Genomic DNA, 57,671 nt, shown 5'->3' with positions numbered 1-57,671 from the left:
CGGTAAGAACACTCAGATCGGTGTGGAGGCCAGTGAGGCCAAAAAAGACCGGCATGAAGAGAGCCGTTGTCAGCGCCCTGAGCTGCCCCTCGATCTGACGGGTCAGAATGGGCGACTGGCCGACCAGAATGCCCGCGACGAAAGCGCCGAGCACGGTGTGGACCCCGATGGCGTCGGTGACGATCGCCATTGCCCCCATGATTGCAATAATCGCGCTCAAGACAGGAAGATCACTTTTGAACCTGTCATTGGTCCAGCGGATAATCTCGAAGACCAGGCGTCGACCAATCGTGAAGGAGAAGGCCATGAAAAGGATAGTGCCGATGACGCCCTTGGCCAACGTGGCGAGATCGACGGCACCTTCCTTCGCAAGGCTGAAGGTCACGGCGATAATCACCCATCCGATTGTGTCGTCAATGATGGCGGAGGCGACAATCAGCTGACCGACATTGCGGCGCATGAAGTCCATTTCTCGAACGACGGTCGCGACGATCTTGACCGAGGAGATCGACAGCGCCGTACCCAGGAAAAGCGATGTGACAAGTCTTGCGTCGGGGTCGGGCAACAAACTTGCGGGCAGGAATTCGCCGAGGCCGAAGCCAAGCGTGAACGGCACGACGATGCCGGTCAGCGAAACGCCGGCTGCAGCACGGCGAAGCCGGAGCGCCAGCGAAAGGTCGGTCTCCATGCCGGCGAGCAGGAGCAGAAACAAAATGCCGAGCTGTGCCACCGCATCGGTCATGGCCTTTTGCGTGTCGATGTCAGGAAAGATTGCCGACTGGGCGCTGGGGAGCAGAAAGCCGAATACCGAAGGACCGAGCAGGATGCCGCCGATGATCTGTCCCATGATCGAAGGCTGACCGATGCGCACCATCGCCTCGCCGAACAATCTACCGACGACGACCAGGACGACGATCTGGACAAGAAAGAGAGCGTCTGAGGGACCTGAAGACTGGCCTTCGGCTGCACAGGCCGGAAGAGAGCAGCCAATGAGAAGCCAGGCCGTGATTACCGGCAGCTTCCGGGACGGGAACTGCGCGGGCTTTGCGTTGATTGTCATGCGTGAGAATTCCGATGGTGGCTGTCGCTTCGAAACAAACAGGGCGCCTTTGTGTTCCCTCTACGGGAGGCTCTGCCCACAGGCTTGCTCACAACACATGCTGGGAAGGCTGTTCCAGGGAACCCATTCAACCAGGAGGAATTTTCTCAACGAAGGAGAAACGCTATGAATGAAGGTGAATACACGACCGAGGAGCTTGCTGAGAAGTATCAGATAAGCCCGGAGCAGGCTCTCCGTTATATCGTCCGCTTCGGCGCCGATCGCGTCGATCTCGATCATTTCCTGGCTGCCGCGTCGCGAACAGCCCGCCACCGACCGGGCGACGTAACGCGAACCGCGTCGCAAGTAGCCCTTGGATAGAGGCTCCGCCGGAGCCATGAGCGAAAAAGACACCCAAGGTCCAGACAGGCGTACCGTGCTTGCGGCAGATCGTACGGTCTACGCTGCGGAGCGAACATATGCAGCTTGGATGAGAACGGGACTAACGGCGCTCGCCAGTGGAATTGGCGCAAAAGCCCTTCTCGCCGAGGTCGTACCGGAATTCCTTATTGTGACGACGGGCACCATTCTCGTCCTGTTCAGCGCCTTCTGCTTCATCGTCGCTGTAATCAGGGAGTTCCGCCCTGGCCCGCCACCGCCAGAACCAGATGTCAGGAAGATCCCGAGCACAGTGCTTCTGGTCGTCAGCGGCTTTCTGGTCATAGTATCGCTTGCAGCATTGGTGGGCGTCTGGTTCGGACGATCCGGGGCGATCAGCCAGTAGCACGCCCGCTCGACAACTGTTGCCGCCGGAGCCCGCACCGCGGTAAGACAGAAAGGAAACGCTGCCCAGAAACGGGGCCATGAAACGGGTATCCAGGCCGCATCGCCTTCGGCCGCCAAGGCTAAACGAATGAAGATCATCGACGATATCGGCTTCGACGGCGTAGAGGCCGGTGCTCTCGCGGACTCGTGGCTCCAGCAGCCCGACACGCCGCTTTACGGCACGAATCTCGATCATGCGGGTGTCCGGGAAGCGCTCGCCAATGCCATTCCTGAACGCCGGCCCGGGTGGTTTGCAGGGTGACGTAATAGCGCGCCGACCTCTAGTCCGCAGCCTGAGTCGAGAGCGCCAAGGCGGCCTCGAACTTCAGACGCATTTCTGTGGTAAGTTCAAATCCCATCCCGGCGTAGAGCGGTCTGCCCGCCTGCGACGAGTGAAGGACGACAGAGGTGCATCCGTGCTTCTCCAGGTGCTCCACCGCCATCCCAACGAGTTTACGGGCTACGCCTCTTCCGCGATAGGCAGGATCGGTAAAGACACTCCAGAGATATCCCTCCTTCGAATACTGCGGTTTTAAGACCACTGGATAGCTTTTGGTATTCAGTCGGCAGGAAACGGATCCCACCGGAGCATTGCCATCGAAAGCGATGAAGCTGGCAAGTGCGAATTGAGCGCGCCCGACTTTGAGAAAATCCAGGATGATGTCCCGAGCGTTCGGAAGCAAATTCTCCGAAGGAGTTTCGTAGCTCTCCCAGATAGCAAGATAGTGCGTGGCAATAATCCCGTCATGCTCGGGATGCGCGCGCATGGATTCCAGTGGTTGCGAGGGATTAGCCATTGTGCCTCTCCTTTCTTGGGAACAGAAAGCTCGACAAGCAGTCCTGGTTCCGCACTCGCCAACGGTCCGCGAGTTTGGTATAGACGTGAGCGGAGCCAGGGCCACTGTCCGTCGCTGGTGCTGGTTGACGCCTGGGCTAGCCGATCGAGCGGGCGAGAATTTGGAACTGTTGGCCGTTACCTAGGCTGAATTTTCCTCTGGAGCTGCTGGAAAACGCCGCCTGTCCCTTAGATCTCCCGCTGCTGAACGCTCTTAACGTTCAGCTGAAGAGCAGCTCCTTGACTAACCCGCTGTTCTTCTGAAACCCGCCGGAAGGACCGGCGGATTTCCAAGGTTGTCATTACGTTCCATCTGTCACGCAGCGCAAGCTCGGTGTGGACAGATGCGGTGCGTGCGCCAAGCTCTTGAAAACGACCATTCCGAGCCGGCCTAGGCCGGTACGATAGCGCACCAAGCGCCGCGCCTGCCTAGAATCATGATCAAACACGTGTGGGATCCGTTCCCGCAATCAGAGAACTTGGCCTGCCACCACCCCGGCAGGCCTTTTTTTCACGAATGGCTGCGCAAACCCAGGTCGATAATATCATCGGTCGGCTCGCTGCGTTGATAAACCTAATGGCTTTCGGAACACTAGAACACGCCAGTAATACTTGCGTTGCGCAGTGCCAGGTTGAGATCATTGCCCCGTGTCAACATCCTCCACGAGCATGGTCCAGCCAAGCTAAGGTTTAAGATGTTGATCGATCCATCGCAACATTTCGCTTTAGGCCCGCGCGCCAGGGCCGAAATCGTGCTCGATTTACGCACTCGCACGGCAATTGCAACGCACTGGGACTTACACTGAAGTGCACACAAACATTTGAGGAGCCTCGGGAAGAAGGGGCGCCTTGGCGCCCCTTCAACATCATGCTGCGTTCTTTTCACCCTCGATCTGGAGGGGCGCCTGCGTGTCTCCGCCGCCTCCGATCGCGATCTTTCGCGGCTTCATAGCTTCTGGAACCTCCCGCTTCAGCTCGATGGTAAGCAGGCCGTTCTTGAGGCCAGCGCTTTCCACGCGCACATGATCGGCAAGTTCGAAGCGACGATCGAAGGAACGTCCTGCGATGCCGCGATGAAGATATTCGCCTTGACCGGCTTCCTCCGCCTTCTGGGCTTTCACGACCAGGACATTACGCTCCTGCATGATATCGAGATCTTCCGTTCCGAAGCCCGCGACCGCCATCTGAATGCGATAGCTGTCCTCACCGCTCTTGACGATATCGTAAGGCGGCCAGGTTTCGATGGACTGCAAACGCTGGGAGTTTGCCAGAAGATTGAAGACCCGATCAAAGCCGATGCTGGACCGGAACAAGGGTGCGAAGTCGAATTCGTTTCTCATGACCAAAACCTCCGTAAAGCGAGTTGGAATGAAGGAGCCGATTCCGTCGGCTCCGCCCTGTCGACCCCTCATCAGGCGGCCGACGCAAATTGATCTGGTTTGCCCGATTTTCTGATTCAAGACCCCTAGCCGAAAAATTTTCTGCTGGCTGGCTTGCCCCCCTTGAACGGCGAAATTGGTGCAACAATCTCATTTGCACCTGGAGATTTTCACTCCCTTGCTGAAGGTTTTTAGGAGGCAAAGACATGCCAATCGAAAGGAACAGATCTCGAAAAGCATCAACATGCGACGCGGTGTCTGCGCGCCGTCTCAACACGCAGCAGCGCTACGACCACCCGCGTGACGTGCTCGCCACAGCTCTTGATAAGAGCGAGAAGCGAGCCATTCTGGCGTCCTGGGCGTCAGATCTCTTCGCGGTGGATTCGCGGCCCGACCTTCGGCTGCCCCCGGGCGTCAGAGAGCCTATCCGCTGCCAGGATATCCTCGACGCGCTGATGGCTGTAGACGACCATATGTGGGGCCAGGACGGCGCGGCTGATGTCAGCCGCAAACATGCATGGAGGCCGTGATGACCACAAGGCAGAAAGGTAGGCTGACAGCCAGTTCCGAAGGCGCCTGCCAGATAGGCGCACGTATGATGGTGGCCTCCAGATATGCCGAATGTCTTCATCGCCTCGCACGCCAGGCCCAACGCGCCGAGCTGTCAGAGCTGGCGGAGAAGCTTGGCGACGTGGCGCGCACCATCGAAGCGATATCGCAAGAGATCGCGTTCGGCGATCAAGGTGCGCTTGTTTTAGGGAGGGCTGGTCGTTTGATCGGAACCGCCGAGGCGCTGGTGGAGAAGTCGGCTCGCCAAGGTCTTTTTCACTGAAAGTACTGAGGCGACGCGGCGGCTGGCAGATAGTTCGCCTACATGATGGCAGTCAGTGTTCCTGGCCTCCCTGAGAGCCGTGGATTAGTGCGGTTCGATCGGAGAGCTCGACCGGCGATCGTTTGAGCGCGATCACGCCAAAATCGGATTCAGCAGTTTGCGCGGACGTTGGTTCCAAAGGCATGCGCTAACGCAGGATGTCTTCCGACCATACCGGGACAATGAGCGTGCGCACGCCCGTCAGGCGCCGGATCTTCATGGAGCCGAATTCGCTCCCATGCGGGATGTGAAGGGTCATTCGCAGATATATCTTCTTGCCGCAGCCTTCGCATTTGAACCTGCCGAGCAGCCGGTCGAGGGACAGGTTTCCACACAGCGTCTCAAGATCACCTGGTAGGTAATTGTGAGTGACCCGGCAGAAGTCGCAGGTGACGACAATGATTTGTCCCTGGGCGGCCGCTGCTCTTACCGTCCAAGACCGTAGCCTTTTGAGCGGATGAATCTCAGGCATCGCCGGCCTTCACCGTGATGAGCTTCCAGCCAGCCCTTGGCGGTATTCCTCCGCCCGCGGCGACGCGAAAATTCAGTTCGATCTGAGCCGCCTTGCGCGCTTCCCTTATGGTCGGGGCCCAGACTGAGACCAGAAATTTGCCGGTCTTGAACGTGTATTTCGTTTTTGGCGGGCGAGCGCCAACCTGATGTCCGGCGCGAAAGCAGCGCCGCGCGAAATCTACATCATTGTTTTGGCGAAGCTTGAGGGGTTGAAGCTCCCACCATGCGTCGAACGCGGTCTTTCTTTTGGCGCGCTGTTGAATCTTGTCGAGTATCGCGGCCTCCTTCTGTCATCTCGAATGTTTCCTATTTGTTCCACGCCCGGGCAAGTGTCAACAACGTTATAAAGCGGCGATAGCCCAAAGGGCTTATCAGCCCTGCACGCTTAGACGGTCGCCCGAAAAGGCTTCTTCCAGATTTCTGTCGTGGACCAGGGCGAACGCGGAGATATCGGCTTCCTTGGCCGCGAGAAGCAGCGCCTGTGTCAGCTCCTCCGGGCTCGTTGCGCCGGTAAGAGCGTCGGCGCAGGCTTTGATGGCGACAACATAGTCCTCGCCGTCGTCCAGGGGCCAGTCCTGCATGAGAATTCGCGCCACATCGGCCAGTGTGCGAAGGACAACGAAGGGTCGCTCGTCGCGAAACTTCAGTCCGACCGGCGCAAAGGCCGAATATTTATTCGCTGCCATGCCTTCACCCATGTATTGAAAGTAACTTTATACACGAGGATACGAGCGGCGTATGTCACATAGTTAAAACAACGTTAATTTGCTGAGAGAGTTACAGGAAACCCGTTGGAGCCTCTGACGCAACCTTGCGACTAGGTCCTGGCTGTCTCGATACCGGTCAACCGATCGTCGCGGCTGTTCCGAACCTGAGTCTGCGATCAAGGCGTAAGGCTGGGCGAGATCACCGCGGATAGCCGGTTCTTCAACAAAGCCGGTGATCCTCGGCGTAACATCAACTCCATCAGGGACATGTTGTCGACGAGGACAACTGTCGGCTGCTCACCGCCTGCTCAAGCGTTCGGCGCCAAGGCAAACAAGCGACACCCTGCTCTTTCCTCGCCGGCCCAGATGACATTTGCCCGCGCCAGCGTTGGCTCGTCCTTGGGGTTTCAGGTGCCAGCGGTCGGGAACCACGGGCTTGCGTCGTGGTTGGGGGGACCATGCCTTATTTGATCGAGATCCTGCTGCCCATCATACGCTCGCGTCGAAGCCGCACAAATCTTCAGACGGTGCGCGACGAACTTACCGAGAGGTTTGGTGGAGCGACGCTCCATGTTAACGCCCCAGCAGAAGGCATCTGGGAGAATGATGGCTACCTTGAACGCGACCATATCGTTGTGGTTGAGGTCATGACCAGCGACATCGATCACGCGTGGTGGCATTCTTACCGCCAGGATTTGGAACTTCGCTTCCGCCAACAGGAGATCGTCGTCAGAGCGACGCATATAGACCGCCTCTAGAGCGATAGCCCGAAAGAAAAGGAAAAAAGGAGTTCACCTGCTCGCACCTGCGCGGCATAAGATGGCGTCAGAACAAGACACCACCATCGTTGCCGGTTCGACCTCGAGCGTCTCGAAATCTTCCGAGGGCGCTCGACCTCGAGGAAGGGAGCGGCCCTCTCACCCCGCGCAGACCGTCAACGCAGAGACCGGCGGATGCCGCTGCGGAGGTTTGCGCGATGTTGGGTGGCAAGCGTTATATGGAAGGTCCGACCTCATACCACAAGCCTTGGACCTGGGCAGTACGATAGCGGACGAATGATATCGATGCCCTGAAACAAACGGTAATTTTTCCCCATACCAGCCGTCTGAAAGACCAACTTACCGAGGCCGGCGTGGTTAACATGCGCAATACCCGGCTTTCCCTCATCGGCGCGGCCACGACCATTCACGATATTGAAGGAAACACACGAACCGAATATCGCGTTCACGGCGGGTGCGTTGGGCATGTCAACAGACGAGCACCTCAATCATCTTAACACCGCAGTCTTTATCGGCAATAACAGCCACGCGTGGTTCGTCGGGACGTGACAGAGGCCACGAGATTTTGGCAAGGGTAGTTTTGTAATGGCAGTCAATCGTTGGCTCGGCGTCTTCAAGAAGCCGCTTGTGATCGCGCATCGGGGCGGCGCCCTGCTGGCGCAGGAAAACAGCAGGGCAGCTTTTCGCGCCGCCGAAAAGGCAAATGCAGATGCTATCGAAACCGACGTACGCATTACCCGAGACGGGATCCTCGTGAACTTTCACGACGCTGACCTGCAGCGGCTCTGTGGCGATCGACGAAGCGTGGCCGAGATCGATTTCCGCACGTTGAAATCCCTCGTTCCGGCGATCATGACATTGGCGGAGGCGATAGCTTCTTCCGCGCCACTCGGATTGCTGCTTGATGTGAAGCTGATGGACAGGACGTATCTGCCTTCAATCCTCGCGGAAATCTCTCGCGCTGACGCGGCTGGGCGCACTCTCCTTGGACTTCGTGACATCGCTCTTGTCAAAGCAGCCCGAGACACCGCAGCCGACATTGCGATACTCGCGCTTGCAAGCGATCCGGAGCTGCACCAAAGCGCCGCGCAGGCGCGCGCCAATTGGTTTCGTCTGTGGCAGGGCGAACTGTCTCCGGGACGTGCGGCTTCGATCAGAGGCGCTGGCATGCGGCTTGCGGTCATGGTGGGGCAGCCGCGTGATGTGCCCTTGCCGGAGTATCCGCGCTACCCTGTCGGCCTGGTCGATGCGGAGGGATTGAAGCAAATCGCCATTGCAGACCCGGACGCGATCATGCTCGACGACCCGCATCTCCTCACCCGACCATGAGCACAGACATCCGTAAATGTCAGCGCCAATCTGGCTGACCAGGGCGGTGAGTGTCGACACAGCGTCGGTCAAACATCCTATCGGCTTTTTGTACTAAGGTCGCGGTGAAATCCGAGGAACGAATGCACCTAATTAGCCGCGCCGGACCGCTCCCTCTGCCAGAGCCTCCGCGCGCCTCGCCGTTTTCGCTGAGACAGGCGTAGGCATGCTCGCGTGCTGACCGATTCGAGTTCAATCCTTTCGCCAGGCAACAGTCCAGGAGGTGGCAAGGCGCTGACATAGTCCCGCCACAGAGCTCGTCCTAATAGCGCTTGTTTAACAAGCGGATGAGGATTATGAGGCTTCTTGCTATTCTGGTCGCCACTCTCTTGCTGAGCGCCGTTCCGTCAGACGCTCAGGTGTATGCGCCTTACGACGGATATGATGACTATGGCGGCTACGGATACGACGAGCCGTACAGCCCGTACCTACCGCCGCCGATATACGAGCCACGTCCTCGCTACCGAAACCTGGCGCCAAACCGGGCGCCCATCACCAGATCGACAGGATCGATCGTGATCGTTACAGGTCAACACGCTCTCTATTACACCACACCGTGGGGAGAGCAGTACGTCTATCCGATCGCCGTGGGTCGTGAAGGCAAACAATGGTACGGAACGACCCGGGTCGTCTCGAAGAAAGAACATCCGGAGTGGCGACCGACTTCGAGCATGCGTCAGAAGAACCCAAAGCTGCCTGCGGTCGTCAAACCTGGCCCGAACAATCCTCTTGGCACGCGCGCGATATATCTTGCCGATGGGCTGCTACGCATCCACGGAACCAACGACCCCTCGTCCATTGGGACCAACGCGTCGAGCGGTTGCTTTCGGATGTATCGCCAAGACGTAGAGGAGCTCTACGAGATGGTGCAGCCGGGGACACAGGTTATCGTTCACCGTTGATCTTACGTAACCGGTGCTATCCCCACATTGACTTTTGTCGCCTATTCAGTGATCGGCGTCCCAGGAACTGCGTTTACGGAGGGCTGCAGCGTGCCTCAAGAGTGGCCAACTCATCCTAATATGTTTGAACAAGCTTAGCGCCTCCCAATCACAATCTTGGTTTGGAGTCGGCGGCCCCGCATGTTGAGATAAACACGGCCGTTCGCGCATCGAAAACCCAAGCCAAATTTCAAAACTTCCGTGCATGTGTCAGGGTTATCTCCGTCGCCCATAAATTTTTCGACGGTGCCCATGAAAGGTTGAACATTGTAATAATCGTTTTCCCAGCTCAATTCGCGACCATCCCGGAGGTCCTCCTCGTCGAGATCATAACTTAACAGGACGCTGATGGGCCGATGCCTTCGTCCTTGACCCGCATTGCTTGGCAGGGTTTGAAGCCGGCGCCCTAGGATCGCCAGCAGCAAACGGCCTTGGGGCACTAGAAGAAGACGATGTCGTTCATCCCTATTGGTGTCGCGACAGATACATTGCTCTGTAGCGGCAGCGGCCGGACGTTTTACTGCCGCGGAACCAGAGCACGAAAAACTGCCTGGACGAACCTGGCAAGCCGTCTATCCTTCTCGCGCAGCGCACGGGTAAGCCAGGCTCGGTCCCATGGCAAGGCTGGCGCTCACATGGTGCTCGCTGTCATTCTGACCGAGCGTCCCGCAACGAGACGACCGCGGTCGACGTCGATCAGGTCGCCGTCCCCGGGCTCGATAGGACATAGTTCTGAAGTGGCGCAGTCAGGATAGTGTGTCCGCCGTCGTGCTCATCCATGCCCGATGACGTTCCTCATCCAGGTGGGCACTCATGAAAAACGCCTTCGTGGCCGGGATGGCATCCTCGTGCCGGATTGCACGCTCATACGCGGCGACGGTATCGTCCTCGTTCGTTTTCATCGCCTTAAGGATGGCGGCATCGCCCATAATTTCCGCGAGAGCGATCTTGCCAGTCGTCAGCATCTTCTTCAAATCGCCTCCGGTAGGCGCCTGCACACCCAACTCGCGGGCCATCTCGGTAAGCACCTTAAGGTGTTGTAGATGGTCCTGCTTGAATATTGCGATTTGTGCGCCGAGCTCCTTGTTGTCGAGCCGAGCCATGCAGGACTCGTAGGCAGCGATCGCGTCGTGCTCAAGAGAGATCAGATCCGTTACCAGCTCTTCGATACTGGATTCCTCGCCGACCATCGTGACCATGTTGCTTCCTCTTTGCGATGTTTCCCCGCACCAATGGTCGAGGGGCATCGATGTTCCCCAAATTCGGGGAACTGTCCGCTGCCGTACGCATATCACTTCGTGCGACGTGACTGCTCGCCACTCCCCGCGATCATTAAGGCGAACCGAGAACCGACAGGCGAAAACGCGCAGGGGAACAAATATGTGAAGCAGCCATTATCTTCTCGAACGAGAGGAGGCTCGATGTTCGTTCTGCTGACAATCTTGAGCGCCCTGATTGCCACAATGTTCGTGGCCTCGGTTGTGGCGACCATTCATGAACTGAAAAGGGATAGTGCCGGCAAACGGCCATCGCGTGGCGCACTTCCATGGTAACATCGCCAGCAGCCTGCCGAGCCTATAAACAGCTACACTGAAGAAGGTTAAGTCCTTTTCCACACGCCGACGTCTGCGCGAAAGTCCATCAAGCGTCGTTACTGGTCGTAGTGCTCAAGCACCTGTTTAACAGTCGGCCACCCTCACCGATCTCGCTGCGAAACATCTTACCCCAGGCCCTGATCGACAACCATGTCGCGAAATCGATCGACGTTGCGGAACAAACTGATCGTATGCAAGTCTTTATGACGGGATCGCGTGGCGGGCCTGTTCTCGCCCATTCCTCTGTTCGCGCTGAGGCCGCGCGGTCCCACCAAGCACCTCCAGCTCAACCACGCTGCAAGGCGTTTTTCAAACGACATTTTGTAACCATGGGCTACTTCTCGTTCAGGGCCTCCCGCGGATCGTATCGCTGTGGGTGTTGGGTCATGGACATTCGACACCTCAACCGGAATTGGGTTAGGTCATCGTCATCTTCTAGATTGCCGACGACTGTTGTGGTCGGTTACTCATAAGCCATCGCAATAAAAGTGATGTGCAATGCAGAAGGCGAAACGATTTATCCAGCAGATGAATCCGAAGCATTTCATCACGGCCATGGGTGCGGCTCCGGCGGCATGTTCACAAGTTGAGCCTCTTGAGACGCCGCTCGCACGGGTGCCGCTGGTTGCGCCGGTGGCCGATCAAGCAGTGATTGCAAATACCGTCGGACGTGGTCCTGTCGGCGCAACCGCGCTGGCCTGGGCCAATCCGTCAACGGGCAGCGTGGGTGTCATTGAAGAAATCGATGCCAGCATCGACGGCCGGAATGGATGCCGCGGTTTTGTGACCAGCCGGCAATCGCTCGACGGGATAACGCGCTTCAACGGCTTTGCCTGCCCGTCCGGTGACAGTTGGAAACTCACTGACCGATAAGGGTCGATTTCAGCTAAGCCCAATCTCTCTGGTCACTCTATGACTGTCTACTTGGTCAGGTCGTTCTTTTAATCCCGGAATCGAGCCGCGATCCCGGGACCCATCTGGTCGATCAAGCGTTTCCTCGTGGTTTGCATGGAGCACTTCATGGACCCGCGAACGAAATCCGATCGCCTGTCGCCGCAATCCCGTAGAGAAGTCACTGTGCCGAGGCCGATTTCGGATCACGGTGTTATCGGCGATCTCGCCACGATGGCGTTGATTGCCAAGGACGGCGCCATCGATTTCATGTGCTGGCCGAATTTCGACAGCCCGACGATTTTTGCGGGCCTTCTCGACCCGGAGCGCGGCGGTGTCTTCGAACTTTGCCCCGAGATCGAGGACGCGCGGGTGACGCAGCAATATCTCCCGGATACAAACGTCTTGCTCACGCGTTGGATGGGCAAGGATGCAAGTGCCGAATTGACCGATTTCATGGCTGTAAGGGACAGCGACAGCGATAGTCCGACGACGGTTGGGCGCCGGCTTCGGGCGACACGTGGCGAAGTTCTCTTTACGATGCACTGCGCACCGCGTTTCGACTACGCCCGCGAATCGGTGGCGCCCGATGTCGACGAAACCGTTGCGTTGTGGCGGCCGTCGCAAGCTCAAGGCTTCCGCCTCTCCGCGAACTTGGCGCTCACGGCCGATGCTACCGCCGTCCGCGCCAGCGGTAGGCTCGTGGCCGGTGAAACGGCCGATTTCATTCTTTCGAGCATCGATGACGGGCAAATCGCGATCCCGGAGATCGATGATTTCGAAAATGCGACCATCGCCTTCTGGCAGGATTGGGCTGCGAAATCCACGTATCGTGGCCGCTGGCGGGAAATGGTCATCAGATCCGCCCTGTCGCTGAAATTGATGACGTCGCGGCGTCACGGCTCTATCGTCGCTGCGGGAACGTTCGGCTTGCCGGAAGCGCCCGGCGGCACTCGAAACTGGGACTACCGCGCAACCTGGATCCGCGATGCTTCCTTCACCGTCTATGCCTTAATGCGCCTCGGCTACAGGCAGGAGGCTGAAGCCTTTAATTCCTGGATCGGCAAGCGCGCCATGAAATGTGGCGCCGGTGGCAAACTCGACATCATGTATGCCGTCGATGGCAGCCAGGTGCCTGACGAGATCAGCCTGGATAGCCTGTCCGGTTATGGAGGGTCACGTCCCGTGCGGATCGGCAACGGGGCAGCAGAACAGTTCCAGCTCGATATATATGGCGAGCTAATGGATGCGATCTACCTGAGCAACAAATACGGCCACGCTATCTCGCACGATGGCTGGAACGGCGTGCGCGAAGTGATCGACTACGTCTGCCAACATTGGCGAGACGCGGACGCCGGCATCTGGGAAATGCGGCGCGAGCCGCAGCACTTTCTCCATTCACGGCTGATGTGCTGGGTTGCCGTTGACCGTGCAATCCGACTTGCGAGCAAACGATCTCTTGCCGCGCCCTTCAGCAAGTGGATCGATGTCCGCAACGATATATACGAGGATATCTGGGCGAACTTCTGGAACGGGGAGAAAGGGCATTTTGTCCAGACCAGGGGTGGAGATAGTCTAGATGCTTCCCTGTTGCTGATGCCGCTGGTGCGCTTTGTCAGCGCAACGGATCCTCGATGGCTCGCGACCCTCGATGCCATTGGAAAAACCTTGGCCGATGACGGCGTGGTTTATCGCTACAAGAACGCGGATGGGTTGAGAGGCAGGGAAGGCGCATTTTCAGCTTGCTCTTTCTGGTATGCTGAATGCCTTGCGCGAGCCGGGGACCTGAAGAAGGCCCGCCGCGTGTTTGAATCCGTCCTCAATTACGCCAATGATCTCGGACTCTACGCAGAGGAATTCGATGTTCGCGGAGATCTGCTTGGCAATTTCCCGCAAGCGTTCACGCATCTGGCCCTAATCAGTGCAGCCTATTATCTCGACCGCGAACTTGACCGGCGCAACGATCAGGAATGGCGACCGTAAGATGCGCTGGTTCGCCGCTCTGCCAGTGCAGCAATCCAGGCAGCTACGCGAGGTGTCTTCGTTTGGGGCCGTCGCGTTTCCGTGGGGACCGCCCGGCTTCTTGGCGGCGATGGATTTTGCGATTTCACCGCACGTATGGACAAAGCTCCAGCGGTCGTTGACTTGGAGCAGGACGGTACCAAGCACCCGGGCGATACCCGTCTATAAACCTGAAAAGGCCCGGAAGAGAGTTCCTCGGCCATCTCAACCACGATCGCCGAACGTTTCGTCCCAAGCTGACCCTTCCAGTTCGCACCACCCGGCAACCTTGTTCGCGACGATGACGCTCCCCTTGTCGATCTTGCTCTTGCGAGCGTACGAGGTCATGACCGTGTGTCAGCGAGCGTATGCCGGACGAAGAACTGGAAGCTCTCCGCGCCGAGGTACGCAGGCTGCGGGAGAGCGTTGCCGAGATCGGTTCGGCGTCCGCCCGCGTCCTGCGCGCAAGAAGCGAAGGCCTCGTGGATGATGCCCGCGCCCGAATTAGGGAACACCCTTTCGGCGCTGTGGCCTGCACCCTCATCGTGGGTTTTTATTCGGCAGGATATGAGGTTTTGCCATGAATAAGACCGCTATAATCGAGCTTGGTTACCGCACACAAGGCGATCCCAGGGCGCGCTTCGATTGGTCGTTGGAGCGTGTGCTCGAAGGGAACCAAGGTCAGGCTCTGGAAGTTTGACATAGATACGTCACTACGACAAAAATGAAAGCTGGTGGAGATCCCGGTGAAGAAGTCAAACCAATGGGAGACAAGCACGAAGAGTATACCAGCCTCTAGCGCCCCCATCGAGGAAAGCGAGCAACAGAGTTGGCTCCGCGGCCTCACGATAAAGGAGAGGCTCTTGCCGATCGGAAATACCGAGATAAAAAGAAGACCAGACGTTGATGGAATTGCTCAACCAGGGTCGTGACGACTGGATCGCTAGACGGGCATACGATCTATGGGAACATGCCGGGCGGCCCTTTGGCCACGAAGCCGATCATTGGGATCAAGCTTCAATCGAATATGACTTGGCCAATCCCTTGCCCGCCAAGAAAGCAGTGACTGATGAAGGGTCGCGCCGACTGACGATCCTTCGTTGACTTTGTTTATTGCCACGCGAAAGCTGCGCGGCGGGCCAGCAGGAACTCTCGCAGATCCAGAGAGCGAACCTGCTGCGGCCGACGGCACGGGAGGGGCGGGGGCCGATACCGCACGCCGACTGCGCACAGAAACGAACCAGGTTTGAGGGATCGTGGTTCGTCCAATGTGGTTCCCAGCCTCAGTTCTGAGCGCCTCCTCCCTCCAACGGGATCCTCGATTGAGAAGGTCCTGCAGGAGCAGGGTCGGTTAGCTGACCCTGCAGCAACGCAACCCAAGCAAACACGGCTCCCACAAAAATGGCCGCGATTGCGACTGCCCAGAGCGAGCGGGCTGTCCCGGCTCGCCCCCCACGCTTTCCTTGAGCTTCATATTCGGTTGACCTCTTTGTTGATCCGTAAGGGTCATTGTCCGTCATGTCACTCTCCTGAAATCCATGCCGGCAAGAGGGTCAATAGGACGAGCGGCTGGTGTTCCCGAGGGTCCGCTCATAATCCTCCGCTTGCATCTTTGCTTCGTCTTGCGCGCTTGTCCGTTGCCAGCCAAGACGCCTGAATAACGCGATCCGCACATCCCTGGTTTAGGCAACCGATCCAGCTTCGGCTTTTCGGGCGGAGCATTTGCATGGTCTCTCGCGGCCGACAATGAGAAGGAAACTCGTCTTGCGTCGAAAGGATGCTGTACGGCTCCGTACAGTGCTGGCGGGCCGGATTTAAAGAGCGACAAGGTCGAACAGCTTGTCTCAGATCCGGGATGGACACTGATGCTCAGGCACGAAACGCGAACTCATCGGACGCGGTGGCGAAGGGGAGCACCGGACGCCACGAAGGAACGCTGTCTTCCAATTGGAGACATTGGTCCTGGGAGATAATCAGTTCAGAGGCGTCTAGTCCCCGCCTCAGTGAAGTTTGCACTGGCCGCTGGGATATTCGTTTCGAGGAACGGGCGGTTCACTTGTTGATCTGCCCTCACCCGCTTTGTGGACGCGATTCGCTGCCAGTGGCGGAGCATACCGCGACTAGCCGCACTTGAGGTGAAGCATGCGGAGCACCAGTCGAAGCATCGTAACGGGAACTCATCCTCGTGCTTCTTGTTCGTCCCGGACGAGAGCGAAGAAGAAGATTGACGATCGAAAAGCCGTGCCTTTCGCCACGGCAGAAAGCTGTGCGCCGTCAGCCCGACGGCGACGGTACGACAGTACGCAGATGCGAACCAGGACGCGATCGCCACGAGTGAGTCATATAAGAAAAGGAGCAACCGATGCTGAAAGACATACGCTTATCTGGCGGGATCGCAGCGATCATAATCAGCCTCGCGGGCTGTGCTGCGCAGCCGACAACAAGCTCGCCTGCTGGCATGCGACCGCTTCCCGGCAGCCTCACCTACGGGGGCAAGGTTGTCCACTCCCGCTATAAACCTGGAACCGTGGTGAAGAATTCATTCCTGGGCAAATTTGGATATCGTGTATTCGAACGCTACGTCGTACAGCCTGACGGAACGCTGAAACTCACATACCAGATGACCGGCCCCGATTTCCTGTGGGACTAATTCCGTTCCTGGTGCGCCCCTGATGAGGGCGCGATCGTGTTCTGCAAAGCAGGGCATTAGTCAAGCTTGTCTTATCGCAGCGCATTAGACCATGGAGGCGACTGGTGCGGTACCGGCAGCCGGTGCAAATCCAGTCGTTCCGGGTCAATAGCGAGCTCAGGTCAAGTTTCCTGAAGATGATCGTATTCCACATGGCACGCTGGACAGTCGGCGGTTAAATAATCACCGCCCAAAGCGGCCGGCCTGTCTTTCGTGCCTGCCTCGGCTCTGCGAGGGCCATGGATTTGCCACTATGATCTGGAGATTGGTCTGGTAGCCTCATCCTCGCCCGCGCACGTCTCCCCCGTGGCGGGCATCTTTCATTCGAACTATTCAGGATCTCTGCACCCCCGCAACCTTTGGTCATTTTGGGTTGAGCAGCGGTGGTGGATCAGCCCACTGGTGCGTGGCGTTTCCAGCCCCGCCAGATTTGCGGAGCTTTTTCGGCCGTTGGCCGGCTGCTTAGAAAAGCGAATGCAGATTGTGGCCAGCCAAGGGAACTGGAGGACGCGAAAGTACCGGCGGTTGGTCGGTTCATCAACGACCTGCGGCAGCCATTCACGCCGCTCCGGCGCCATGAGATGCGCCGCCCTCGTCCGCCAAGAAGAGGGCGAAAGTCATGTCCACGCTCACCGAAAGGCAGGATCATCTCGCATCTCGTTCCCTCTGGAGATCGGCGCGTTGCCTCCCGACGAACTCGATAAGTACCCATTTAAGTGGAGGCCGCCACTTGATCATCATCATAGACGAAGAACGCACCCTCTCGTGCGACAGGACGACGACAGGCCGCTCTTCGAGAGGCTGTTGTTGTGAGAAGCCTCGCTCACCTTGAGGAGTAACAATACGAACGGATCGCGGAACGAAGCGAGCTTGGATCACCATGTGGTGCGGTCTGTAGCGGAACAAAATCAACCTTTGCACGCTTCTGGTAGCGAGGTCGCCGGCCGGTCAGCCGGAACGGACAGGGATGCACGACGCTGTTCAAGTCTTCGTCGCCACGAAGCGCCAGTTGAGATCCTGGCTGTCCTTGCCGATCCATGCCGATCTGTCCTCCGTTTTAGAGCCGGACGACGAATTCGTAAGGGGAATACGATGGCGAGCGACAAGCTCTCGACCTACAAGCAAAAGCGAGACTTCAAGAAGACGCAGGAGCCGAGCGGCCAGGCCAAGCTGAGAGCATCGAACCGGAAGCGCTTCGTGATCCAGAAGCACGATGCCACGCGTCTGCATTACGACCTTCGCCTCGAGCTGGACGGGGTCTTCAAATCCTGGGCAGTAACGAAGGGACCCTCTCTCGATCCGCAAGACAAGCGGCTGGCTGTCGAGGTAGAGGACCATCCCCTCGACTATGGGGACTTCGAGGGAACGATCCCCAAAGGCCAGTATGGCGGCGGCACGGTGATGCTATGGGATCGCGGCTATTGGGAGCCGGAGGGCAACAAGAGCCCGCAACAAGCTCTGGCAAAAGGTGATTTCAAGTTTTCCCTGGAGGGCGAACGTCTTCGTGGCAGCTTCGTGCTGGTGCGCATGCGCAACGACCGTGACGGCGGCAAACGGACCAACTGGCTGTTGATCAAGCATCATGACGATTTTTCTGTCGAGGAGAATGGCGCCGCCGTGCTCGACGACAATGAAACCTCGGTCGCCTCTGGCCGGACAATGGCAGCGATTGCTGCCGGCAAGGGAAGAAAACCGAAGCCGTTCATGGTGGAAAGCGCTGACGTGCAGGCGGATGCGGTCTGGGACAGCGACCGGGGTCTGGCGGCCGAGGAGCGCGCCACCGGCCCTAAAGCCAGACGGCAGACAAAGGCGACAGAGGTAGCAAAGTCATCCATTTCACCAAAGTCAAACATGCCTGACTTCATTTCGCCGCAGCTATGCGAAACACGCGAGCGCCCACCTGGCGCTGCCGGGTGGATCCACGAAATCAAGTTCGACGGCTACCGCATCCAGATGCGGGTCAATGACGGTGACGTTACGTTGAAGACGCGCAAGGGCCTGGACTGGACAGCAAAGTACCCGGCAATCGCCCGATCCGCCTCGGGTCTTCCTGATGCGATAATCGACGGTGAAATCTGCGCTCTCGATGAAAATGGTGCACCCGATTTCGCAGCACTTCAGGCAGCGCTATCTGAGGAAAAAACAGACGAACTGGTGTTCTTTGCCTTCGACATGATGTTTGAGGGCGATGAAGATCTGCGCGAGCGTCCGTTGAGCGAGCGGAAGAGCCGCCTGCAGAGAGTGCTCATCGACGCCGGCGAAGATCCGCGGCTGCGTTTCGTCGAACATTTTGAGACTGGCGGGGACGCGGTCTTAAGGTCGGCATGCAAGCTTTCCCTTGAAGGCATTGTCTCGAAACAGGCCGAAGCTGCTTATCAATCGGGACGCACCGAGACCTGGGTCAAGTCAAAGTGCCGCGCCGGGCACGAGGTGGTCGTTGGCGCCTATGCAAAGACAAACGGCAAATTCCGCTCGCTGCTTGTTGGTGTCAATCGGGGCGACCATTTCGTCTATGTGGGACGTGTCGGGACGGGATATGGTGCAAGCAAGATCGAGACGCTTCTCCCCAAGCTGCGCGCATTGGAAACGAACCGATCGCCATTTACCGGCATGGGTGCGCCGAAGAAGGACGCCGAGATTGTCTGGGTGAAGCCGGAGTTGGTGGCCGAGATTGAGTTTGCCGGCTGGACCGCCGACGGGCTTGTCCGGCAGGCGGCCTTCAAGGGTCTTCGTGAGGACAAGCCTGCGACGGAGGTCGTCGCCGAGAAGCCCGCCGCGCCCGATAAGGCAGGCACTCCCGATCCAGCGACATCTGCCAAGCCGAAACAAGAGGCCAAGCCCCTCCGCAAAGGTGGCAAGGAAGATGTCATGGGCGTTTTGATCTCCAACCCCGACAAGTCGCTCTGGCCGGACGCCAACGACGGCGAACCGGTGTCGAAGGCCGATCTCGCCCGCTATTACGAAGCGGTCGGTTCCTGGATGATCGACCATATCAAGGGACGGCCGTGCTCGATAATCCGTTCGCCGGATGGCATTGGCGGCGAGCAATTTTTCCAGCGCCACGCGATGCCCGGCACCTCGAATCTTCTGGAGCTGGTCAAGGTGTTTGGCGACAAGAAGCCCTATCTCCAGGTCGATCGGATCGAAGGCCTGGCCGCCATTGCCCAGATCGGCGGGGTCGAGCTGCATCCATGGAATTGCGAACCTGGGCAGCCGGAAGTACCGGGCCGCCTTGTCTTTGACCTCGATCCTGGCCCGGATGTCTCCTTCGCGACCGTTGTCAAGGCAGCTCGCGAAATGCGCGACCGACTAGAAGAACTCGGGCTCGTCAGCTTCTGCAAGACAACTGGGGGTAAGGGATTGCACGTCGTCACGCCGCTTGCCGTGCCGAAAGGCAAGAAGCTGATCTGGGCCGATGCGAAGGGATTTGCCCATGACGTCTGCCTGCAGATGGCTCGCGACAATCCGGAACTTTACCTGATCAAGATGGCGAAGAACCAGCGCAACGGCCGCATCTTCCTCGACTATTTGCGAAATGACCGGATGGCGACCGCTGTCGCTCCTCTGTCGCCACGCGCGCGGCCAGGCGCTACGGTGTCGATGCCGCTGACCTGGAGCCAGGTCAAAACCGATCTCGATCCGAAACGTTTTACCATCCGCACCGTGCCGACGCTGCTTGCCAAGACGAATGCCTGGCAGGACTATTGCGATGGGCAGCGATCTCTCGAGCAGGCGATCAAGCGTCTGGCAAAGGCGACGAGACAGGCCGCTTGAGCGGCCCGGTCGCCGACCGGCAGGAGGATCCCAAGATGATGGCGAACATCATGCAACGATCGAGATGGTGGAGGCCTCTGGTGCGGGCACTCGGCCTCGCATTGCTCGGTCTCGGCATCCTCATTCTCATCGAACCGTCGATAGGCGCGTTGCTGTTTGCCGCGCCCATGACCGGTATTGCTGACCCGCTCTTCCTGCGCGCGTTAGCTGCGCGAGATCTCGCAACCGGCTCCTGGCTATTGGCTGCCCCGTCGATCTCGATGCCCGCCGCCACCGTTTCTCTTTCGCGATTGCCCTGATACCGTTTGCGGACGTGTTGCTGATCCTGTCAGAATGCGGATGGACACTGGCGCTGCTGCCGCACGCAGCCAGCCTCGTTGCCGTCATGATGCTCGCGCTTCGGGGCCGCCATCTCGCCTAGCCAACGGATACAGCATTTGATTGCCAGTGCACCGGCCGATTTCCAAATGTCGCCCTTCCCAGGCTGTTGCCTGACGAACGTGACCGTGCTCCGGCAAAGGCAGGCCAGTCGCTGCCCGCATTCGACCCGCTTGCAGCTTTCGTATTCGAGCTTTGCTGCACAAAATCCCTGTCGGCAACCTTCAGGAGTTCCACGAATTCGGTGATGGTCCAAGTAGAATAGCCGACCGTCAAGACCTGCCATGTCGTATCGGCCATGCTCCCTCGCTCCGTGTCCACTGTGATCCTGTCCCGCTTTACGCCACCGCAGCCAACACCTCTCCGATAGTTAGCTCACGCTGGCACCCGAACAGCACCGGAAGCCCGCCAACCAGGCCAGGAAACTGGAGGGTTCCTTCGAGGCGCTGTAAGGACAGTAGCCTGTATCCAGTCTGGACTTCGCAGCGATAGTCCCATCTTCAAAGGCAGCAATCAGGTCTTTGACATCGACATCACTGCCTTGACTTTGCGTTTCGCTATCAACGAACTCTTGGAAGACGCAGCGGCATCGATCCGCAAGCACAGCTTTTGTACCTCCTCGACAGAAAGAACCTCACGCATCCAACTTGAACAGACCACTGGCGCAAAACCCGTCGACCTTAAAGCCATGTCCAAGCACCCAAAGCGCGTCTGTTTCGATGCTCACATCAAGTGTGATTCGCGCCTCTCATGGGTCTGTCTGGACGTCAATGGAGGGAACGTTTTACCACAGCCAGAAAAAGATCCCCGAGCCGTACTCGTTCTTCCGCGACCATGAACAGGATGTTTTCCAGGCGGCGAGCAGACATCCTCGATCGCTCAGCGCGGCAATTATACTGTGCCTCTATCAAGATACGGGGGCCGATTGCCGGTTGATATTGGGCAAGAGCGAGGCCCGCCCTGATCAGGAGCGCGCGTGTATCGGGGCGGTGTTCGGCGGCAATAGCGACGCAGAAAGCCTTCACGAGCCCCAGCTTTGGGATGGGCAACTCAATTTCATCGACCACCTGCTTGCGGATATCGTTCGCTTTGACAAATCGGAGGTACTCATCGACAAGAGCATTAGCCCGCTCGAGTTCATCAAGCGCGTCAATATCGCCGACGGCGCGATGATAGTCTCCTTCGATCGTCAGGCGCATAGCGTTCTCCTTTTGAACGGAAACGCTGAAAACTGCCGTTGGTTCATTCGAGCTCGCGCTGGGATGTCTATCGAGGTGCGCGTTCTGATATCGACCCAGTCTTGGGAACCTTGAACACTCCAGGCGGTTATAGGGTGGTTACTACGAAACCGGGGTCTTTCCATGAAAATCGCTTGTGCAATGATCGCAACACTTACCCTTGCCATAACGCTGTCATCCTGCGGCAACACCATTCGGGGGATGGGCCAGGACACAGCCAATACTGTGAACGCCACCCAGAACGCCGGACATCGCGTCGCCAACGCAGCTAAATAAGATCCGTTAGCCCGTCGCCTCGTCAGGCCGGCGGGCTAATGCCGGACCGGTAACGGATCCGCTCGTTGCTCGGAAGTTCTTGTCGTCATAGCGTTCATGGGCAGATCCTGGGGCGCATTTCTCCCGCCCACCGGATATCGCCGATGGCACTCTGCCTTTTTCAGACGTTCAGGCCGACCACAGAAAAGATCACCAGCGTCAGAAACGTCCCCCTTAAGCGGTTCGCGTTGAGCTTGGCTTTGCTTCGGCCGCGCGGGCGAAATCGTGTTGACGACGGCAAATTCCTTGGGACGAAAAAAGGTTGCTGCCGCGGGAAAATCCCTTCTCGATTGTGCAACAGGCATGCGGGGAGTTTCGCCGCAAAGACCAGAGCTGCCTCTCCTTGCGTAAAGGAGTGCGGAGTACATCGGGCATTGCTGTCAGGGTTTTGCACATCCGCACTCGACTCCCGCAATGCCCGGTGCTTCAATTTCCGCGGCTGGGAGGGAGAATGCACATATACTACGAGTGGAGCGAGGCCAAGCACGCCGACAATAACTCATAAAGTTCGCTTCTGTTGCTATTGCACTGGCCTGTCTGCCGGTTTGGTGGTTGGTGCCGGAGACCGCTCTCAAAGCCGCCAACATGTAGCCTGAAGGCTGCCTGTCCACGTCAAAATGCCTCCGGCTGGAGGAGGTCGAGCCGAAGGCATTCTTCACGAGGTAACGCAGCGATCGAGAGGGGCGATCTTGCCTCTGGGGAGGTCTAGGCGGCCGCGTCTTTCTAACGAACCTCTACCTTTTGCTTTGGTTCCAGCTTGTTTTCAAGAAATCGCAGCGCAGCGAAACGGATCTCACGGGGCGACTGCGCGACTTGAGCTATCGGGAGCGGATGGCGAACACCGACGCTGCCGCTCGGACGCACGGCTCAGGGATGAATGCCGCAGAAGCGGGCGGGACCGACGGACGAAAATCTCGCTCCCGTCAGCTTTCGCGCTCCTTCTTTAGGCGACGGCGACGATAAGCTAAGGTGGAAAGCGATCGCGCCCGACCCGCGCAGTACTGTCTGCGTGCCGTCGGTTGTTATGCTTGGGTTCGTTTACCGAGGCGTTCGGGGAAACCTGTGGCCGGACCATAGCGAAGGCTGCAACAAGTGAGCTGTCAAAATAGGAAAGCAGCCGGCGCTTTAGGGAACCACTCCAATTGCGGGCAGCCGGATTGCCGGCCGTGGCATTAGACGTGCTCACGGACCCGGGGTTCGCCTGCCCACCGAGATGCAGTTTTCGTTTTGGTCGGCTGCGCGACGGTTGGCCGTCGCAGCAAGCTGCGGCGCGAATCCCCGCCCTGCGTCCCCGTTTGCTCGCACCCTGCCGTGCCGCCGTCGCTTCCCCGGATAGGTGCTCCAAGCGGCTCCCCCAGTCGGGCCATCCCAAACCGCAGCACGAACGCGATATTTGGCGAATGAAATCGACAGGAGGTAGACAGCCGCGCCAGTGCTGGGAGAATTTCGACGAACATTCAGCATTTCTTGCGTTTGAGGCCGGACACCCGAGCAAACACAAGGTTCCAGTCGCATGCGTCTCCGTCGTCGCAGATTTCGTAGTTGTCCTGTGCTCAAGAAGAAGGGAGCGGTTTTCCGCGCCAGCGATCCCGCGAGGGCTTCAGGGCGTCGCTGAGCAGCCCATATTTTGCCGTGATGCTGACGTTTTTGGAGGGGTTCGGCATCATTGGGAAAAGCAGTACGCTAGCGGACAGGGACGCTCAAGACGTTGAAGCGGCAAGGCAATCCGCCCATATAAGGCGTAACCCTCAAGGATGATTGCCATGGTGAGCAGGCTCAGAAAAACCCTGACCGTGCAGCAACGCGCGTCAGCTTTTGAACATACGAACAAGATCGCGACCGAGGCCGCAGAAGAAGAGCGTCGTCTTCGCAAAGAGAAGACTGAACGGCTGAGAAGACTGCGGCTCTCTGAAGACGACGAACCTTCTGGTAGCTGCGGAACACAGCCCGCGGTCGGACATTCCTAGTGAGCTCGAACCCGGAGTAGACACATGGACCAGCAAAATTTATCAGAGACAACCAGCCCTTCGGAAACCCGTCGTGCAAAGCGGATCGCCAAGGGATACACGATTGAAGACCTAGCAATCGCAACAGGATTGACGGCTACTGAGATCGCAGCCTCCGAACAGGACGACGCGGCTCCAGAGCACCACGTCGAACGCATCGCACATGTTTTGGCATAGTCTTCAATCACACGGAGAGGAACATTGGCACGAACAGGTAAAAGCGCCATCGATCTCATAATTGGTGAAAATCTTGCCCGCATAAGAAAAGCGAGAGGGTTGAGCCAGTCGTCGATCGCCGAAGTCCTCGATATCACGTTCCAACAAGTCCAGAAGTACGAAAAGGGCACAAACCGCGTGAGTGCAAGTGTCCTGTTCGAATTGGCACAGGCGCTCTCGGTGCCAATGGATGACTTCTTTCATGGAGCCGAGCCGACGATCCGAAATGACGCTCTAAGAAGATCTCGCCGAGCCCCTCCCCTAAGCGGCGAACTCAGTGCCGTCAAAAGTGCTGCCGTAAAGAAGGCGCTACTGGGTTTGATTAGGGAGGTTTCGGCAGAACCGGACGAGGACGATCCTTCCCGAACCAACGGCAGGTCGCATTGAGTGGCCCCCCGACCCTGTCGAAGCCATTGATTGACGCTCGCTGCTCAAAGACCCAGCCCATCTGCGCTGCGCCACAATTGAGCGACAGGGACGCTCATCCTCAATCGACTGTGCGCATGTTGACGAGTGCGGCCTTGCCGATCTCGTGAGGGTCATGTCGTTACTCGCCGGCTGGGCAGCCTGGCTAACCGAAGCGACCATAATAAGCAAGGCTGTGTCGGCAGCGGAAACATAGGGCCGCAGGCCATTGGAGCTCCAGCACCTTCATTCGCTCGCTGCTTTTGCCACGGCACCGGTGTTGGCTTTTAGGCAAGTGCCGGATGGATATTCCGTCCAACCTCCACGCATGGATCAAATCCCGTCCGCCACCGTACGTTCTGTGGATATACATGAGATGGACTTGTATTGATCCCCGCGACCCTCAAATTGGTTATTGACTTGCGCGTTTGACATTGCTGCCGAAGACTGTCCGTCTGCAAATATCTTGTGACTTTTTATGAGGTCGCACGATCAATGAAGCCCAATGGTTTCCAACACCTGCGCACGTGCAAATGTGATGCTGCAGGTCCGGCGAGCGTAGAATCGAGGATCCCGGCTCTTTTTTTCTTTCCTCGTCTTCGGATTTAATCGGATAATGCGCTGGAGACTCTGAAGCGGTTCTCGGCATGTTTTGAGGAAGGAGGAGCACGCTTTGCAACGAAGGCTGGCAGCCATCCTGGTCGCCGATGTGGTCGGCTATTCACGGCTTGTTGAGAAGGACGAAGGCAGGACGCTTTCGGCCTTGCCCACTTTGCAGACCGCATTGCTCCAGCCACAGATCGCTGCACACGCAGGACGCATCGTCAAGTTGATGGGCGACGGCTTGATTGCTGAATTTGCCTCGGTCGTTGAGGCAGTTTCCTGCGCTGTCCAGATGCAGAATGCGATCGCGCGACAGCATGATCGGTCCGATACCACCAGCAAGATCGTCTTTCGGATCGGCATTAATGTTGGTGACGTCGTTGTCGATGGTGACGATCTGCTCGGGGATGGCGTGAATGTGGCGGCACGGCTGGAGCAAATCTGCCCGCCCGGTGACATACTGATGTCAGGCACAGCCTATGAGCATCTCGCCGGAAAGATCGACACGAAGATAAACTATGCGGGAGAGCAGCACCTCAAGAACATCTCGCGGCCAATCAAGCCTATCATGTGCCGCTCAGCGGATCGATTTTTGTCTCCTTAGCGGCTTCGACCCCGATCGGGCCAGCAATCGCCGTACTGCCCTTCGAGAACATGTCGAACGATCCGGAACAAGTCTATTTCAGCGACGGCATACCGCAGACATCATTACCGAACTGGCTCGTTTCACTGAACTGATGGTGATCGCCAGAACCTCATCGTTTGCGCTTCGCGGGCGCACCACGGATTTGCGCGACATCGGGCGCACTCTTGGTGCCGGTTACATTGTCGAGGGTAGCGTCAGGCGCGCCGCAAGCCGGGTGCGGATTACGGTACAGCTCGTCGAAACGGTCGGCGGGATGCATCTCTGGGCCAATCGCTACGATCGGTCCATCGACGATATTTTCGCCACTCAGGAAGAAATAGCCCAGGCCATCGTTGCGATGGTAGCGCAACGCGTCATCGACAATAATGAGCTGACGTCGCGAAGACGTCGCCCAGAGGACATGCGGGCCTATGACCTTTTCCTTCAGGGCAACCGGTTATCTGATGATTTCACACCCGGCGCTCAGGAGCGCGCGGAGGCATTGTTTATCCGCGCCGCCGAGGCCGATACCGGCTTCGCCAGGGCCTATACCGGTCTTGCCTATATCTACCTCAACCGCGCCTCGGATGGCGACATCGGCATTCCGCGGGATCGTGACGAAAACCGGATCAAGTCTCTGCGCGCAGCCGAGACAGCTTTCGCGCTCGATCCGAGCGATCCGCGGGTGCAGAGCACATTGGGCTATATATGTTGAACCTGGAGAGACTTCAGAAGGGCTGAGCACCATCTCGATCTGGCAAAATCCATGAACCCAAACGATGCGACAATCCTGATCCTTTCGGCATCCATGCAAGGTTCGCTCGGTCGGCCAGAAGAAGGTCGTGCTGGCGCCGAGATGGCCTGTCGGCTGAACCCGCTCTACCCCAGCTGGTATAATTATTACAAAGCTCGCCTGCTCTTCCTTTCAGGCAGGTACGGTGAAGCATCGCTTCTGCTCGAACAGAGAACATTCGCGACGCCGGACCGAGAGCCGCGGGACATGGCCTGGCGCGCTGCATCCTATGGACATCTCGATCGGATCGCGGATGCCGAAAGATGCGCCGCAACCTTCCTCAATGCCGTCGGCGCGCGGTGGCGAGGGAACGAGGCCCCGAGCGCGGCCGACTACGTCAACTGGCTGGTGGACGTCTCCTATCTCAGCGAAGAGCGCGATGTTTCGCGACTGCGCGAAGGACTTAGGCGCGCGGGCCTACCAACCTAGCGATTTCATAGCTCCGGTGCCGTCCGCCGGGGCTTTGCTGGCTAGCAACCAATGCCCTCGAGATCAGCCATCATGCGAGCGAGCGATATAGCGGGTGATGTCGCGGCGCCTTTTGCGCAGAAGCGAGCTTTGCGTGCCGTTGATGTATCAATATCCGGCTCCATCGTCAGCCAGTCGAAAGCTCGAGGCGCCGCTGAAACTTGCCCTGCTAGAAGATCCGACAATACAACCGAATCTCTGGAACTAGCGCTGCAAGCAAGGCCACCCCCGGTTTCGGCGCCAGCCGATGATTTCTTAAGCCCTACCCCCGTCGCACCGTATGCGAATCATGGCGGACAAAAGGCGACACGTTGATCGCGACATTCAAGCGGCCGTCACCCGGTTGGCTGCCACATGCTGTATAGCCGTCTGAAGCTGTTCCTGCGTGAAGGGCTTTGTCATTCTCAACAGGTTCAGGACGGCGGGATCGTCCGGAAGCTTGGCATAGCCCGAAGCCAGGATCACGGGCATGCTTTTGTATTGGGTCGATATGGACCGGGCAAGTTCGGCTCCCGTCATTCCAGGCATTGCATGATCGGTGACCACAATATCGCAGATTTGACCGGCCGAGAGAATTTCCAGTGCGACTTGAGCAGACGATGCCTCTAGCGGAATATGTCCCAGATCTTCCAGCATCGCCATGGTGCCCAGCCGCACGAGGGGATCATCGTCCACGACAAGGATCCTCAAGGCGTGGCTCACCGCTACGGCGGTTTCAATCGCCTCGGCCTTCTTCACGCCTGCTGTATCATAGACTTGTGCCACCGGTAACCAGAGCGATACGGTAGTCCCTGTCCCTTTGATGCTCGACAGTTCGAGCATCCCGCCGGACTGGGCCGCAAGACCATGAACCATGGAAAGACCGAGCCCGGTGCCTTTTCCAGGACCCTTCGTGGTAAAGAACGGCTCCGTGGCACGAGCGGCAACGGCCTCGTCCATGCCTTCGCCGTGGTCGGTGACCTCGAGTTTCACGTAGCGGCCGGGTTTGAGCGCGACTGGACGAACCGAATGATTTTCTTGCGCAGACACCAGGATCGTGCCGCCCTCACCCATCGCATCGCGCGCATTGACCGACAAATTGAGCAGAGCGAGTTCGAGTTGATTGCCGTCAACGAGCACACGCGGCAGGTCCGGTTGGATCTCGCTCCTTATGTCGAGGCCTGGGCCGATCGCCTTTTTAAGAAGATCCTCAACATTCTCGAACAGTTCCCGGAAATCGACGGCCTGCGGCTTGAGCTCCTGCCGTCGCGCGAAAGCCAGAAGACGTTGCGTCAGCGCCGCTCCTCTTTCCGCCGCTTGCAAGGCATTCGCCATGAGACGATCACTCTTATCGTCGGGTGGTAGGCGCTTCTTCAGAAGGTTCAGGCTGCCCATGATTGCCATGAGCAAATTATTAAAATCGTGCGCGACGCCCCCGGTCAGCTGACCGATCGTGTCCAGCTTTTGCGCTTCGAACAGCTGGGCGAGGGCCTCCTCCCGCTCGCGCGTCCTCTGATCAATGCGCTGTTCGAGTTCTTCATTGAGCAGGCGCAGCGCCCGCGAGGAGGATTCCAGCTCGGCCGTGCGCTCCCGAACCCGGTTTTCGAGTTCCGCATTCAGCAGCTCAAGCTCCCTCGTCTTTCGATAGAGCTCGGTGAAGACCCTCACCTTGGCCCGAAGAACGTCAGGAACAATCGGCACCGATACATAATCGACCGCTCCGGCCTCATATCCGCGCAGGCGGTCCGGCTCAGCCATCATGATCGCCGAGACGAAAATGATTGCCGTGTTCTGATAGCGTGGATGTTCCCTGATCATGTTGACGAGTTCGAAGCCGTCCTGTTCAGGCATGCAGACATCGACCAGAATGACGGCTATTTCGTTACGCAGAAGATGTTCTAGGGCCTCGCGCCCTGACTGGGCCTTGATGAGGTTTTCTCCAAGTTCCTGGAGGATCACCTCGTAGCTGAGAAGTTTCGCGGGCTGGTCATCAACAAGAAGGATATTGACGGGATTCACGGCCGGCTCCTCAGCGATGCAGCCACATGCGCAGCGCCGACAGGAGCTGCTCGGTGTTGACCGGCTTTGCCAGATAATCCGAAGCCCCAGCTTCGAGACATTTCTCTCGATCGCCCTTCATCGCCTTCGCCGTCAGTGCCACAATCGGCAGGCGACGGAAATTCGGATCGGAGCGGATGACCTGCATCGTCTCGTAACCGTCCATGCCCGGCATCATGATATCCATCAAGACGATCGCCACTTTAGGCTCGTTGTTGATCACCTCGATCGCCTCAGTGCCGGTGGTGGCCGTCAGGACCTTCATGCCGCGGCGCTCCAGAACGCTGCTGAGCGCGAAGATGTTACGTGCATCATCGTCGACGAGCAAAACCGTCTCGCCAACAAGGTCTTCATCCGAACTGTGCAGCTCCTCCAACATCGCCTGCTTGGCGGCGGGCAAGTCGGCAACGACACGATGCAGGAAAAGCGCCGTTTCATCGAGCAAGCGTTCAGGTGACTCGACGCCCTTGACCACGACGCTACGGGCCATGCTGTGAAGCTTGGCGTCTTCTTCGGGCGAAAGTTCGCGGCCCGTGAACACAACGACAGGCACTTCACCGATCTCAGCGTCGTCACGCATCCGTTCCAGCACGTCGAAACCGGACATATCGGGGAGCGAAAGATCTAGCACGACGCAATCGGCAGGATCTCTTCTGAGTGCCGCAAGCGCTTCCGATCCCGAGCCAACGCTCGCTATATCGATATCGTCATGGCCAAGGAGCGCGGAAACGCTCATCCGCTCCGCCTCGTTGTCCTCTACCAGGAGAAGACGCTTGCGTCTCGGCTCGGCGTAGGCCTTCAGGCGTGAAAGCGCCTTGCCGAGGCCATCAGGCGTCGTCGGCTTGCTCATGAAAGCAAAGGCCCCACGCGTCAGTCCGTGTTGGCGGTCTTCGTCGAGGCTGATGATCTGCACCGGAATGTGCCGCGTCAACGCATTCTGCTTGAGCTGGCTCAAGACCGTCCATCCCAGCATGTCTGGGAGGTAGATGTCGAGGGAGATCGCCGACGGCTTGTATTCCTGCGCGAGCGCCAGAGCCTCGCTGCCGCGCATCGCCACGAGAACCTTAAAGCCGCTGTCACGGGCGAGGTCGAGCAGAACCCGCGCATAATGGGCGTCATCCTCCACGACGAGAAGCACCGTATCGGCGGTCGTAATATTCTCGCGGTCGTCTTCCACCTGCTCGCCGGGCTTGTCTGGCCGCCGTCCGGCGATGGCCTCCGAAAGCTGAACAACATTGCTGGCTTCGGTAACAACCTTCGGCGCCACGGCGCCCGCACCAACGTAAGTCAATGGAAGGTAAAGTGCGAAAGTGCTACCCACTCCGGGGCTGCTGCGAAGCTGGATCTCGCCGCCGAGCAGATTTGCAAGCTCACGGCTGATGGCAAGGCCAAGCCCTGTGCCGCCATATTTGCGGCTGGTCGAGGCGTCAGCCTGTTGGAAAGCCTCGAAAATTATGCGCTGTTTTTCCGGCGGGATGCCGATGCCGGTATCAACAACCTCGAAGGCGAGGACGGACGGGGCGTGTTTGAGCGAAGGATGGTCGGAAGACCAGCCGCTCGCCACCGCCGAAACGCGCAGCGTAACGCCGCCCTGCCCAGTAAACTTGAAGGCATTCGAAAGTAGGTTCTTCAGGATCTGCTGGAGCCGCTTGGCGTCCGTGAGGATGCTTCTGGGCGCATCCGTGCCGACTTCGACCGCAAAGGCGAGACCACGATTGTCCGCCTCGTGGCGGAAAGGCCGGGCGATAACGTCCAGAAGGTTGTTGATAAAAATTTCCTCGGCGTCGACCGATACGGTTCCGGACTCGATCTTGGAAAGGTCAAGGATGTCACTGATGAGGTTGAGGAGGTCCGTGCCTGCGCCGTGGATCGTCTTTGCAAACTCCACCTGCTTTCCGGAAAGATTACCTTCCGGGTTTTCCCCGAGCTGCTGTCCCAGGATGAGGATGGAATTGAGCGGCGTACGCAATTCGTGCGACATGTTTGCCAGAAATTCCGACTTGTATTTCGACGTCAGCGCGAGTTCGGTCGCCTTTTCCTCAAGTGCGCGACGGGCCTGTTCGATTTCCTGATTTTTGGCCTCGACCTCGACATTTCGCTCCGCAAGCTGCTGGGCCTTCTGTTCGAGCTGCTCGTTGGTCTGCTGAAGCTCGCCCTGCTGGGTCTGAAGCTCGGCGGCGAGCTGCTGCGACTGCTTGAGCAAGCCTTCCGTCTGCATCGTCGCTGCAATCGAGTTGAGGACGATGCCGATCGACGTGGTGAGCTGGTCGAGGAAAGAGAGCTGCAATTCGGTGAAATTACCGGCCGATGCGAGCTCAATGACCGCCTTGACCTGCCCCTCGAAATGCACGGGAAGGACGATTGCGCTTCTCGGAAGTGCCGAGAAGACGCCGGAACTGATCGGAACGACATTGCTCGGAAGATCGGTGATCAGGATACGCCGGGCGTCGCTGGCGCACTGGCCGACAAGGCCCTGCCCGAATTCGAGCCTGGTCGGGTGAGACGTCTCCGTGCCCTGCGCGTAGACCGACAGGAGCGACAGTATCGGCTGGGGGCCGTCATCGACCTGGTAGATCACGCCCTGGTGAGCACCGACCAGAGGCGCCAGTTCCGACAAGAGCATTTTGCCGACAAGCGTCAGATCGCGCTGACCCTGCAGCATGTTGGTGAAGCGCGCCAGATTTGTCTTCAGCCAGTCCTGCTCGGTATTGCGCTCGGTCGTCAGGCGCAAGTTATCGATCATCGTGTTGATATTGTCCTTCAGCTCCGCCACCTCGCCGCGTGCCTCGACCTGGATCGAGCGGGTCAGGTCGCCTTTGGTAACCGCGGTTGCGACCTCGGCGATTGCGCGCACCTGGGTGGTGAGGTTGGCGGCAAGCAGGTTGACGTTGCCTGTCAGATCCTTCCATGTACCGGCTGTTCCTGGAACATTTGCCTGGCCACCCAACCGGCCCTCGACGCCCACTTCGCGGGCCACGCTGGTGACCTGATCGGCAAACGTGGCGAGCGTGTTGGTCATGTTGTTGATCGTCTCGGCGAGGGCGGCCACCTCGCCCTTGGAGGCGACTGTGAGGTTCTGCTTCAGGTCGCCATTCGCGACAGCCGTTACCACCTTGACGATGCCTCGCACCTGCTCGGTCAGATTGGCGGCCATGACGTTGACAGTGTCCGTCAGATCCTTCCACGTGCCCGCAACGCCCGGCACCTGCGCCTGTCCACCGAGCTTGCCATCGGTTCCCACTTCGCGCGCAACACGGGTCACTTCACCGGCAAAGGCGTTGAGCTGATCGACCATCGTGTTGATGGTGTTCTTGAGTTCGAGGATTTCACCTTTCACATCGACGGTGATCTTTCGCGACAGATCCCCGCGCGCCACCGCCGTCGTCACTTCGGCGATATTGCGAACCTGGGTCGTCAGGTTGGCCGCAAGAAGGTTGACGTTGTCGGTCAAGTCCTTCCAGGTGCCGGCAACGCCTGGAACAACAGCCTGGCCTCCGAGACGCCCGTCGGTGCCCACTTCACGCGCGACACGCGTCACTTCGCCCGCAAACGAGCGCAGCTGGTCCACCATCGTGTTCAGTGTGTCCTTCAGGAGCAGGATTTCGCCGCGCACGTCGACGGTGATCTTGCGGCTGAGGTCGCCATTGGCGATCGCTGTCGCCACTTCGGCGATGTTGCGCACCTGGGCCGTCAGGTTGCCAGCCATGGAGTTGACACTGTCGGTCAGGTCCTTCCAGGTACCCGCCACGCCGGAGACCTGCGCCTGTCCGCCGAGCTTGCCTTCCGTTCCCACTTCGCGAGCCACGCGCGTGACCTCGCCGGCGAAGGCATTGAGCTGGTCCACCATCGTGTTGATGGTGTTCTTAAGCTCCAGGATCTCACCCTTCACGTCGACTGTAATTTTTCGCGAAAGGTCGCCACGCGCAACCGCCGTCGTCACTTCGGCGATGTTGCGCACCTGGCCGGTAAGGTTCGACGCCATCGAGTTGACGTTCTCCGTCAGGTCCTTCCAGGTGCCGGCGACGCCCGGCACCTGCGCCTGCCCGCCTAGCTTGCCTTCGGTACCGACCTCACGGGCAACGCGCGTCACTTCGGAGGCAAACCTGTTGAGCTGATCGACCATCGTGTTCAGGGTTTCCTTCAGCTCGAGGATTTCTCCCGAAACCGAAACGGTGATTTTCTTGGACAGGTCGCCATTGGCGATCGCCGTCGAAACCTCGGCGATATTGCGCACCTGTGCCGTCAGATTACCAGCCATCGAATTGACATTGTCGGTCAGATCCTTCCAGGTGCCGGCCACGCCACGAACGTTTGCTTGCCCGCCCAGGCGCCCTTCCGTGCCGACTTCGCGCGCGACACGCGTTACCTCGCCCGCAAAGCCATTGAGCTGGTCGACCATCGTGTTGATCGTTTCCTTCAGCTCAAGGATTTCGCCAGAAACGGTCACCGTGATCTTTTTCGACAGGTCGCCCTGGGCGACGGCGGTCGCAACTTCCGCGATGTTGCGAACCTGCCCCGTGAGGTTGGAGGCCATGGAATTGACGGAATCGGTCAAGTCCTTCCAGGTCCCGGCAACGCCGCGCACGTTTGCCTGACCGCCCAACTGCCCTTCGGTGCCGACCTCACGGGCGACGCGTGTAACCTCTGAAGCAAAGGCGTTGAGCTGGTCGACCATCGTATTGATCGTTTCCTTCAGCTCCAGGATCTCGCCCTTCACGTCGACGGTGATTTTCTTCGACAGATCGCCGCTGGCAATCGCGGTCGAGACCTCTGCGATGTTGCGTACCTGAGCGGTAAGGTTGCCCGCCATCGAATTGACATTGTCGGTCAGGTCCTTCCAAGTCCCCGCGACACCTGGCACCTGCGCCTGCCCGCCCAGGCGGCCTTCGGTGCCCACCTCGCGGGCGACGCGCGTCACTTCTCCTGCAAATCCGTTCAACTGGTCGACCATAGTATTGATGGTCTCCTTCAGCTCCAGGATTTCTCCAGAAACCGTGACGGTGATCTTCTTAGACAGGTCGCCGTTGGCGATTGCGGTCGAGACGTCCGCGATGTTGCGTACCTGAGCGGTCAGGTTGGAGGCCATCGAGTTGACGTTGTCGGTCAGATCCTTCCATGTTCCTGCGACACCTGGCACCTGCGCTTGCCCGCCAAGGCGGCCTTCGGTGCCCACCTCGCGGGCGACGCGCGTCACCTCGCCGGCAAACCCGTTCAACTGGTCGACCATGGTGTTGATGGTCTCCTTCAGCTCCAGGATTTCGCCGGAGACATCCACGGTGATCTTGCGCGACAGGTCGCCCCGCGCAACGGCCGTCGTGACCTGAGCGATATTGCGCACCTGTGCCGTCAGGTTGCCGCACATGGCGTTGACAGAGTCCGTCAGATCCTTCCACGTGCCAGCGACGCCGGGTACCAGTGCCTGTCCGCCGAGTTTGCCCTCGGTGCCGACTTCGCGCGCCACGCGCGTGACTTCTGAGGCGAAGGCGCGAAGCTGGTCCACCATCGTATTGATTGCTTCTTTCAGCTGCAGGATCTCACCCCGCACATCGACGGTGATCTTCTTTGAAAGGTCGCCGTTGGCAACCGCTATCGTGACGTCGGCAATGTTTCGCACCTGCGCCGTCAGATTCGAAGCCATCGAATTGACGCTTTCGGTAAGGTCCTTCCAGACACCCGTGACTTCTGGCACCTGCGCCTGCCCGCCGAGCTTGCCGTCCGTGCCGACCTCGCGCGCAACGCGGGTTACCTCCGAGGTGAATACGCCGAGCTGCTTGATCATCGTATTGACGATATCAGCGGAGCGAAGAAACTCCCCCTGTAGGGGCCGACCGTCCACATCAAGAGGCACGGTCTGGAGGAGGTCGCCTTTCGCAACCGCGGTAATCGTGCGGGTAACGGCCGTCGTCGGCCACAGGAGATCGTCGATCAGGGTGTTGATCGAGCTTTCCATGTCGGCCCATGCCCCGTCGGACAAGCCAAATCGGACGCGCGTGCTGGTGCGGCCGTCCCGCCCGACGACCTGACCGACATTCTCGAGTTGTGCCGCCATTTTTTGATTTGCGGCGATAATATCGTTGAGCGTATCGGCAATTTTGCCGGTCACTCCGGTCAAGTCAGAGCGCATCCTGACAGAGAAGTCGCCTCTTTTCATGACCAGAAGGACGTCCAGGAGCGCGCGTGCATCAGTGCTCGCCATCGCCGTCGGATCACCATCCGGATGAATGTGCGCAGCCGTCTCGTCAAGTTCGACCGGATTGTTCTGTTTTCCCACCATGTGCCCTCCGCGAAAGTGGTCCTGAATCTAGGGCTCCAGGCAGAAATTGCCATGGCGGGCTACGCGCGGAAGCGTTGGGAACGACGACTGGAGCAATTCCGTTCCAGGACCCGGAGGAGCGAGCACCCCAAAGGGTTGGACAAGCGCTCCCCAAGCCAGCATCCCCTACTGGCCGTACCCCTGTTCAGACATCGTCCGGGAAGCTTTGCCGACCGTAGGGAAACCGAGCCCTCGAAGGTCTTCGTCATCGTCAATCGGGCCTGATCGGCCAATCGTCCATCATATGGATGAGGCGGTTTTTGTCGTCGACCGGCACGCCGGTCGTCGTTCTCCCATACCAACCAATGCAGGGATCAATTGGAAGTCTCGACCTTTCTCAGGTAGGGCACTGCAACCGGTCTCTATCGACGAGCGGAAGGCCGCGGCTCAATGCGCCGTTAACGCTTCATCAGTGGAGCGCCGGCCCTACGGGATATTCCGGGTGAATTGAATGAAAGGTTGCAATGAGGCTGATCGCACGCAGGACGACGTCCTGGGCAAGCCCAAGATCGTTCGCCGCCAAGTCGTTGGCGACCAAAAGCAACGCCTTTCCCACGGATGCCATCACCATCTCAAGGGCATCATCTCCCTCGTCTGCGGCCCATCTGGCGTTGCGCTCAAGAGTGACCGCGAGCCGCTCGAGCATGGCCTGACGTTCAGGCAGGGCCAGCTCCTCAAAATTCTGAAAGACCATCTCCAATGAAGACTCCATGATCGATGACGTCCGCCGATCATGAACGTCGGTTGCTGCAAAAAGATGCAGTACGGATGAGATGTCTTCTCGCGACACTCCGAAGGAACTCGGCTGCGATGATCGAAGCAGCCCTACTGGCCTCTTGATCAAATTTGTCCGGCTTGGCAAAACCGCCGGTAGCTGGTCTACGACACCGAGAGCGAAGAGACCCCTCATTTTGCCCTCTGGCCGGCGCCGCACCTCGCCATGATTATCGCCTCAACAGCGGAAACGAAGAAGCCAGGAAGCACGCTCCTCAGTGCTTGCAAATGCTGGATCGCAGTCCAGCCGATGCGCGGCTTGAAAAATGGCGGCTCAGCCGATTTCACGGAAGGTGATGGAATAGCGCATTTGTTCCACGGGCGGGATGGAGTGCTCCCATTCGCTGCGTGCAGGACCGGAAAGGAGGTAGGCAGAACCAGGCTCGACCCTCACCGAAGCGCGTTCCCACTTATTGCCGACGCGACGCCTCAGCCTGAACGTGCAGCTCGATATCAGTGAGACGCCGACAACCCTGCCGAAAACCTTCTTGTCCTTATGCCACCCGATCGGAGCTCCTTGGGCATATTTGGTAACAAGGGCCTGCTGCAGCCTCTCGGGATCGATGCCGGCAAATGTTGCCGCACGCTTGCGCACCGGAAGGAGAAAAGGTGGGATTTCGGTGACGCGGCTTACGTCGTCGGTGTCGAAGTCGTATTTCCAGCCATAGGAGGTGGCTCTTCGCTTGCCCTCGAAACCGTGAAATTCGAAGGGCTTCAGCGGCAATAGCCCGATTTCGCGAAGTAGATCTGACTGCACGTCCGCCGGAACGACATCTGGCTGATAGCGAAATCCATCCGGTAATGCGGGTGCGAAGACCGCGAACAGGTCTAGCTGTGCAAAGTCGGCCATCGTCGCTTCTCCTCTAATGGACACTTGGGGTTATGAAGATTGCAGTGAATTTCTCCACCCCCCGTTTGCTGGAATGTGATCGGCCGTTCCTCGGCAGAAAGACTGGAGGCTATCGAGCGGCCGATCCGGTCCTGAAGGCGCAGCTCCATGATCCTACGACAATCTTCAAGTCGTTCGGTCGATACCCTAACGCTACGCAGTTCTTCCGTATTGCGCCTTTCGATCTGCGGGCAACCTCAGCGCTCAGCCGAGTTGCTTGGCGATGATCGCCTTCAGTTCGGCGCGGGTGAGCAGGCAGGGATATGGCTTCTGATTGTTGGCTGGCTTATCAGCGCGAGGGGTAGCTCCGTGGGGCGTTGAAGCCGCCGGGGCGGCGGTAGTGGGTATCTTGTTCATTCGATTCCTTTGAAAGCCAACGCAGCCGAGACCAGTCGAGCGATCAAAACGCTCCCGACCGGCGTCCAGTGGGACGTCCGGGGTGGCAAAATGCAATGTTGTCAGCGAGATGCCGTAGATAAGGCGTGGCGCGGCGGATTACAAGACGACCGCGATGTCAGCAGTGCCCCTTTCGTCTGCGGGGACGAACTCCAACGCGGTTGAGCAGTCTTCACATCGAACAGTTCACGACCACGACGCCGGCTTCTTTGTGACGCCAAGGATGGCCGTCTCCAGAGGAGGCCGGCCAACCTTCTGAGACCATCAAGTTGCAACTCTCCGCGCGGCGCGGTTCGGCTTCGGTTTCCAATGCGCCATAACAGCCGGCATTCCAGCCTCGAGACAAGCGGCCATGAATGCCTCCCGTGCGACGAAAGCGGGCACCACCCCGTTCAGTGCGGCGCGGCAGGTCTTCACGGCCCGGTGATGGCGCTCTCCGTGCCGCAACGGCCATTCGTTTTCGAGAAAGTCGAGGGCGTCGTAAATGCCGGCGAAAGTCTTTTCCAAACCGCATTGCAATCGGATCGTCACCGGCCGGGTCCATTGAACATCGTTGAGCGGCATGTTCTTCCTCCTTCCAATGCCACTGATTGTCTCCTCAGGATGATATTGTGAAACGGTGTTGCCGCTTCAAGAGGTGGCTTGGCCATATACCGCGTCTGCGTGAGCGTGGCCGGAGCATAAGGAACAGAGCATGCTGTTCGCAGCGGCTATCATGGCGCCAATGACCATCCTGCCATCGCGCCTCCACCTTCGGCAAATCCTGGCGGGGTAGATTGGCTCAACGCTGACCGGCCTCAGCTGGATTACCGCCGGTTCCGCAGGCAGCTGACGTACCGGCGGCGACTGCAAACCTACAATACGAAGAGGGCTTGCAACCGGCCGTCCCGATAAGATCAAACGGCGAACGTGCCGACGGGCAATGGGCGAAGACCATTGTTTGCCGGACAAACGGATCGATACCATATGCTGTCCGCGGACAACCACCGGCATCGGTCGATCTTGAACACGTGCGACGTCTCGCCGGCACGACCACGCAACGAGCGTGTGAGACGGGCCTGCGCTGTTTGTACGATTTAATTCTGAGAACGATTGGTGAAATGCGCGTTCCCAAGCCCGGTTCCGATCGTCAGGATTGCCCAGCTTGACACATCGGTCATCAGCGGAATCTGCGAAAGCCCCTGAACGACGCCGTCATTGTGCATCATAACGAACGTTTCCCCCTCGTTTATCTTAGGAATGCTTTTGACGAGAGCGGCAGGCAGGTTGAAATGATCGCTCTCCCAGTTTCCGCCTGGCAGGTTCTGACCTCCCCGGACGATGGCACCATCGGCTTCGATCACTCCCGGGCAGCCGATCCCGATCAGTGGCGCAAGGCTGAGCTCCGCCTCTGCCGCTTTGGTCACTAGTTCTTCAAGCATTTCCGATAGCTTCGCGACGGTGGCAGTCCGGCTCGGGTTTTCCTCCGCGTGCTTCCAGATGAGCGACGCCGCCACGGCGGCATCTTTGCTTGTGCTTCTCTTATCCTTGCCGAACCGAACCACTCCTGCCCTGACGTTGGTTCCGCCAATGTCAACGGCGAGTATTGCATCATGGCCCTTCAGCATCCATTCGGGCATCAGGTGCACCGAACCGATCAGGCCGGCATCGTCTGGATGATGCGCAATCGGAACGAGTTCGATCTCGACACCATCACCGCGCAGGAGCATCATCGTGCGCGCGATGACAAGTTCGCCAACCCTTCGCTGACGGAAACCGCCGCCAACAGCAATTCGTTCGGTTTTCTTCCATGACTTTTCGTTCAAGAACTTTTTTATTACGGCGGCAAAGTCCCGAGAAAACTCCTCTACCGCACCGAATATCATGGCTGCGGCCTCTGCATCCTCGCCGCAAAGCAGCGCGTCGATATCCTTCTTCTTCAACTCCTTAGTCGCGACCTTTCCAAAGGGGTCGCGCGCGAGCTCTCGCAAGAGCTTTCTCTGCTGGTCTACCTTGTCGCGAAAAGACTTCTTGTTTGCGCCGTCACCGATGAAACCTTTCCGGTCCCGCGCCTCGTTGTTGTAGTCATCGATAACCACTGAAGGCAATGTTGCCCCACCGTGAACGAGTGGTGTCGTATCGTTGGCGGGCTTGCGGTTTGTTTTGGTCATAAAAGCTCGCAGGGCAGTGGGTCGGGACCGCAGGAACGCGCGAGCGACGTTTGATGTTCCCGAGGAGGACAAGGGAGTTACCAGACAACGCAGCAGCGCGACGGATGTCAGGCTCAAGCCGGCTGCGCGGCCACCGTCAACTTGCCGTAAGAATGCGTCATTGATCGGCAGAGCGAGCTGACGGCTGGAAAGGGAGCGTGAAAAGACGTCGGTGCGGTGGCCCCGAAACTCATCGGTATCGGGCTTGTCGAGAAAATGGGTCGTCAATAAGTTCATCGGCGCGCTCGGCATCGATGGCGAGGAAACCGCCTACGCCGGACGACTACTGGAGCGTCGCGTGGATCAGCCCACGAGCAAGCTCCGGCCGGTCTTCGCACGCTTTTCGAAGAGCGTTCACGGTCGTTCCTCAAGGAGATCGGGCATCTCGTAGAACATCGAGTTGGGTCTCGACGGTCGGATCGTTCGGGGCCTCGCGGCGAGCGCGTGCGATCAGGCGATCCGTCGTCGACAATGCCCAGAGCGGCATTGATTGTGATGTTCAGCATGTTTTCCCCTTTACCGGCCCCCTGGCAAGCTCGAGGGGAAACATGCTCGGCGGCAATCCCGAAATTTGGCTAGAAGCGACCGCGCACGCTGTCGTACAAATCCCGCAAATCCTCGAGGCTTCGGTCGTAGCGCGTCCGCCTTGGCGCCGTCCGAAATCCGACGATCGCGAGAGCAACAACTGCTGCGGCCGTGGCAACTGCCCCGAGGGTGGATAGCGGGTAAAGCTTTACCGTTGCTTCCGTCTGCCGAACCGCCTGACGAGCCCCACCTTTTACCGCGACGGAGGCGTCGGCCACTTGCTGGCGAAGCGCTTCCAATTGTTTCCGAAGGACGCCGATCTCGTTTTCGGCATTGAACTCGGGCTGCGGGGGAATACCGACTGACGCCGTGTTCGTGTCTACAATGGCACGCGGCACAGGTTCGCCAATCCTCGCTCCTTCGGCCACCAGCGGTTTCGTAATAGTCTTCTTTGCAGGCATGATCGTCCTCCTTCATGAAGCGCCGAGCGCGCATCCAACGATTATGCCTCACGGGCGATTTTTGTTCCGGAAAGCGTGAGAACCACGGTGCGCAACGAATGCACAACCCGACAGCGCGCCCTTACAAATAGACACCGCTTGCGGCTGGCCGTTTGCGCGCCTTGCGGTTCTCGACGGCAGTACCACTCGATAGCAAGTCAATGCAGCTCGAAACCGACGTCGCCTCAACTGGGCAGAGTTCGAGATGATCTTGGGTGTCGTCGCCCGACTGATCGGCCGTCATATGCTCCCGGCCGACCGAAGAGGAAACCCTGCACCAGGTCGGGGCCTTTCGTTGAAATCAGCGCCCGTTGCTCTTCCGTCTCAATGCCTTCAACGACGATCTTCAATCCAAGGCCCCGACCGAGTGCCAGTGCGCAATCAAGGATGACGCCGGCGCCTGGGTCGTGATCGAGAGCCGAGACATAGCTGCGGTCAATCTTGAGCTTGTCGAAAGGATAGCGCCTGAGATTGGTCATCGACGAAAAACCGCTGCCGTAGTCATCCATGGCGAGCTTTATACCCTGTGCCTTGAGCGCCTGAAGCGATTGCGCCACTTCGATGCGATCTTCGAGGAGTGACGTCTCCGTAACCTCCAGTTCGAGCCTTGATGCGGAAAGGCCGCTAGCCTTGAGCGCGGCATTTACATGATCGAGCAAGTTGGGCGAAAGGAGCTGTCGCGGCGAGATGTTGACCGCCAGGAACAGGTTCTCATTCCAACCCGCAGCTTGATGGCACGCCTCGCGAAGGACCCATTCACCGATCTCGACGATGCTGCCGCTTTCTTCCGCTGCGTCTATGAAGACTGCCGGCGAGAGAACGCCGTAAGTCGGATGGTGCCAGCGCAGGAGTGCCTCATAGCCTTGGGGCAATCCGGACTGGGCATCGACGATCGGCTGGTAGAGCAGGAAAAACTCCTGTGCTTTGACGGCCCGGCGCAGTTCCTCCTCCAGCCGTCGCCGCTCGCGCATTTGTTGGTCGAGGACCCGGTCAAACAAGCAAATCTGTCCCCTCCCCGCCGCTTTCGCGCGATAGAGAGCCGCGTCCGCGTTGTTCTGCAATTGCCTGAGGCTGTCGCCATGTGTTGGGAAGGCTGCTATTCCTACACTAACGCCTAGCGCCGCAGCCTTCGTGTGAGATGTAAATGTCGATCTGAAGCGAGACGCAAATTCAGCTGCGACATCCTGCGCCCGAACGATATCGGAGGCTGGAAGCAGCACCGAAAATTCGTCACCACCGATCCTCCCAATCAGCGCCGTTTGGTCGAAAGATGACCTCAGTACGTCGGCGACCTGCTGGAGCACCTGATCGCCATCAAGATGGCCATGAACATCGTTGATCGTCTTGAAGCGGTCGAGATCGAGGATCAACAAACTCGTCGCTGATCCCGAAACATGAGACTGGCGGATCATTTCGTCCGACCGAGCGTTGAACGCGCGCCGGTTAAGAAGGCTTGTCAGAGGATCATGTGAGGCGAGGTGATCAAGACGCTGGTGCGCCTCAAGTCGCTCGCTGATGTCACGCAGCCCATACACGATGGTTTCGCGGCCGCGATATTCAATGACACCTTCAACCACTTCGACCGGGATCTGGCCGCTCGGCGAATCTACAGATCCCTGTGTTGCTCCGCTTTGACGCAGAAAATCTTCGAGCCGACGCGCTTTCAGTTCGGCGGGCGACTTACCGACCATCGAGACAAACTGCTCGTTGGCGTGGACGATGACGCCCGCGCGCGTCAGCACAATGGCTTCGAAGGTCGCGTTCGCAAGGCCCTTCACGTCGGTCAGGTACCGGTCGAAGAAGAGTGCGGCAACACCTGCCGAGATCAGCAGGCTTGATACCACGCATACGGCAGCGGCAATGCCGATACGGTTGATAAACGTCAACCCGTTTTCAGGGCCCGGGTAGAGGGGCACAATTCGCAGGCCGCTCATTGAAATCAGATGGTGGCTCAAGACGGCGGCCACGAGAAGCAATGCCGTGAACACCAATCTGATCCTCGTCAGCTCGCAGCAACTGACGAACATTGCCGCGACCGTAAACAGGAGGCCAAGCAACCATGCTGCAATGACGGTGTCAGCTCTGGTTTCGACGTAGGCCGAGTTCCAGATAGCACTCAAGCCGATCGTGTGCATTGCCCCGATCGCGAGGCCAAGGAAGCAGCCACTTGTAACTGCGCCTCGACGGCGAGGCATGCCGACAGTCGCAAAAGACCCGAGGCACGAGATCGCGACCGCGACCAAAATAGATGTGCCGGTCGCAAACAGCTGATAGGAGACAGGGATGTTGTAGGCCAGCATGGCGAGAAAATGCGTCGCCCATATCGTCCCGCCGAGCACGAAACCTGCCACAATGAGCCACAGGTTCCGGTGGACTCGAACACACTGGCGAGCACGAGACAGCATGAAGACCGCGGCCAAGTTTCCTGCGACGCAGACACATACGGCGACAGACAGAAGCGGAAAATTGTGCTGTTGGGCAATACAGGAAACCAGTGCGACCATTGCCACCTCCGGCCGGCACCCTTTCATGCGGCATATAACGTGGCGTTAGCGAACTCGCTAAGAATTTAACGATCGGGCGATTGCTCCAGGCCACGTACCAGGGGCCACGCCTGGCCGCAGCGATCGATCTCAGGTCGCGGGATCAATGGTTTCTTGCGATCTTGCCCGGAAACTGTGCCGTAGTCGGTGGATGACTATCGTCATGTCTTCCTCAGTTCTTGCCTCAACGGGAGCAGAGCACGCCCACCCGATTGAAGCAGGACGTTCTGTGAGGCTTGCGTGGGCTCGGTTCTCCTCTGGTTCGACCTCCCAGGCTCCAGCAGCTGAAGCCCCTGGTCGCAGCGCCTCATTCGCCTTAGCGCTGAGGCTTCAGCATCTCAGCCAGGCGCTTAGCGTTCTTGATTGAGTTACCGTCGCGGTCGTTGTTGAAATAGACCCATATGGTCTTGGCGCCACTTTGGCCTATGCGCTCTGCCCACAGCTCCAGCTCGGCGTCGCTGTAGTCGTGGCGATACCATTTTTCGATCCCGTGGAAACGGACGTAGACGTCATCGCCGGTGCACACGAGTTCGTCTGGCAACCGAGGTCCACTGCAGGCGCAAAAAATCGTCCCAGCCGCTTTGAACGCAGCATAAACCTCCGGGTTCCACCAGCTTTTGTGACGGAATTCGATGACGTTTCGACGTCGGTGATCGAGCTGCGACAAGATCGAGTGCAACATTTCCGGCGAGTATCGTATGCTCGGCGGCAGCTGAAACAGGAAACATCCCATCCTCGGTCCAAGCAGGTCGGCAATATAGCCGAAGTCATCGATGAGAATTTGTGTCTGCTGAAAACGCTGGACATGGGTGATGAGCTCACACACCTTGACCGTGTAGACGAAACCGGGAAGCGCCTGTCGTATCCAGGTCTTGACCGCGCCAACCGTTGGCCAGGAATAAAACGGGGCATTGAGTTCCACTGTCTTGAAGTTGGCCTGGTAGATCGAAAACAACTCGCTCGACGGCGTATCGGTCGGATAGAAAGACCCTTTCCAGTGCCAGTAGTACCATCCGGAACAACCAACATGGATGCGGCCCGTAATATCGCCATTGGTTGCTATCGGGGACGGATCTCCGGCAAGACGGGCGAGGTGCATCTTAGCAGCCCGCGTGACATTGGCGTCGCGCTGTTTCTGCCGACGTTCTGCGCGCCTGGCCCGCCGTATGGCGATCTCTTCGGGGGTGCGCTCCACCTTTTCAACCCAGGTGACGAAAGCGTTGGGGCGTCATTTGCTCAACCGATTGCTGGTCGTTCGAAATTCATCCCTGGTCTAACCAAGACGGAGGAAGCAGGTTCCGCCGGTGGGTACAAAGTCGTGAGACGTCGACCGGTGCATCCGCACCTGTGCAGCAGGCAATCTCGAGAATTGCGTCAGGCTGAGTGAACGGCTGGGCGAGTCTAACCTGGAGAAAGCTGGCCTCGTTACAGTGAAGAGAGCTCACCTTGATTTCAGGCATATGGCAAATGACGATGACGCCGTCCCTGGGCTCAACGACGGCACAGGCCTCAGTGTAGCGCTACTTTTTCAGGCTTCCGATTTGAGAACTGGTATACCATCATAATTCCCTGCTCGAGCAGCAGTTCGGCAACCTCGAGGTCGCGCGATCCGAGATCGCAACACATCCCGCGAATGGTGTTCATCACGGACAAAGAATTTTCGACAAACCGCGCGTCTCCTTCAACCTTGGCTTCGTCGGCAGATGCTTCAAGCGCGTCCGCCACTGTCTCGAGCAGGTTGGTGCGTTCGAGAAGCGTCATTGCATCCAAGGTCTTCGATATTCCGTGCATGTTGTTCTCCGGCGCGGGCGAGGATCGCGGCGCAGCTGATGTGAAGGTCTGTCGACGGTCGCAGTCATGTGGCGACGCGCCACGTGCGCTGCAAGTCATGGCTGCCCCGCGTATTGCGCATGTTGTTTGTCCTGACCTTACTGGGCTTTGACTTCGGCGAACCTGCCGAGCGTCTGCACTGAGCCCGTCAATTCGCCCGAGGAACGTGCACAAACGTTTCACGAGATTTCTTTTATGCAAAGGCCCAATAGACATCCGGTGTGATGAAAGGAATGTTTAAGCCTGGAACGATCGCGGCGTCGATCGGCGGAAACAGACCGTCAGACGGCGACGGGTATCACGGCATAGGCAATGGAAGACGTCTCCCGAGTGACGGGAAGCTCCCGCGGTCGAAGATGGCTCTGTGATTAGGTTCGTGTCGCCATTGTTTTCTCTCAATCTTCGCTTTTGCTTCCTAGCCCCCGGAGGAGAGGGACCGCTTGTAGATTCGCCAGATGTGACTTTCACCTGGACGCGGCGTCGGAAGCTGCTATGTTCTGCTTTTGTTTTAACGGACCGGCTTACTGACCAATGGACGCAACTGCCTTGCCTATGAGGAAAATCATCCATGTGGATATGGATGCCTTTTACGCATCGGTCGAGCAGCGCGATAATCCGGAGCTTCGCGGCAAACCCGTGGCTGTTGGCGGAGCGGCCGCCCGCGGCGTCGTCGCAGCAGCAAGCTACGAGGCGCGCGAATTTGGGGTTCGCTCTGCAATGGCGTCGGTCACGGCGGCACGGAAGTGCCCGAGCCTGATTTTCGTGAAGCCGCGGTTCGAAGTCTATCGTGCCATTTCGCAGCAGATCCGCGAGATTTTTGCGCAGTATACGCCGGTGATCGAACCCCTCTCGCTCGACGAAGCCTATCTCGACGTCACCGAAAATCTCAAAGACATGCCGGTCGCCACCGAGATTGCGCTGGAGATCCGTGCAAGGATCAAAGCGGTAACCGGGCTGAGCGCTTCGGCAGGCATCTCCTACAACAAGTTTCTTGCGAAGATGGCCTCGGACTTGAACAAGCCGAATGGCCAGGCGGTCATCACGCCGAAGAATGGTGCGGCTTTCGTGGAGCAACTCGCGGTGAACAAGTTCCATGGCGTCGGCCCGGCCACAGCGGAGAAGATGCGACGGCTCGGCATTGAGACCGGTGCGGATCTGAAGGCAAAGCCCCTGATGTTCCTGATAGATCATTTCGGGAAGTCCGGCCAGTACTTCTATGGCATTGCGCGGGGCATCGATGCGCGCCAGGTCCGGCCAGATCGGATGCGCAAGTCGGTCGGCGCGGAAGATACATTCACTGTCGACATCAGCGATCTCGATCTCGCGACCAGCGAGCTGCGGCCGCTCGCCGAAAAGGTCTGGTCTTACTGCAATGCCAAGGGTTTCAGCGGCAAAACGGTGACGGTGAAGGTCAAATATTCCGACTTTACCCAGGCGACCCGGAGCCGAACAAATCCCCTTCCCTACGCGGGCGTCGATGATATTCTCGGGGCCGCAAACGTCTTGCTTGCGGGTGTATATCCGTTCAAGCGGCCGGTTCGGCTTCTCGGCGTGACACTGTCGTCGCTCATCAATGACAAGGATGCCGACGACGTGGAACAACCGCAACTCGGGCTAGGTTTATAATTCAAGAGCCGGGAGGGGAACCACCAGCAGTGAAAGCCGAAATGTCCCCACCCTGCATTCGCGTCATCGACCTTGAAACGGCCGGCAACGGGCCGGCCGACGTCTGCGAGATTGGGTGGCAGGACGTTTTTCAGGACGAGGATGGGCGATGGCAGATCTCGGCAGAGCGCGGCTCGGTGCTTGTGAATCCTGGCCGCCCCATTTCAGCAGAGACCATGGCGATCCATCATATTCAGGATTGCGAAGTCTCAGGCGCACCGTTCTGGAAAGAGGTGGCGCCGAGCATCCTGCGGCCATCTTACCCGATAGTCGCCCTTGCCGCCCACCGTGCCGCTTTCGAGCAGCGCTACTGCACACCCAGACTGGCAGGGGCCACGCCCTGGATTTGCACATGGAAATGTGCACTGCGCGTCTGGCCAGAACTTCCGAGGTTTTCCAACCAGATGTTGCGATATCAGCGTGCGCCGGAAGGTCTGATTCATGAGATCGGCCTTCCCGCCCATCGAGCCATGCCCGACGCTTATGTCAGCGCCCACCATCTGCGTGACGAGTTGAATTCCGCGTCTCTGGATGAGCTCCTGTTGTGGAGTTCTCAGCCTGGCCTGCTTCCGCGGGTCCCGGCGGGCCCTGACCGTGGGAAAAACTGGGACCGTCTGACTATCGACGCACTCACCACCTTTCTGAGCGACCGCGACGCGGACGTTCGCTTCAGCGCCCGGGCGGAGCTTCTGCGGCGAGGAGAAACGGAAACACCTAAAACGACTACTCCCACCCAGCAGACACTTTTTTAATCGATTCGACTTCACGCGACGAGCCCGGACCGCCGGTTTGACACCATCCGATGATCCGACAGGCCGAATGCCGAGGATGATGCTACGGCTCGATCTGTTGGCCAGAAACGCTGTCCTTTTGACGGTTTTCCGCGGCACACCTGACGATGTTTCACCGGCTCCGGGGGCACACGTCGAAAGCCTTCAGTCTGCTGAAACAGAGAAGAGTGCAATCTCGGCGCGGATTGGCGGCGTCCGTCATCTCGGTGACAACCTCGTGTTCACGAGCCGAGCTGAAATTCAATCCACGGTGTGTCCTGCGCGGCAATCGTCCACTGGCTCGGTTAGAGCGCCGCTCCGGACCATCCTGGACATGACGCCTTCGGCCGCGGCACGGACGGTTATTTGAAGCATAGCTATTCGGTGCTCGAAGTCGCGCTGTCGAGACCGATGTCCGCGTCATTCGAGATCTTCTCCATTGTGTCGAGAACTTCCTCTGGCGTGACGTCCTCCTGAAGCTCCTCGATCTCCGCCTTCTGTTCGAGGTTGAGACCCATCTTTTCGGCGATGGCGGCAACGATTGTGAGAAGTTGCGTGGTCTCGTGCTCGGACAGCAGCGAGATCTGCAAATTCAGATCGGCCCGCTTATCGTCGGCCTCGGCCATGCGGTTCTGGCTGATCATGACGAAGGTCGAAATGAAGATCGCCTCCACCGACGCCACCATCGCCAGGATGACGAGAGAAGGGTCGAATGCCGGGAGAAACGGGAGCACCCCAACGTTTATCAGGATCCAGCCACCGAACAATATGGCGTGAATGTAAACGAAGGTCATCGAGCCGGCGAAGCGGGTGATTGTGGCCGCAGCTTTTTCCTGCGCCGACGCCTTTCGAGCTTCCTCGCGCCGTCGTTGAAGAAGCGCTTCGATATTACGATCGAGGCGGTTGGCAAGGTCCGGCTCGTGGTGGGAGGCGATGGTCGACATGGGAAAGCTCCGGGTTTACATCGAAACTTCGCGCCGTCCGTCAAGTTCCGCTCGGTTCTCTCAAGCCGGCATCGCGACCTTCGGGTGTTACGCCTGACGCCAGCAGAGAAGACCGGCAGAAGGTCCTGTCCACGCCATAACCGCCGGTTTTTGAACCATGCGGACCCGCGGTCGCGGGCATTTGGGGCGATGGAACAGTCGCAAATCCTTGGAGCTGGACGTGGCGTCCTCTGAGGCTATTGCGCCATGTTTGCAATGAGTGCCTGGGATGTGTCACCCGAACGGTGTCGCTGCGTCGCCAGCTTTCCTAGCTGTTTACAGACCCATTCAGCCATGTCGAATGCGGTAAGGTTCGGTGCGACGCTGAACGGCTGGAAGTGGCGCCACCGAGGGAACTGGTCAGGTAGGCGGGTGATCGCAGCGCTCGTACATCCGCAGGGTCTGTTACATTTCTAGCTTGGCGAAGTTGCCATGGCCGAGACGGTGGCCGGTGGCGAGTAGAAACGGTATGCCCCGCTTCGCGAGAAGGTCGGCAGCTCATCTTCCCACCGAGACTGATGTCTAGCACAGCGCTGTCTATCTGCTCAGCATCTTCGAGCAGATCCAGGCTCGTTCGAGCGTTGAGGTGCGCCCAATCACGGTCGCTCCGAGGCGAGTCGACTAGGTCTTCGGAAGTAATACTCGTCCTCGGCGACCAGAATGGCCAGGATAGACGCCCAGCTTTTCTTCTTCTATGCATGTGGCCTGGCAAGGCCGTTGCGCGGTCTGAGCGACTGAGCTCTCCGGTTTCGAGATGCGCCCGGCAAGCAAGCCCGCAGTGGATCAGGCCGACAGTTCCCTGGCCTGCGCGTCGATCTTCCTGCAGGCATCCGCGAATGGATCGCGCACCGGCACCAGAGGCGAAACGCCAAGGAGGAGGAGCGCTTTCAGGTGCTTCCAGCCACCTTCCTCGCCCAGCACCGGGGCATAGGATGTCATCACGCCGGGCCTTTCGCCATAGAGGCGCTTGAACTCCGCGAAATTGGAGAAGGCCTCGTGGTTGTTGTCCACGAGATGGAAGCTCTCAGCCGCCGCACCTTCGGCCAGGATGGCCTCATGCGTATCGAGCAGTACGGCATAATATTCGAGCGGCATGTCGTCGGCCGGAGTGACCGGTGCAATGGTCGTGCCGTTGACGAGATCCTTCACGCGGATCAGGACGCCGTTCAGAAACAGCGCATGGCCGGATGACAGGTAGAGATCGGAGTGCGGGGTGCGGCCGTCCAGCGCATGGCGGCGAATGCGGATTGGCACGACGGCTTCCTGCCAGCGTGCGCCGTTCTTCCTGAAGGCCTGGCGGCCGACCCACCTGATCGGACGAGTGCTTCCATCCGGAAGGGCAACGCGATCGCCGGCACGCAGATCCTCGACAGGCCTTTCACCGCAATCCGTGAGGATACCCGTTCCCCGCAGGAAGCACTGCGGACCGCCGCCGCCACCGCCGCCGCCGGAACCACCGCTCCCCCCGGAGCCTCCGTGCCCACCGGAACCGCCGTGTCCACCCGAGCCACCGTGGCCCCAACGGCGTCCCAATGCACTCGCAGGAGATGTGGAAATTGCCGTGGCCAATGCCGCCACGCCCGCGAGCCGAACACCGGCGGCAGCAGCGACACCTAGAAAATGTCTGCGCGCAGTATTGTGCGGCAGAAGTTTCGGATCTTCCGTGGATGACATGGCGATCTCCTTTCTGAAGCGGTCTCTGCGCCCTCCAAGTGGCGTGAAGACCGGCATTGTGAGGTTCTTCGTGAACAGGCAGGAATGAAGATAGGACTGCCGCGACAACCGGCCTCGGACCAAGGTCCTACTCGGGGACGATCAAAACAGTGTAAGCGGATCGTCCCTATTGAGTACTGGATTTAGTCATATCTGCATCTACGGATCATTTTCAGCTTTAGCGGCGGGTCAGAAACGTGGTCACTGCATTATCTTCAGATCTTTCTTGCGCAGGCTTTCGGACCAACGCGAAGAGCGCCTCATCGGTTTGACATATCTGGAGATGAAGGATCCGCAGCGATGATCTGCATCGCTGGTTCGGCAAGCTGAACAGATCGATCCGAGGCAACAAGCGAGACGCCATCTTCTAAAGAGTTAGAAGGGTCGACCCGTCGATCAATGCGAGGCTAACGTGTTTGTCGTCAGGTCCAGACATCAGCCGCCATCGCGGAGACATTCGTTGGAGAGGCTCGATCGGAGGTGCTCCTCCAGCTCAATACATACGCTCTCACAATGGGCGAGAATCAATTCGTGTTCGCCACCGTCGGTCTGGTATTTCGCTCTAGACTGCAATGCCTCACCATAGGTCTCGATCAGTTCCGTCAACTGGTGCGCCGTTGACGCATATGACTGAAGGTCGGGATGCTTCTTCAGAAGTGCCTTCAGACCGAACTGGAAACTGTCAGAGGTGGCTTCGTTCACTATTGATACCAAGAATACTGCAACGCTCGCGGGATTTTGCGAAGTCGCACCTGAATGGGACATGAAGATCCCGGGCGATGATGCCAGCCCCGCGTCGCCGCCAACAGCGATGGCGTTATGGTTGGAAGATCGGGGCCACTAGGGATTTTGTGAAATCGTCAGCGATAGGATGTAATCGCTCGCGCTACGAATACCGCGCACCAGAGCGACGCAAGGACCGACGTATGCTGTCCTCGTCGCCTTCGATGTGCTCGCCGCTATCACGAAGCTTCGAGATTCCTAGCTGAACGACCTTGATCATATCGGTCATCCGCTGACCGTGGCTATCCTGGTATTGTTCCAGCGTAGGGGCATGAAGCGTAACATCGAGCAGCGCAGAATTGCGACCGTCTTTGACCGCTTTGGCGCCGACAGCCCAAACTCGGCTGAACAAAAGTCGATCCGATTCAGTTATTGGCATGACGACCCGCTTGCGCGCCCCCGCGTCGTGTAAAGTGGTGAAGCTAGCGGGCTGCCTGCGGTCATCAACCGGACTAAAGTCCGATTCTGCGCCGCAACCACGCGTTGGTACGGTAGCGTACAAGCGACTTGTCCTGGCTCCAATGTGGGCTGTTGAAACAAGGAGGGCCATCGTCGGTCTGGAATGGCACTGTCTCCGGCTTCTCTGCAAAGAATGGAAGGTGACTTCTTTTCGAAGCGCCACAATATCTTGGCGACGGACGCTCCGGCCCCATGTTCCATCAATGATCTTCTTTACCAGCGATACCCATTTTGGCGATCCGCGTGTCCTCAGGATCGACCGACGTCCTTTCCCAGACATGGCCGCCCACGATCTGGCGCTGATCCAAAACTGGAATGGCCTCGTCGGCGAAGATGACGATGTCTGGCATCTCGGCGATTTCATGTCGGCCCGCGCAGGCGATTGCGACCAGCTTCTATCGCGCTTGAACGGGCGCAAACACCTGGTAGTTGGTAATAACGATCCAACAACGACCACTGAAGCGAGGGGTTGGACGAGCGTCCAACACTATGCCGAAATACGCACTGACGATCACCACCTGATCCTCTGCCACTACGCTTTCAGGACGTGGAACCAGATGGGCAAGAGATCGATCAATCTGCACGGCCACTCGCACGGGCGTCTAAAACCGCTGCCTCGCCAATTCGACGTCGGCGTGGATGCCCAAAAATTGCGCCCGGTGAGGTTGGAGCAGATCATGAAACGCGGGCGCGGTAGCTGATCTTCGTTGCGAAGCCGTTTGTGGGTCCGTCAGCGTAAGCCCTTCAACGCCTGCTTGGTCAATTTCGGCAATTGGGCATCGACTTTTTTTCGTGATGGAAACGTTAGGCTCATTTCAATGCCTGGCAATACTCCCGGCAGCCAATCACTCATGGTTCACCTGGCCCACATTGGTGCCTTGATTGGCTTGACTGGATTCGCCGGCCGCAAGGCGGCATTTGAGCTAATGTGTCGGGCCGATGAACCGCTCAACTGGTATAACGAGGAGGGCGACTTTGCCTGCCCTCCCCGGCCGATCTGCAAGCGCGCAACGGGACGGGGATCTTCTGGCTTGCAGGACCGGGCCATCCCGTCCCTTGCCCAAGCTTCTCGCTGGCGACGATTACAAGGCCCTGACGGCTGCATAGACGCGATGTGCCGCGGCGACATGGAGAGATTCTCGGATGGCATCGCGCCAGTTAAGGGGCGCTCGACCTGCTTCCCCTCAACGCGATTGCCGCCCGACTTGCCATCGGTTAGATGCGGTAGAATGACCATCGCGCACGCCTTCGACGGCAAGGGAGAAAGTCGATGGTCATCACGTGCGACCGGCGGCCTACCAAGGGGCTAGCCGCCGCGAACAAAGCCGTCGCGATACCGACATTGACCGCGGCTCCAGGGCTAACTACTGCGGAATATATCGACAACCCTCGGAGCAAGCCTCGGCCTCGCAGCCGTTGATCGCGACAGGTCATCAGGTTATTACCTGAAAAATTGACAATCACGGTGACGACGCTTGCGCTCGCTTGAGCCCACGCGAACTCCGTGCCCGTCGCAAGAACCGCGGCTAGCAGCGCCATGTGTAAGGCCATGAAAGCGGCGCCGAGGATGACAAGGCAAACCAGCCGCAAGGGGATGGCCGCTCTCGTTGCCTTGGCAACAAGCAGCTCCAAGAATTGAAGAGCGACGCGACGATCCTCTTGCTGTGGCCGGCTGAACGGGTCGCGAACCGGTAGGGTAGTTCGGCAATGCGAACATCCGGCCCGGCATTTGACAGGATTTCAAAGCGTACCTTGAAACCATGGTTGCTCAACCGGGAGGCCATCGCTTCGACCAGGTCGCGGCGTGTCGCGACGAAACCGCTCATTGGATCGGTTGCAGAGGCCGAAGTTGAGAGCGCCAACGCTGCGGCCGATCTGGCGAGGTCCGAATTCGAACGATCTCAACTGCTCGCATCCAGAGAAGCAGCCAGTGGCGCCGCCACCGTCGCGTACCTTTCCCCCGGATCGTTTCTGGAAAAGGATGCGAAGCATCTCGCCCGACATCGGCTGGAATGAAAAAGGGCGCTCGACCCAATGGGGAGCGCCCGAACCATCCCGGCAACGTTTGCGGCGGAGGCCGAGGAGTGGTTGGAACGAATGTCGACCGAGTCGGTGCACTTTGGCAAGCTGGTGGTGAACGGACAGGAAACGCGCCGTTCGGCCAATAAGTGTCACCCACACGTTATCCACAGCCTGTTCACAGTGTAACCGCATGCAAGCCTTTGCTTTTTGTCCGCTGGGATGAACTCTCAGGTGCTGCATTGCGGCAACGTCCGAGTGGAATTTTTCCGTACCGATACCGAGACTTGCTGATAGAGCGTATGTTGCCGGTCTCTCGAGCGCCAGGCGGCGGATCGCTCGGGGTCGGGAAGCGACCGGCGGACCTCGATGGTCGCTTCCCGAAAATGGCGGGTATCGCCCGCTGCGCCACCAAGCGCCGGTCTCCGGCCGGCAAGGGCACACCATTGCGGCGGAGACGTCGAGCGGTTATGAATTTCCCCTTAATCCAAATCGGGGAATTCGAAGTGGCGAACGGCACAGTCAAGTTTTTCAATCAGGACAAGGGCTTCGGCTTCATTACGCCAAACGATGGCGGCCAGGACGTCTTCGTTCATGTGAGTGCAGTCCAGGGCTCGACGCTGCTGCGCGAAGGGCAGAACGTCTCTTACGACCTGGGTCAGGATCGTAAGACCGGCAAGTCGAAGGCGGAAAACGTACGCGCGATCTGAGCGCTCGTGGGCGGGGCTTTCTGGATGAGGATCAGGACGGCTAACCTTTCCGACGCAACCGCGATGAGCGCCATTCTTGAGAGATTGGTGGCCGCCGGCCGTCGAAAGATGGCGGCGGACGTTGAGTACGTTTGCCTGCACCATGTGTCAAACCGTGATCTAGCTCTTCAGGCCGCGATCCCTCTAAAGGGACCCTCTGCCGCAGGAGGCGCTTGTGGTGCTCGTCGATGACCTCGTCGGCGCCCGTGCACGAAACGTTGCCCATTGGCTGCAGCGACGCGGCTACCAGATCGCTCTCCTGCTGGTCGATTTCGCCTGGCAGGTACTGAGCAAAGTCGCCTGAAGCGCCATAGGCAGCTGCAATCGTCGCGTCGCGACGGCTTGCGCCTTGCTGCGCATATCCGCTACTTATTCTCCGACGCCAACTCGCCCGGCTTGAAGCTTCCGGGTTTACCGCTCTGCGAGGGGATCGCATCAGAGGTTGTCTGATCGTGACCGTCCGGAACGTTCACTCCACTATGATGTGCGGGCGAAGACGTCTGCGGAAGTTCGCTACTATTACCGAGCTCCTTCTCGGCCTCGTGCCAGTGGCGCTCATGCTCGCCCTCCGGCCGGCCTTCAGCTTCCCATTTCTCATACGCACGGCGTTTGATGTGTTCGTCGTCCATGACATCCTCCTTGATCGAAATAACTTGGGAAGGAACCTGCGGTTCCTGAAGAGCCGTAAATCTTGGCGTGAGCCCAGGCAGCTCGCGCCATCGCTAGGTACTTCACGCAGATCGTCGAACCGTCGCGGCAGGTGAATGGAATGCGGCGTGTGGTCCAGATGTTTGGCGTCAGTGATTGTTGCCGGACCCGCACGCCATGTCCGATGAGCCTATGGTTAGTGGATCGCGTGGCTCGTCATTCGATGTGCGCCGAGTTGAAGCGCGAGATCATCGTGGTAGCCTGTTGCAGCACGCGTTCGGCCTTTTGTGGATCATCTCGCGCCGGTTCGTTGGCATCGATGCGGATCGCCTTGGCCATGTTGGCCTTGAGCGCAGCAAAGTGACGGTCGCCATGCACTTGTGCAGTCCCTTTAAGGATGCGCGCGATGTCGACAAAGACTTCCTCGCGCTCCTCGATGCCGAGGTCTCTGATGATCTTGATCTTCTCTTCCAGATCAACTCACTCCGGACAGACCAGCGATCTCGGCCGAGCTCATGAAGCCCCGGCCGCGAGAGCTAAGAAAGTAAAATTTCGTTTTCAAGGCTTCATTGAAGCTTGAATTCGCCCTCGACACGGCGCCATTCGTTAGGGCCGATCAGACGTTGGTGGGTGTAGCGGACGGAATGCAGTGGTCCGTCGAGGCTGGCCTTCCAGAAGTTCAGGAACTTGCACATCTCAGGGAAATCCGGGGCAAGATCATAGTCCTGCCAAACGTAAGTCTGCAGGACGGATTCGAAGTCGGGAATGCGATAGAGGATATGCGCGGTGGTCAGTCCATAGCCGTTGAGCTGACGCTCCAGGTCCGATGAGAACTGCATGCTTCATCTCCGTTTCATGACACTGCGAAGGTGGCGCAAAATCGCGCAGCCCTCAACGGTTTTCTGAACGCTTCGATGTCGTTTATCGTTCCTTTCCAGTATGTTAGCAGCCATCGGCGTCGAGTGCTAATTTTTCCTGCCGACCCTCTTGAAATTGAAAAAGCCCGAAAATAAATTTTTGCACGCGAACGCTCAACGAGGTTCGCACCCGCCCGGACTGGTCATCCGGTCCGGCCAGGGGATTTCGAAACATCATCGTTTGTCCACGGAGGAAAACATGTCGTTCCGACCGCTCCATGACCGCATTCTCGTACGCCGGGTCGAATCCGAAGAAAAGACCAGAGGCGGCATCATCATTCCCGACACCGCCAGGGAAAAACCGCAGGAGGGCGAGGTCGTCGCCGTAGGCCCCGGCGCCCGCAGCGATGCAGGCCAGATCCAGGCGCTCGACGTCAAGGCCGGTGATCGCATCCTGTTCGGCAAATGGTCCGGAACCGAGATCAAGATTGACGGTGAAGATCTGCTGATCATGAAGGAAAGCGACGTTCTGGGCATCATCGAAGCTCAGGCCGAGCGTAAACAAGCCGCCTGAGGCGGCTCGTCCCCCAAACCCAACACCATCAGTCAATAGCTGCCTATTGAGGAGTTAGACAAATGGCTGCGAAAGAAGTTAAATTCCATAGCGACGCCCGTGAACGCATGCTGCGTGGGGTCGATGTGCTGGCAAATGCCGTCAAAGTCACGCTCGGCCCGAAGGGTCGTAACGTGGTGATCGACAAGTCCTTCGGTGCTCCGCGCATCACCAAGGACGGGGTATCGGTCGCCAAGGAAATCGAACTCGAAGACAAGTTTGAGAACATGGGCGCCCAGATGCTGCGCGAAGTGGCGTCGAAAACCAACGATCTTGCCGGTGACGGCACCACGACCGCGACGGTACTCGCGCAGGCCATCGTCAAGGAAGGTGCCAAGGCCGTCGCATCGGGCATGAATCCGATGGACCTGAAGCGCGGCATCGACATTGCCGTCGACGCCGTTGTCAAGGAACTCAAGACCAATGCCCGCAAGATCACCAGCAACTCGGAGATCGCTCAGGTGGGCACCGTCTCTGCCAACGGTGATTCCGAGATCGGCCGCTATCTCGCCGAGGCGATGGAGAAGGTTGGCAATGAAGGCGTCATAACCGTCGAGGAAGCCAAGACCGCCGAGACCGAACTCGAAGTCGTCGAGGGCATGCAGTTCGACCGTGGCTACCTGTCTCCATATTTCGTGACCAACCAGGACAAGATGCGCGTTGAGTTTGAAGACCCATACATCCTGATCCACGAAAAGAAGCTGTCGAACCTCCAGGCGATGTTGCCTGTCCTCGAAGCAGTCGTGCAGTCGAGCAAACCGCTCCTCATTATCGCCGAAGACGTCGAAGGCGAAGCTCTTGCCACGCTCGTCGTCAACAAGCTGCGCGGCGGCCTGAAGATTGCTGCTGTCAAGGCTCCGGGCTTCGGCGATCGCCGCAAGGCCATGCTCGAAGACATCGCCATCCTGACGGGAGGCACCGTCATCTCCGAAGACCTCGGCATCAAGCTCGAGAACGTCACGCTGAACATGCTCGGCCGTGCCAAGAAGGTGGCGATCGAAAAGGAAAACACCACCATCATCGACGGCGTCGGCTCCAAGGCCGAGATCGATGGCCGCGTTGCGCAAATCCGCGCCCAGATCGAGGAAACGACGTCTGACTACGATCGCGAAAAGCTGCAGGAACGTCTCGCCAAGCTCGCTGGTGGCGTGGCCGTCATCCG

General features: G+C 58.5%; 51 protein-coding genes and 1 pseudogene (1 of these 52 running past the window's edge). 28 read left to right on the top strand and 24 right to left on the bottom strand.

The genetic code is table 11. The features are described 5' to 3' along the window. On the bottom strand, positions 1-1,060 hold the beginning of the coding sequence (locus FHX06_RS31945) for a cation:proton antiporter (protein ID WP_183882199.1). Its footprint begins 1,226 nt before the window's first position; only the first 1,060 of its 2,286 coding nucleotides appear in the window; it begins with the start codon at positions 1,058-1,060; its stop codon lies beyond the left edge, outside the window. Positions 1,061-1,225: 165 nt separating this feature from the next. On the opposite strand from FHX06_RS31945, the gene FHX06_RS31940 reads away from it, so the two are divergent. The 3 genes from FHX06_RS31940 to FHX06_RS31930 all read left to right on the top strand — a co-directional run bounded on the left by FHX06_RS31940 (position 1,226) and on the right by FHX06_RS31930 (position 2,126). Next, positions 1,226-1,420, top strand: a complete 195-nt coding sequence (locus FHX06_RS31940) for a hypothetical protein (protein WP_112543230.1) — start codon at positions 1,226-1,228, stop codon at positions 1,418-1,420. Positions 1,421-1,436: 16 nt separating this feature from the next. Beyond that, the gene (locus tag FHX06_RS31935; RefSeq protein ID WP_183882197.1) at positions 1,437-1,823 is read left to right on the top strand and encodes a YidH family protein; all 387 of its coding nucleotides are present in this window, start codon (positions 1,437-1,439) and stop codon (positions 1,821-1,823) included. A 129-nt stretch (positions 1,824-1,952) separates the two neighbouring features. Then, positions 1,953-2,126 carry a hypothetical protein gene (locus FHX06_RS31930; protein ID WP_183882195.1) on the top strand — a complete coding sequence of 58 codons (174 nt, stop codon included), beginning with the start codon at positions 1,953-1,955 and terminating at the stop codon, positions 2,124-2,126. Positions 2,127-2,145: 19 nt separating this feature from the next. Here FHX06_RS31930 and FHX06_RS31925 read toward each other — a convergent pair whose 3' ends face one another. Beyond that, positions 2,146-2,661 (bottom strand): GNAT family N-acetyltransferase, encoded by a 516-nt coding sequence (locus FHX06_RS31925; RefSeq protein ID WP_183882193.1) that lies wholly within the window; start codon positions 2,659-2,661, stop codon positions 2,146-2,148. A 904-nt stretch (positions 2,662-3,565) separates the two neighbouring features. After that, a complete protein-coding gene (locus FHX06_RS31920; RefSeq protein ID WP_112543228.1) occupies positions 3,566-4,039 on the bottom strand; it encodes an Hsp20 family protein in 474 nt (157 codons plus the stop codon). A gap of 293 nt (positions 4,040-4,332) precedes the next feature. On the opposite strand from FHX06_RS31920, the gene FHX06_RS31915 reads away from it, so the two are divergent. Together FHX06_RS31915 and FHX06_RS31910 are read left to right on the top strand one after the other, a co-directional pair. Next, positions 4,333-4,608: a hypothetical protein gene (locus FHX06_RS31915; RefSeq protein ID WP_312866615.1), complete on the top strand. Its 276-nt coding sequence runs from the start codon at positions 4,333-4,335 to the stop codon at positions 4,606-4,608. Beyond that, positions 4,608-4,910 (top strand): hypothetical protein, encoded by a 303-nt coding sequence (locus FHX06_RS31910; protein ID WP_018114145.1) that lies wholly within the window; start codon positions 4,608-4,610, stop codon positions 4,908-4,910. The genes FHX06_RS31915 and FHX06_RS31910 overlap by 1 nt, the downstream gene beginning before the upstream one ends. A 923-nt stretch (positions 4,911-5,833) precedes the next feature. Here FHX06_RS31910 and FHX06_RS31900 read toward each other — a convergent pair. Then, entirely contained in the window at positions 5,834-6,148 is a 315-nt protein-coding gene (locus tag FHX06_RS31900) for a DUF982 domain-containing protein (RefSeq protein WP_112543226.1), read from the bottom strand. Between the two features lie 479 nt (positions 6,149-6,627). Here FHX06_RS31900 and FHX06_RS31895 point away from each other — a divergent pair, with 479 nt between their 5' ends. From FHX06_RS31895 to FHX06_RS31885, 3 genes are all read left to right on the top strand, one after another. Continuing rightward, positions 6,628-6,927, top strand: a complete 300-nt coding sequence (locus FHX06_RS31895) for a hypothetical protein (RefSeq protein ID WP_112543225.1) — start codon at positions 6,628-6,630, stop codon at positions 6,925-6,927. Positions 6,928-7,533: 606 nt separating this feature from the next. Then, positions 7,534-8,277, top strand: coding sequence for a glycerophosphodiester phosphodiesterase (locus FHX06_RS31890; protein ID WP_183882189.1), 744 nt, complete (start codon positions 7,534-7,536; stop codon positions 8,275-8,277). Between the two features lie 335 nt (positions 8,278-8,612). Beyond that, on the top strand, positions 8,613-9,218 hold the full coding sequence (locus FHX06_RS31885) for a L,D-transpeptidase (RefSeq protein WP_183882187.1): 606 nt from the start codon (positions 8,613-8,615) through the stop codon (positions 9,216-9,218). Between the two features lie 785 nt (positions 9,219-10,003). Here the strand turns inward: FHX06_RS31885 and FHX06_RS31880 are convergent. Beyond that, a complete protein-coding gene (locus FHX06_RS31880; protein WP_183882185.1) occupies positions 10,004-10,456 on the bottom strand; it encodes a DUF2383 domain-containing protein in 453 nt (150 codons plus the stop codon). Between the two features lie 894 nt (positions 10,457-11,350). Here FHX06_RS31880 and FHX06_RS31875 point away from each other — a divergent pair. Together FHX06_RS31875 and FHX06_RS31870 are read left to right on the top strand one after the other, a co-directional pair. Further along, entirely contained in the window at positions 11,351-11,725 is a 375-nt protein-coding gene (locus tag FHX06_RS31875) for an RT0821/Lpp0805 family surface protein (protein WP_312866614.1), read from the top strand. Between the two features lie 147 nt (positions 11,726-11,872). Beyond that, positions 11,873-13,726, top strand: a complete 1,854-nt coding sequence (locus FHX06_RS31870; RefSeq protein ID WP_183882183.1) for a glycoside hydrolase family 15 protein — start codon at positions 11,873-11,875, stop codon at positions 13,724-13,726. Between the two features lie 243 nt (positions 13,727-13,969). Here FHX06_RS31870 and FHX06_RS36120 read toward each other — a convergent pair whose 3' ends face one another. Further along, positions 13,970-14,092 (bottom strand): hypothetical protein, encoded by a 123-nt coding sequence (locus FHX06_RS36120; RefSeq protein WP_281413474.1) that lies wholly within the window; start codon positions 14,090-14,092, stop codon positions 13,970-13,972. A gap of 558 nt (positions 14,093-14,650) precedes the next feature. Here FHX06_RS36120 and FHX06_RS31865 point away from each other — a divergent pair. The 4 genes from FHX06_RS31865 to FHX06_RS31850 all read left to right on the top strand — a co-directional run bounded on the left by FHX06_RS31865 (position 14,651) and on the right by FHX06_RS31850 (position 20,506). After that, positions 14,651-14,848 carry a DUF2934 domain-containing protein gene (locus FHX06_RS31865; protein ID WP_183882181.1) on the top strand — a complete coding sequence of 66 codons (198 nt, stop codon included), beginning with the start codon at positions 14,651-14,653 and terminating at the stop codon, positions 14,846-14,848. Between the two features lie 1,258 nt (positions 14,849-16,106). Beyond that, positions 16,107-16,394 (top strand): hypothetical protein, encoded by a 288-nt coding sequence (locus FHX06_RS31860; RefSeq protein ID WP_210300682.1) that lies wholly within the window; start codon positions 16,107-16,109, stop codon positions 16,392-16,394. Positions 16,395-17,525: 1,131 nt separating this feature from the next. Beyond that, positions 17,526-20,207: a DNA ligase D gene (gene ligD / locus FHX06_RS31855; RefSeq protein ID WP_183882179.1), complete on the top strand. Its 2,682-nt coding sequence runs from the start codon at positions 17,526-17,528 to the stop codon at positions 20,205-20,207. Further along, the gene (locus tag FHX06_RS31850; RefSeq protein ID WP_183882177.1) at positions 20,204-20,506 is read left to right on the top strand and encodes a hypothetical protein; all 303 of its coding nucleotides are present in this window, start codon (positions 20,204-20,206) and stop codon (positions 20,504-20,506) included. Before ligD ends, FHX06_RS31850 begins: the two co-directional genes overlap by 4 nt. Positions 20,507-21,352: 846 nt before the next feature. Here the strand turns inward: FHX06_RS31850 and FHX06_RS31845 are convergent. After that, complete coding sequence (locus FHX06_RS31845; protein WP_183882175.1) at positions 21,353-21,784, bottom strand: hypothetical protein; 432 nt, start codon at positions 21,782-21,784, stop codon at positions 21,353-21,355. 180 nt (positions 21,785-21,964) lie between these two features. On the opposite strand from FHX06_RS31845, the gene FHX06_RS35800 reads away from it, so the two are divergent. The 7 genes from FHX06_RS35800 (at position 21,965) to FHX06_RS36235 (ending at position 27,215) form a co-directional block, all read left to right on the top strand. Next, positions 21,965-22,099 (top strand): entericidin, encoded by a 135-nt coding sequence (locus FHX06_RS35800; RefSeq protein WP_246715738.1) that lies wholly within the window; start codon positions 21,965-21,967, stop codon positions 22,097-22,099. Between the two features lie 1,802 nt (positions 22,100-23,901). Continuing rightward, positions 23,902-24,105, top strand: coding sequence for a hypothetical protein (locus FHX06_RS31840; protein WP_113208579.1), 204 nt, complete (start codon positions 23,902-23,904; stop codon positions 24,103-24,105). 24 nt (positions 24,106-24,129) lie between these two features. Then, positions 24,130-24,321, top strand: a complete 192-nt coding sequence (locus tag FHX06_RS31835; protein WP_183882173.1) for a helix-turn-helix domain-containing protein — start codon at positions 24,130-24,132, stop codon at positions 24,319-24,321. 24 nt (positions 24,322-24,345) lie between these two features. After that, the gene (locus FHX06_RS31830) at positions 24,346-24,747 is read left to right on the top strand and encodes a helix-turn-helix domain-containing protein (protein WP_162710037.1); all 402 of its coding nucleotides are present in this window, start codon (positions 24,346-24,348) and stop codon (positions 24,745-24,747) included. A 670-nt stretch (positions 24,748-25,417) separates the two neighbouring features. Further along, the gene (locus FHX06_RS36245) at positions 25,418-25,972 is read left to right on the top strand and encodes an adenylate/guanylate cyclase domain-containing protein (protein WP_312866613.1); all 555 of its coding nucleotides are present in this window, start codon (positions 25,418-25,420) and stop codon (positions 25,970-25,972) included. A 133-nt stretch (positions 25,973-26,105) separates the two neighbouring features. After that, positions 26,106-26,708 (top strand): hypothetical protein, encoded by a 603-nt coding sequence (locus tag FHX06_RS36240; protein WP_312866612.1) that lies wholly within the window; start codon positions 26,106-26,108, stop codon positions 26,706-26,708. A 51-nt stretch (positions 26,709-26,759) separates the two neighbouring features. After that, on the top strand, positions 26,760-27,215 hold the full coding sequence (locus FHX06_RS36235; protein ID WP_312866611.1) for a hypothetical protein: 456 nt from the start codon (positions 26,760-26,762) through the stop codon (positions 27,213-27,215). A gap of 363 nt (positions 27,216-27,578) precedes the next feature. Here FHX06_RS36235 and FHX06_RS31820 read toward each other — a convergent pair whose 3' ends face one another. The 10 genes from FHX06_RS31820 to FHX06_RS31775 all read right to left on the bottom strand — a co-directional run bounded on the left by FHX06_RS31820 (position 27,579) and on the right by FHX06_RS31775 (position 45,211). Then, positions 27,579-29,252, bottom strand: coding sequence for a response regulator (locus tag FHX06_RS31820; protein WP_183882171.1), 1,674 nt, complete (start codon positions 29,250-29,252; stop codon positions 27,579-27,581). Positions 29,253-29,262: 10 nt separating this feature from the next. Next, a complete protein-coding gene (locus tag FHX06_RS31815; protein WP_183882170.1) occupies positions 29,263-35,565 on the bottom strand; it encodes a HAMP domain-containing protein in 6,303 nt (2,100 codons plus the stop codon). 448 nt (positions 35,566-36,013) lie between these two features. Then, on the bottom strand, positions 36,014-36,298 hold the full coding sequence (locus FHX06_RS31810) for a hypothetical protein (protein WP_113208592.1): 285 nt from the start codon (positions 36,296-36,298) through the stop codon (positions 36,014-36,016). A gap of 354 nt (positions 36,299-36,652) precedes the next feature. Continuing rightward, positions 36,653-37,228, bottom strand: coding sequence for an alpha-ketoglutarate-dependent dioxygenase AlkB (locus FHX06_RS31805; protein ID WP_183882168.1), 576 nt, complete (start codon positions 37,226-37,228; stop codon positions 36,653-36,655). Between the two features lie 699 nt (positions 37,229-37,927). Beyond that, positions 37,928-38,227, bottom strand: a complete 300-nt coding sequence (locus FHX06_RS31800) for a DUF982 domain-containing protein (RefSeq protein WP_112543206.1) — start codon at positions 38,225-38,227, stop codon at positions 37,928-37,930. A 512-nt stretch (positions 38,228-38,739) separates the two neighbouring features. Further along, positions 38,740-39,813 carry an ROK family protein gene (locus tag FHX06_RS31795; RefSeq protein WP_183882360.1) on the bottom strand — a complete coding sequence of 358 codons (1,074 nt, stop codon included), beginning with the start codon at positions 39,811-39,813 and terminating at the stop codon, positions 38,740-38,742. Between the two features lie 614 nt (positions 39,814-40,427). Continuing rightward, a complete protein-coding gene (locus tag FHX06_RS31790) occupies positions 40,428-40,838 on the bottom strand; it encodes a hypothetical protein (protein WP_113208587.1) in 411 nt (136 codons plus the stop codon). A 224-nt stretch (positions 40,839-41,062) separates the two neighbouring features. Continuing rightward, positions 41,063-43,381, bottom strand: coding sequence for an EAL domain-containing protein (locus FHX06_RS31785; RefSeq protein ID WP_183882166.1), 2,319 nt, complete (start codon positions 43,379-43,381; stop codon positions 41,063-41,065). A gap of 355 nt (positions 43,382-43,736) precedes the next feature. Further along, on the bottom strand, positions 43,737-44,615 hold the full coding sequence (locus tag FHX06_RS31780) for a DUF72 domain-containing protein (protein WP_312866610.1): 879 nt from the start codon (positions 44,613-44,615) through the stop codon (positions 43,737-43,739). Between the two features lie 314 nt (positions 44,616-44,929). Then, positions 44,930-45,211 (bottom strand): hypothetical protein, encoded by a 282-nt coding sequence (locus tag FHX06_RS31775; RefSeq protein WP_112543202.1) that lies wholly within the window; start codon positions 45,209-45,211, stop codon positions 44,930-44,932. A 591-nt stretch (positions 45,212-45,802) separates the two neighbouring features. On the opposite strand from FHX06_RS31775, the gene dinB reads away from it, so the two are divergent. Both dinB and FHX06_RS31765 read left to right on the top strand, forming a co-directional pair. Further along, positions 45,803-46,876, top strand: a complete 1,074-nt coding sequence (dinB, locus tag FHX06_RS31770; protein ID WP_112543201.1) for a DNA polymerase IV — start codon at positions 45,803-45,805, stop codon at positions 46,874-46,876. A gap of 29 nt (positions 46,877-46,905) precedes the next feature. After that, a complete protein-coding gene (locus tag FHX06_RS31765) occupies positions 46,906-47,667 on the top strand; it encodes a DNA polymerase III subunit epsilon (RefSeq protein WP_312866609.1) in 762 nt (253 codons plus the stop codon). A 395-nt stretch (positions 47,668-48,062) separates the two neighbouring features. On the opposite strand, the gene FHX06_RS31760 is transcribed toward FHX06_RS31765, so the two are convergent. The 3 genes from FHX06_RS31760 to FHX06_RS31750 form a co-directional block, all read right to left on the bottom strand. After that, a complete protein-coding gene (locus tag FHX06_RS31760; RefSeq protein ID WP_112543199.1) occupies positions 48,063-48,629 on the bottom strand; it encodes a DUF1003 domain-containing protein in 567 nt (188 codons plus the stop codon). A gap of 822 nt (positions 48,630-49,451) precedes the next feature. After that, the gene (locus tag FHX06_RS31755; protein ID WP_183882164.1) at positions 49,452-50,342 is read right to left on the bottom strand and encodes a Hint domain-containing protein; all 891 of its coding nucleotides are present in this window, start codon (positions 50,340-50,342) and stop codon (positions 49,452-49,454) included. A 474-nt stretch (positions 50,343-50,816) separates the two neighbouring features. After that, positions 50,817-51,083 carry a hypothetical protein gene (locus FHX06_RS31750; protein ID WP_183882162.1) on the bottom strand — a complete coding sequence of 89 codons (267 nt, stop codon included), beginning with the start codon at positions 51,081-51,083 and terminating at the stop codon, positions 50,817-50,819. Between the two features lie 743 nt (positions 51,084-51,826). On the opposite strand from FHX06_RS31750, the gene FHX06_RS31745 reads away from it, so the two are divergent. Further along, complete coding sequence (locus FHX06_RS31745; protein WP_113209669.1) at positions 51,827-52,324, top strand: metallophosphoesterase family protein; 498 nt, start codon at positions 51,827-51,829, stop codon at positions 52,322-52,324. Between the two features lie 514 nt (positions 52,325-52,838). On the opposite strand, the gene FHX06_RS36340 is transcribed toward FHX06_RS31745, so the two are convergent. Continuing rightward, a complete protein-coding gene (locus tag FHX06_RS36340) occupies positions 52,839-53,162 on the bottom strand; it encodes a GtrA family protein (protein ID WP_409564443.1) in 324 nt (107 codons plus the stop codon). 986 nt (positions 53,163-54,148) lie between these two features. On the opposite strand from FHX06_RS36340, the gene FHX06_RS31735 reads away from it, so the two are divergent. Beyond that, positions 54,149-54,352: a cold-shock protein gene (locus FHX06_RS31735; RefSeq protein WP_029616201.1), complete on the top strand. Its 204-nt coding sequence runs from the start codon at positions 54,149-54,151 to the stop codon at positions 54,350-54,352. A 208-nt stretch (positions 54,353-54,560) separates the two neighbouring features. Then, a pseudogene (locus FHX06_RS36115) lies at positions 54,561-54,695 on the top strand (thiosulfate sulfurtransferase); the annotation flags it as partial. 61 nt (positions 54,696-54,756) lie between these two features. Here FHX06_RS36115 and FHX06_RS31725 read toward each other — a convergent pair. The 3 genes from FHX06_RS31725 to FHX06_RS31715 all read right to left on the bottom strand — a co-directional run bounded on the left by FHX06_RS31725 (position 54,757) and on the right by FHX06_RS31715 (position 55,878). Beyond that, positions 54,757-55,020: a DUF2934 domain-containing protein gene (locus FHX06_RS31725; RefSeq protein WP_112547932.1), complete on the bottom strand. Its 264-nt coding sequence runs from the start codon at positions 55,018-55,020 to the stop codon at positions 54,757-54,759. 235 nt (positions 55,021-55,255) lie between these two features. After that, positions 55,256-55,513, bottom strand: a complete 258-nt coding sequence (locus tag FHX06_RS31720) for a hypothetical protein (RefSeq protein ID WP_183849392.1) — start codon at positions 55,511-55,513, stop codon at positions 55,256-55,258. Between the two features lie 92 nt (positions 55,514-55,605). Next, complete coding sequence (locus FHX06_RS31715) at positions 55,606-55,878, bottom strand: usg protein (protein ID WP_113209654.1); 273 nt, start codon at positions 55,876-55,878, stop codon at positions 55,606-55,608. Between the two features lie 277 nt (positions 55,879-56,155). Between FHX06_RS31715 and groES the strand changes: the two genes are divergently transcribed. After that, on the top strand, positions 56,156-56,470 hold the full coding sequence (groES, locus tag FHX06_RS31710; protein WP_018114737.1) for a co-chaperone GroES: 315 nt from the start codon (positions 56,156-56,158) through the stop codon (positions 56,468-56,470). Between the two features lie 62 nt (positions 56,471-56,532). Then, positions 56,533-57,671 (top strand): chaperonin GroEL (groL, locus tag FHX06_RS31705; RefSeq protein WP_183882160.1); only part of this gene is annotated, 1,139 nt, incomplete at its 3' end.

Origin of the sequence: Rhizobium sp. BK512, assembly GCF_014194915.1 — a bacterium.
Lineage (GTDB): Bacteria > Pseudomonadota > Alphaproteobacteria > Rhizobiales > Rhizobiaceae > Rhizobium.
Note: the sequence above shows the minus strand (reverse complement) of the source record. Positions and strands in the feature narration are given on the sequence as shown.

What these genes read in the sequence shown, in the direction of transcription:
- FHX06_RS31895 (WP_112543225.1), top strand. Translation starts at nt 6,628, where the DNA reads ATGCCTTATTTGATCGAGATCCTGCTGCCCATCATACGCTCGCGTCGA.
- FHX06_RS31900 (WP_112543226.1), bottom strand. Translation starts at nt 6,148, where the DNA reads ATGGCAGCGAATAAATATTCGGCCTTTGCGCCGGTCGGACTGAAGTTT.
- FHX06_RS31805 (WP_183882168.1), bottom strand. Translation starts at nt 37,228, where the DNA reads ATGGCCGACTTTGCACAGCTAGACCTGTTCGCGGTCTTCGCACCCGCA.
- FHX06_RS31790 (WP_113208587.1), bottom strand. Translation starts at nt 40,838, where the DNA reads ATGCCTGCAAAGAAGACTATTACGAAACCGCTGGTGGCCGAAGGAGCG.
- FHX06_RS36240 (WP_312866612.1), top strand. Translation starts at nt 26,106, where the DNA reads ATGGTGATCGCCAGAACCTCATCGTTTGCGCTTCGCGGGCGCACCACG.
- FHX06_RS31890 (WP_183882189.1), top strand. Translation starts at nt 7,534, where the DNA reads ATGGCAGTCAATCGTTGGCTCGGCGTCTTCAAGAAGCCGCTTGTGATC.
- dinB (WP_112543201.1), top strand. Translation starts at nt 45,803, where the DNA reads ATGAGGAAAATCATCCATGTGGATATGGATGCCTTTTACGCATCGGTC.
- FHX06_RS31845 (WP_183882175.1), bottom strand. Translation starts at nt 21,784, where the DNA reads ATGCGCCTGACGATCGAAGGAGACTATCATCGCGCCGTCGGCGATATT.
- FHX06_RS31925 (WP_183882193.1), bottom strand. Translation starts at nt 2,661, where the DNA reads ATGGCTAATCCCTCGCAACCACTGGAATCCATGCGCGCGCATCCCGAG.
- FHX06_RS36120 (WP_281413474.1), bottom strand. Translation starts at nt 14,092, where the DNA reads ATGACCTCGTACGCTCGCAAGAGCAAGATCGACAAGGGGAGCGTCATC.
- FHX06_RS31715 (WP_113209654.1), bottom strand. Translation starts at nt 55,878, where the DNA reads ATGCAGTTCTCATCGGACCTGGAGCGTCAGCTCAACGGCTATGGACTG.
- FHX06_RS31880 (WP_183882185.1), bottom strand. Translation starts at nt 10,456, where the DNA reads ATGGTCACGATGGTCGGCGAGGAATCCAGTATCGAAGAGCTGGTAACG.
- FHX06_RS31745 (WP_113209669.1), top strand. Translation starts at nt 51,827, where the DNA reads ATGATCTTCTTTACCAGCGATACCCATTTTGGCGATCCGCGTGTCCTC.
- FHX06_RS31930 (WP_183882195.1), top strand. Translation starts at nt 1,953, where the DNA reads ATGAAGATCATCGACGATATCGGCTTCGACGGCGTAGAGGCCGGTGCT.
- FHX06_RS31935 (WP_183882197.1), top strand. Translation starts at nt 1,437, where the DNA reads ATGAGCGAAAAAGACACCCAAGGTCCAGACAGGCGTACCGTGCTTGCG.
- FHX06_RS31810 (WP_113208592.1), bottom strand. Translation starts at nt 36,298, where the DNA reads ATGGTCTTTCAGAATTTTGAGGAGCTGGCCCTGCCTGAACGTCAGGCC.
- FHX06_RS31795 (WP_183882360.1), bottom strand. Translation starts at nt 39,813, where the DNA reads ATGACCAAAACAAACCGCAAGCCCGCCAACGATACGACACCACTCGTT.
- FHX06_RS31910 (WP_018114145.1), top strand. Translation starts at nt 4,608, where the DNA reads ATGACCACAAGGCAGAAAGGTAGGCTGACAGCCAGTTCCGAAGGCGCC.
- FHX06_RS31835 (WP_183882173.1), top strand. Translation starts at nt 24,130, where the DNA reads ATGGACCAGCAAAATTTATCAGAGACAACCAGCCCTTCGGAAACCCGT.
- FHX06_RS31760 (WP_112543199.1), bottom strand. Translation starts at nt 48,629, where the DNA reads ATGTCGACCATCGCCTCCCACCACGAGCCGGACCTTGCCAACCGCCTC.
- FHX06_RS31875 (WP_312866614.1), top strand. Translation starts at nt 11,351, where the DNA reads ATGCAGAAGGCGAAACGATTTATCCAGCAGATGAATCCGAAGCATTTC.
- FHX06_RS31800 (WP_112543206.1), bottom strand. Translation starts at nt 38,227, where the DNA reads ATGCCGCTCAACGATGTTCAATGGACCCGGCCGGTGACGATCCGATTG.
- FHX06_RS36340 (WP_409564443.1), bottom strand. Translation starts at nt 53,162, where the DNA reads ATGGCGCTGCTAGCCGCGGTTCTTGCGACGGGCACGGAGTTCGCGTGG.
- FHX06_RS31940 (WP_112543230.1), top strand. Translation starts at nt 1,226, where the DNA reads ATGAATGAAGGTGAATACACGACCGAGGAGCTTGCTGAGAAGTATCAG.
- ligD (WP_183882179.1), top strand. Translation starts at nt 17,526, where the DNA reads ATGGCGAGCGACAAGCTCTCGACCTACAAGCAAAAGCGAGACTTCAAG.
- FHX06_RS31840 (WP_113208579.1), top strand. Translation starts at nt 23,902, where the DNA reads ATGGTGAGCAGGCTCAGAAAAACCCTGACCGTGCAGCAACGCGCGTCA.
- FHX06_RS31775 (WP_112543202.1), bottom strand. Translation starts at nt 45,211, where the DNA reads ATGCACGGAATATCGAAGACCTTGGATGCAATGACGCTTCTCGAACGC.
- FHX06_RS35800 (WP_246715738.1), top strand. Translation starts at nt 21,965, where the DNA reads ATGATCGCAACACTTACCCTTGCCATAACGCTGTCATCCTGCGGCAAC.
- FHX06_RS31885 (WP_183882187.1), top strand. Translation starts at nt 8,613, where the DNA reads ATGAGGCTTCTTGCTATTCTGGTCGCCACTCTCTTGCTGAGCGCCGTT.
- FHX06_RS36235 (WP_312866611.1), top strand. Translation starts at nt 26,760, where the DNA reads ATGAACCCAAACGATGCGACAATCCTGATCCTTTCGGCATCCATGCAA.
- FHX06_RS31865 (WP_183882181.1), top strand. Translation starts at nt 14,651, where the DNA reads ATGGAATTGCTCAACCAGGGTCGTGACGACTGGATCGCTAGACGGGCA.
- FHX06_RS31755 (WP_183882164.1), bottom strand. Translation starts at nt 50,342, where the DNA reads ATGTCATCCACGGAAGATCCGAAACTTCTGCCGCACAATACTGCGCGC.
- FHX06_RS31785 (WP_183882166.1), bottom strand. Translation starts at nt 43,381, where the DNA reads ATGGTCGCACTGGTTTCCTGTATTGCCCAACAGCACAATTTTCCGCTT.
- FHX06_RS31725 (WP_112547932.1), bottom strand. Translation starts at nt 55,020, where the DNA reads ATGGACGACGAACACATCAAACGCCGTGCGTATGAGAAATGGGAAGCT.
- FHX06_RS31920 (WP_112543228.1), bottom strand. Translation starts at nt 4,039, where the DNA reads ATGAGAAACGAATTCGACTTCGCACCCTTGTTCCGGTCCAGCATCGGC.
- groES (WP_018114737.1), top strand. Translation starts at nt 56,156, where the DNA reads ATGTCGTTCCGACCGCTCCATGACCGCATTCTCGTACGCCGGGTCGAA.
- FHX06_RS31870 (WP_183882183.1), top strand. Translation starts at nt 11,873, where the DNA reads ATGGACCCGCGAACGAAATCCGATCGCCTGTCGCCGCAATCCCGTAGA.
- FHX06_RS31860 (WP_210300682.1), top strand. Translation starts at nt 16,107, where the DNA reads ATGCTGAAAGACATACGCTTATCTGGCGGGATCGCAGCGATCATAATC.
- FHX06_RS31815 (WP_183882170.1), bottom strand. Translation starts at nt 35,565, where the DNA reads ATGGTGGGAAAACAGAACAATCCGGTCGAACTTGACGAGACGGCTGCG.